Annotated in this window: 36 protein-coding genes and 6 tRNA genes (1 of these 42 only partly in view); 33 read left to right on the top strand and 9 right to left on the bottom strand. The window is 45.9% G+C overall.

Annotation, left to right across the window (positions count from 1 at the left end):
* The 6 genes from KO537_RS13615 to KO537_RS13640 all read left to right on the top strand — a co-directional run.
* Positions 1–311, top strand: the end of a protein-coding gene (locus KO537_RS13615) for a riboflavin synthase (RefSeq protein ID WP_113939349.1). Its footprint begins 346 nt before the window's first position; 311 of the gene's 657 nt are visible here — the last part of the coding sequence; its start codon lies off the left edge, out of view; its stop codon occupies positions 309–311.
* Positions 312–406: 95 nt separating this feature from the next.
* Positions 407–1,510, top strand: coding sequence for a bifunctional 3,4-dihydroxy-2-butanone-4-phosphate synthase/GTP cyclohydrolase II (ribBA, locus tag KO537_RS13620; RefSeq protein WP_028761388.1), 1,104 nt, complete (start codon positions 407–409; stop codon positions 1,508–1,510).
* A gap of 130 nt (positions 1,511–1,640) precedes the next feature.
* Entirely contained in the window at positions 1,641–2,120 is a 480-nt protein-coding gene (gene ribE, locus KO537_RS13625; RefSeq protein WP_006082639.1) for a 6,7-dimethyl-8-ribityllumazine synthase, read from the top strand.
* Between the two features lie 11 nt (positions 2,121–2,131).
* Positions 2,132–2,536, top strand: a complete 405-nt coding sequence (nusB, locus tag KO537_RS13630) for a transcription antitermination factor NusB (protein WP_006082638.1) — start codon at positions 2,132–2,134, stop codon at positions 2,534–2,536.
* 78 nt (positions 2,537–2,614) lie between these two features.
* Positions 2,615–3,571 (top strand): thiamine-phosphate kinase, encoded by a 957-nt coding sequence (gene thiL / locus KO537_RS13635; protein WP_049821775.1) that lies wholly within the window; start codon positions 2,615–2,617, stop codon positions 3,569–3,571.
* 15 nt (positions 3,572–3,586) lie between these two features.
* Entirely contained in the window at positions 3,587–4,081 is a 495-nt protein-coding gene (locus KO537_RS13640) for a phosphatidylglycerophosphatase A (RefSeq protein WP_028761385.1), read from the top strand.
* Positions 4,082–4,217: 136 nt separating this feature from the next.
* Here the strand turns inward: KO537_RS13640 and recN are convergent, their stop codons facing one another.
* Complete coding sequence (gene recN, locus KO537_RS13645; RefSeq protein WP_028761384.1) at positions 4,218–5,876, bottom strand: DNA repair protein RecN; 1,659 nt, start codon at positions 5,874–5,876, stop codon at positions 4,218–4,220.
* 128 nt (positions 5,877–6,004) lie between these two features.
* Complete coding sequence (locus KO537_RS13650; protein ID WP_028761383.1) at positions 6,005–6,967, bottom strand: AEC family transporter; 963 nt, start codon at positions 6,965–6,967, stop codon at positions 6,005–6,007.
* 290 nt (positions 6,968–7,257) lie between these two features.
* Between KO537_RS13650 and lldR the strand changes: the two genes are divergently transcribed.
* Complete coding sequence (gene lldR / locus KO537_RS13655) at positions 7,258–8,157, top strand: LysR family transcriptional regulator LldR (protein ID WP_105251752.1); 900 nt, start codon at positions 7,258–7,260, stop codon at positions 8,155–8,157.
* 21 nt (positions 8,158–8,178) lie between these two features.
* Here lldR and KO537_RS13660 read toward each other — a convergent pair whose 3' ends face one another.
* The 3 genes from KO537_RS13660 to barA all read right to left on the bottom strand — a co-directional run bounded on the left by KO537_RS13660 (position 8,179) and on the right by barA (position 11,945).
* On the bottom strand, positions 8,179–8,412 hold the full coding sequence (locus KO537_RS13660) for a DUF3319 domain-containing protein (protein WP_219234662.1): 234 nt from the start codon (positions 8,410–8,412) through the stop codon (positions 8,179–8,181).
* 157 nt (positions 8,413–8,569) lie between these two features.
* Positions 8,570–9,169 (bottom strand): YjaG family protein, encoded by a 600-nt coding sequence (locus KO537_RS13665; protein ID WP_028761381.1) that lies wholly within the window; start codon positions 9,167–9,169, stop codon positions 8,570–8,572.
* Complete coding sequence (gene barA, locus KO537_RS13670; RefSeq protein WP_219234663.1) at positions 9,144–11,945, bottom strand: two-component sensor histidine kinase BarA; 2,802 nt, start codon at positions 11,943–11,945, stop codon at positions 9,144–9,146. Before barA ends, KO537_RS13665 begins: the two co-directional genes overlap by 26 nt.
* 100 nt (positions 11,946–12,045) lie before the next feature.
* Between barA and rlmD the strand changes: the two genes are divergently transcribed.
* The gene (rlmD, locus tag KO537_RS13675) at positions 12,046–13,398 is read left to right on the top strand and encodes a 23S rRNA (uracil(1939)-C(5))-methyltransferase RlmD (protein ID WP_219234664.1); all 1,353 of its coding nucleotides are present in this window, start codon (positions 12,046–12,048) and stop codon (positions 13,396–13,398) included.
* A gap of 152 nt (positions 13,399–13,550) precedes the next feature.
* Positions 13,551–15,758: a GTP diphosphokinase gene (gene relA / locus KO537_RS13680; RefSeq protein ID WP_028761378.1), complete on the top strand. Its 2,208-nt coding sequence runs from the start codon at positions 13,551–13,553 to the stop codon at positions 15,756–15,758.
* Positions 15,759–16,207: 449 nt separating this feature from the next.
* Here the strand turns inward: relA and KO537_RS13685 are convergent, their stop codons facing one another.
* The gene (locus KO537_RS13685) at positions 16,208–17,584 is read right to left on the bottom strand and encodes a HEPN domain-containing protein (RefSeq protein ID WP_251071102.1); all 1,377 of its coding nucleotides are present in this window, start codon (positions 17,582–17,584) and stop codon (positions 16,208–16,210) included.
* Positions 17,585–18,381: 797 nt separating this feature from the next.
* Here KO537_RS13685 and KO537_RS13690 point away from each other — a divergent pair.
* Both KO537_RS13690 and KO537_RS13695 read left to right on the top strand, forming a co-directional pair.
* Positions 18,382–19,356, top strand: a complete 975-nt coding sequence (locus KO537_RS13690; protein WP_061782783.1) for a DUF1852 domain-containing protein — start codon at positions 18,382–18,384, stop codon at positions 19,354–19,356.
* A gap of 55 nt (positions 19,357–19,411) precedes the next feature.
* A complete protein-coding gene (locus KO537_RS13695; RefSeq protein ID WP_219234665.1) occupies positions 19,412–20,491 on the top strand; it encodes a methionine synthase in 1,080 nt (359 codons plus the stop codon).
* Between the two features lie 181 nt (positions 20,492–20,672).
* On the opposite strand, the gene KO537_RS13700 is transcribed toward KO537_RS13695, so the two are convergent.
* On the bottom strand, positions 20,673–22,379 hold the full coding sequence (locus tag KO537_RS13700) for an amidase (RefSeq protein WP_219234666.1): 1,707 nt from the start codon (positions 22,377–22,379) through the stop codon (positions 20,673–20,675).
* A 73-nt stretch (positions 22,380–22,452) separates the two neighbouring features.
* On the bottom strand, positions 22,453–23,565 hold the full coding sequence (gene aguA / locus KO537_RS13705; RefSeq protein WP_219234667.1) for an agmatine deiminase: 1,113 nt from the start codon (positions 23,563–23,565) through the stop codon (positions 22,453–22,455).
* 508 nt (positions 23,566–24,073) lie between these two features.
* Between aguA and mazG the strand changes: the two genes are divergently transcribed.
* From mazG to rpoS, 11 genes are all read left to right on the top strand, one after another.
* Complete coding sequence (gene mazG / locus KO537_RS13710) at positions 24,074–24,985, top strand: nucleoside triphosphate pyrophosphohydrolase (RefSeq protein WP_219234668.1); 912 nt, start codon at positions 24,074–24,076, stop codon at positions 24,983–24,985.
* A 116-nt stretch (positions 24,986–25,101) separates the two neighbouring features.
* A complete protein-coding gene (locus KO537_RS13715) occupies positions 25,102–26,739 on the top strand; it encodes a CTP synthase (protein WP_012587102.1) in 1,638 nt (545 codons plus the stop codon).
* Positions 26,740–26,969: 230 nt separating this feature from the next.
* Positions 26,970–28,265, top strand: coding sequence for a phosphopyruvate hydratase (gene eno / locus KO537_RS13720; RefSeq protein WP_105251763.1), 1,296 nt, complete (start codon positions 26,970–26,972; stop codon positions 28,263–28,265).
* A 99-nt stretch (positions 28,266–28,364) separates the two neighbouring features.
* Positions 28,365–28,664: a cell division protein FtsB gene (gene ftsB, locus KO537_RS13725; protein WP_105253074.1), complete on the top strand. Its 300-nt coding sequence runs from the start codon at positions 28,365–28,367 to the stop codon at positions 28,662–28,664.
* 12 nt (positions 28,665–28,676) lie between these two features.
* Complete coding sequence (ispD, locus tag KO537_RS13730) at positions 28,677–29,468, top strand: 2-C-methyl-D-erythritol 4-phosphate cytidylyltransferase (protein ID WP_173243497.1); 792 nt, start codon at positions 28,677–28,679, stop codon at positions 29,466–29,468.
* A gap of 37 nt (positions 29,469–29,505) precedes the next feature.
* Entirely contained in the window at positions 29,506–29,991 is a 486-nt protein-coding gene (gene ispF, locus KO537_RS13735) for a 2-C-methyl-D-erythritol 2,4-cyclodiphosphate synthase (protein ID WP_173243500.1), read from the top strand.
* Positions 29,992–30,011: 20 nt separating this feature from the next.
* Positions 30,012–31,127 carry a tRNA pseudouridine(13) synthase TruD gene (locus KO537_RS13740; protein ID WP_219234669.1) on the top strand — a complete coding sequence of 372 codons (1,116 nt, stop codon included), beginning with the start codon at positions 30,012–30,014 and terminating at the stop codon, positions 31,125–31,127.
* Entirely contained in the window at positions 31,124–31,873 is a 750-nt protein-coding gene (gene surE, locus KO537_RS13745; RefSeq protein WP_105251808.1) for a 5'/3'-nucleotidase SurE, read from the top strand. Before KO537_RS13740 ends, surE begins: the two co-directional genes overlap by 4 nt.
* Positions 31,870–32,505 (top strand): protein-L-isoaspartate(D-aspartate) O-methyltransferase, encoded by a 636-nt coding sequence (locus KO537_RS13750; RefSeq protein ID WP_028761363.1) that lies wholly within the window; start codon positions 31,870–31,872, stop codon positions 32,503–32,505. The genes surE and KO537_RS13750 overlap by 4 nt, the downstream gene beginning before the upstream one ends.
* A 100-nt stretch (positions 32,506–32,605) precedes the next feature.
* The gene (locus KO537_RS13755) at positions 32,606–33,502 is read left to right on the top strand and encodes a peptidoglycan DD-metalloendopeptidase family protein (protein ID WP_173497553.1); all 897 of its coding nucleotides are present in this window, start codon (positions 32,606–32,608) and stop codon (positions 33,500–33,502) included.
* Between the two features lie 80 nt (positions 33,503–33,582).
* A complete protein-coding gene (gene rpoS, locus KO537_RS13760) occupies positions 33,583–34,563 on the top strand; it encodes an RNA polymerase sigma factor RpoS (protein ID WP_028761361.1) in 981 nt (326 codons plus the stop codon).
* A gap of 132 nt (positions 34,564–34,695) precedes the next feature.
* On the opposite strand, the gene mutS is transcribed toward rpoS, so the two are convergent.
* Positions 34,696–37,266 carry a DNA mismatch repair protein MutS gene (gene mutS / locus KO537_RS13765; protein WP_173243509.1) on the bottom strand — a complete coding sequence of 857 codons (2,571 nt, stop codon included), beginning with the start codon at positions 37,264–37,266 and terminating at the stop codon, positions 34,696–34,698.
* A gap of 402 nt (positions 37,267–37,668) precedes the next feature.
* Between mutS and recA the strand changes: the two genes are divergently transcribed.
* From recA to KO537_RS13820, 11 genes are all read left to right on the top strand, one after another.
* Positions 37,669–38,736, top strand: coding sequence for a recombinase RecA (recA, locus tag KO537_RS13770; RefSeq protein ID WP_105251812.1), 1,068 nt, complete (start codon positions 37,669–37,671; stop codon positions 38,734–38,736).
* 74 nt (positions 38,737–38,810) lie between these two features.
* Positions 38,811–39,224, top strand: a complete 414-nt coding sequence (locus KO537_RS13775) for a regulatory protein RecX (RefSeq protein WP_028761357.1) — start codon at positions 38,811–38,813, stop codon at positions 39,222–39,224.
* Positions 39,225–39,543: 319 nt separating this feature from the next.
* Entirely contained in the window at positions 39,544–42,168 is a 2,625-nt protein-coding gene (gene alaS, locus KO537_RS13780) for an alanine--tRNA ligase (protein WP_105251814.1), read from the top strand.
* A gap of 9 nt (positions 42,169–42,177) precedes the next feature.
* Positions 42,178–43,434 (top strand): aspartate kinase, encoded by a 1,257-nt coding sequence (locus KO537_RS13785; protein ID WP_006082603.1) that lies wholly within the window; start codon positions 42,178–42,180, stop codon positions 43,432–43,434.
* Between the two features lie 118 nt (positions 43,435–43,552).
* Positions 43,553–43,750: a carbon storage regulator CsrA gene (gene csrA / locus KO537_RS13790; protein WP_006082602.1), complete on the top strand. Its 198-nt coding sequence runs from the start codon at positions 43,553–43,555 to the stop codon at positions 43,748–43,750.
* A 205-nt stretch (positions 43,751–43,955) separates the two neighbouring features.
* A tRNA-Ser gene (locus KO537_RS13795) sits at positions 43,956–44,047 on the top strand.
* A gap of 22 nt (positions 44,048–44,069) precedes the next feature.
* Positions 44,070–44,146 (top strand) — tRNA-Arg (locus tag KO537_RS13800).
* 44 nt (positions 44,147–44,190) lie between these two features.
* A tRNA-Arg gene (locus tag KO537_RS13805) sits at positions 44,191–44,267 on the top strand.
* Positions 44,268–44,353: 86 nt separating this feature from the next.
* Positions 44,354–44,430, top strand: a tRNA-Arg gene (locus tag KO537_RS13810).
* Positions 44,431–44,479: 49 nt separating this feature from the next.
* Positions 44,480–44,556, top strand: a tRNA-Arg gene (locus tag KO537_RS13815).
* A 49-nt stretch (positions 44,557–44,605) separates the two neighbouring features.
* Positions 44,606–44,682 (top strand) — tRNA-Arg (locus tag KO537_RS13820).
* Positions 44,683–44,706 lie beyond the last annotated feature (24 nt).

A 44,706-nucleotide genomic window follows, 5' to 3' on the forward strand; every position in this document is an offset into this window, starting at 1 on the left:
GTCAAGCCATTGAATTTTGGTTAGCCGCACCCGCAGAGCTTGGGCGTTATATTGCCCATAAAGGTTCCATCACCATTGATGGCGTGAGTCTGACGGTTAACGAAGTGGACGGCAGTCGATTCCGCTTGACCATAGTGCCGCATACCGCAGGTGAAACCACGTTAATCGACCTGCAAGCGGGTGATAAGGTGAATATCGAAGTGGATTTAATCGCCCGTTATCTTGAACGCTTGATGAATTATGATGGCAAAGACAGCAAGAGCGGTGGCGTCACCATGGAAATGTTAGCCCGTGCCGGCTTTGTGCGTTAGTGCACAGGAGCAGATTATTTAACTTAAGCTTATCGGCAGCTTAGGTTATTTAGGTATAGAATTTCATAATAACAGCAAAATCATAAGGTCCTACAATGGCGCTGCACAGTATAGAAGAGATCATCGAAGATATTCGTCAAGGCAAAATGGTTATTTTGATGGATGACGAAGACAGAGAAAACGAAGGTGATTTGATCATGGCGGCCGAAATGGTCACGCCAGAAGCGATTAACTTTATGGCGAAATATGGCCGTGGGCTTATTTGCCAGACCATGACTAAAGCCCGTTGCCAGCAGTTAAATCTCCCCTTAATGGTGACGAATAATAACGCCCAGTTCTCGACTAACTTTACGGTTTCTATTGAAGCGGCAGAAGGTGTGACTACCGGTATTTCGGCCCACGATCGCGCTGTAACGGTGAAAGCGGCTGTGGCTAAGGAGGCTAAAGCGTCTGATTTAGTGCAACCAGGGCACATCTTCCCGCTAATGGCACAGGACGGCGGCGTATTAACCCGCGCAGGCCACACTGAAGCTGGCTGTGATTTAGCCCGTCTTGCGGGACTTGAGCCATCGGGCGTTATCGTTGAGATTTTGAACGAAGACGGCACTATGGCACGTCGCCCAGATTTGGAGATTTTCTCCGAGTTGCATGGCATCAAAATCGGCACTATCGCGGCTTTAATCGAGTATCGCAACACCAAAGAAACCACGGTTGTGCGTGAAGCTAAATGCAAATTACCGACCCGTTTCGGTGAGTTCGACATGGTGACCTTCAGAGACACTATCGACAATCAACTGCACTTTGCCTTAGTCAAAGGTGAGGTGAAAGAAGATTGTTTGGTGCGCGTGCATTTGCAAAATACCTTCAACGATTTACTCCACTCAGAGCGCGATCAGCAACGCAGCTGGCCACTCGAAAAGGCGATGGAGCGTATTTCTGCAGAAGGTGGTGTATTGGTTTTACTCGGGAATCAAGAACATCCCTGTGAAATCCTTTCTAAGGTGAAAGCCTTTGAAGCTGAAGATCAAGGCCAAGCGCCTGCTTCTGCAAAATGGCAGGGGACGTCGCGCCGTGTGGGTGTTGGCTCGCAAATTCTCGCCAGCCTTGGTGTGACTAAGATGCGCCTGCTCAGTTCGCCTAAACGCTACCACTCACTTTCAGGCTTTGGCCTTGAAGTGACTGAGTATGTGGCGGACTGAAACCCAAAGTTACACTGAAGTAAAATTAACAATTTCTGATAATTTGCATAGGGCTCTGGGCAATTGGCTGTGATATCATGTCGCCACTTTTCGCCCCGAGCTGGGTGCTTTAGCTAAATTAGGTAAGATAATGAACGTAGTTCAAGGTAATATCGAAGCGAAAAATGCCAAAGTTGCGATTGTAATTTCGCGTTTCAACAGCTTTTTAGTTGAGAGCTTGCTTGAAGGTGCACTTGACACGCTGAAACGTTTTGGCCAAGTCAGCGACGACAATATCACTGTTGTCCGTGTACCAGGTGCGGTTGAGTTGCCGCTAGCTGCGCGTCGCGTAGCTGCCAGTGGTAAATTCGACGGTATTATCGCATTAGGTGCGGTGATCCGTGGTGGTACTCCTCATTTTGATTTTGTTGCAGGCGAATGTAATAAAGGTCTAGCTCAAGTTGCTTTAGAATTTGATCTGCCTGTTGCTTTCGGTGTTTTGACCACTGATACCATTGAACAAGCGATTGAACGTTCAGGTACCAAAGCGGGTAACAAAGGCGGCGAAGCTGCTTTAAGCCTGCTTGAAATGGTCAATGTTCTGCAAGAACTTGAACAACAGTTGTTATAGTAGGAAAAATAATGAAGCCTTCTGAGCGCCGCAAGGCCCGCCGTTTAGCCGTTCAAGCCATCTATTCATGGCAACTAAGCGGGAATAATATTGCCGATGTCGAGCATGAGTTTTTAACTGAACAAAGTCTCGACGGTGTTGATGTAGCTTATTTTCGTGAGCTATTTTCAGGCGTTGCAACGAAGAAAACCCAATTGGATGAGCTGATCATCCCGCATCTGGAACGCCCGATTGATGAAGTGTCTCCAGTAGAGAAAGCCATAGTTCGTTTAGCGACCTATGAGCTGACTTTCCGTAAAGATGTGCCATACAAGGTCGCGATTAACGAAGCGATTGAGTTGGCAAAAGCTTTCGGTGCGGACGAGAGTCATAAGTTTGTGAACGGACTGCTCGACAAACTGGTTGCACGCAAGTAATAAAGACAAACGGTATCTTAGGATACCGTTTTTCATTGCTAACAAAGGTGGCCGATGTAAGTCGTGCCAAACTGTACAGTGAAAGAATTCCAATTAATTGAATGTTATTTTAGCAACCGCGGCCCCACTCGCCGTGATGTGAAGCTTGGCATCGGTGACGATTGCGCTTTAGTGCAACCCGCAGAAAACAAGTCGATCGCTATCTCCTGTGACACCTTAGTCGAAAATGTCCATTTCTTCCCCGATATGCCTCCCGCTGCCTTAGGTTACAAAGCTTTAGCGGTAAATTTATCTGATCTGGCTGCCATGGGCGCTGAACCCGCGTGGATGACGCTTGCCTTAACGCTACCCGAAGTCGATGAGACTTGGCTCAGTGGTTTTAGTGAAGGCTTGTTTGAAGCGGCCGATTACTATGGCATCGCCTTAATTGGCGGCGATACGACTCGTGGTCCACGGGCGATTAGCATCACAGTGCACGGCCAAGTCCCACAGGGTAAGGCACTCACGCGTCATGGTGCTAAAGCGGGTGATTGGATTTATGTCACGGGCACGCTCGGAGATTCGGCCTTAGGTCTGGATATCATTCGCGGCGCGCAACAGGCTAGAGCCGAGCATAAAGAATTCCTGATCAATCGCCATTATCGTCCAACACCAAGAGTCTTAGCGGGCCAAGCTTTACGTTCGCTTGCCTCCAGTGCTATCGACCTTTCCGACGGGTTTATCTCGGATATCGGTCATGTGCTTAAGGCTTCGGCAGTTGGTGCGGTTGTCGATGTTAATTGCATCCCGCTTTCACGGGCGATGCAAGATACCGTCAGCGAGGAGCATGCCTTAGGTTATGCGCTTACGGGGGGCGAAGATTATGAACTGCTGTTCACCGTTCCTGAAGCGCAAAAAGGTGCGCTTGAGACAGCGTTGAGCCATGCAGGAGCAAAGTTTGTTCGCGTTGGACAAATTTGTGCAGGCAGTAAGCTCAAGTTGCAACTCAATGGTGAGCCGTTTACACCACCGTATCACGGTTTCGAGCACTTTTAAGCGAAGAGCATGTTAATGAAATGGTTGTCAAAGGATCAGGTGCTAACGCGCCTGTCATTAAAAAATCCTGTCCACTTTTTGGCACTCGGTTTTGGTAGCGGACTCGCCGCTAAAGCGCCTGGTACTTTCGGTACCTTAGCAGCCATTCCCCTCTATTTATTGATGGCGCCATTACCGCTCACTTGGTATATCGGCTTAACCTTATTGAGCGCATTTGCGGGATTTTATATCTGCGGTAAAGCCGCTCAAGATATGGGGGTACACGATCACGGTGCGATTGTGTGGGATGAAGTGGTTGGGCTACTGATCACTATGATAGCGGCACCAGCAGGTTGGGGTTGGTTGTTAGTCGGCTTTGGTCTATTTCGCTTTTTCGACATCATCAAACCTTGGCCTATTCGATGGCTCGATGCCAAAGTTCATGGTGGTTTTGGCATTATGATTGACGATGTGTTAGCGGGCGTGTTTTCGTTTATTTGTCTGCAAGGGCTAGTCTGGTGTTTTAGCTAACATTATCGCTAACCCGACATGTTAGTTAGCATGGCCAACAACTAACCCTTAGTTTTTGATATAGCCCCTTAGCTTGTGATATAGAGTGTGTAGATTCAAGCGTTTAGCGACCTCATTCGTTATCTGATCCATACTACTATTGCAGCAGTTCCCTTGCGTTCGCGAGGGTATTGCTGGTGATAGTATCGCCACCTAACAGTCTTGCAAGCTCTTGGATACGCTGCTCACGATCGAGCGATTTCATTGTGGTCTCAGTACTGCCTGCCTTATTAAATTTATCGACAAACATGTGTTGATGACCATTGCCCGCAACTTGCGGCAAGTGAGTCACGCACAGTACTTGGGTCGATTCCCCTAAGCTGCGTAACATGCGGCCCACTACTGCTGCGGTGGGGCCGGAAATCCCGACATCCACCTCATCGAAAATTAATGTCGGTGTGGCAACTTTCTTCGCGGTAATCACTTGGATCCCTAGCCCTATCCGTGAGAGCTCACCGCCAGACGCGACTTTCGAAATCGGTTGCAAAGGTTGGCCAGGGTTAGTGGTTACCATAAATTCGATATTGTCACTGCCATTGGCTGACATTTGCTCGGGGTGGAAATTGACTTCGATCGTAAATTTACCCTTAGGCATATTCAGTTCGTGGATTGACTGAGTCACCAGTTTGTCGAGTTCTTTAGCATAGCGGGCTCGGCTTTGGCTGAGCTTTTGCGCATTGCTAAGATAAGCGGCTCTACTTGCCTCGACTTGAAGCTGAATTTCTTCAAGTTTACTTTCATCACTGTCTAAGGTGCTTAGCTCAGCCTTTAATGCTAAATGATGCTCGGCCAGTTTATTCGGGCTAACATGATGCTTACGCGCCAGTTGCATGGCTTTTGATAGCCGTTCTTCTAAATAGGCAAAATGGGTCGGATCGAGTTCAAGCTTACTCAAATAGTGCTGCAATTCGCCGGCACTTTCTTGCACTTGGATTAAGGCATCATTGAGCATAGTGTTGATATTGCTTAATGCAGGATCGTAGCTTTGCAGATCTTCGGCGAGGGAAACGACTCGATTGAGCAGCGACTCTATATTGTTCTCTTCGCCCTCTGTGAGTAACTCTAAGCTCGCCTGACAGGTATCAATCAACTCAGTGCCATTGGCCAGACGTTTGTGCTCTTGCTCAATCTCATCGAACTCATCAACTTTAAGATCAAACTCATCGAGTTCTTCTACTTGATATTGTACTAATTGCTTACGGGCAATACGTTCATGCTGGGAGGCTTCGAGTTGCTTTAGATCGGCCTCAATTTGCTTGCAGCGTTGAAAGCTAGCGGCAACCGTATCGATAAGCAATCTGTGGTTGGCATAACTGTCGAGCAGGGTGAGTTGATGTTCACTTTTTAACATTGCATGGTGGGCATGTTGGCCGTGAATACCAATAAGCAACTGACCCAGTAATTTTAGCTGCGTCAGCGGCACTGGATTACCATTGATGTAGGCGCGTGAACGGCCATCGCTACCAATAGTCCGACGTAGAATGCACTCATCATCGAGTTCAAGATCGTTATCTTCTAACCAACGTTTTGCCAGTGGAATATCATCCAAGGAAAAGCGGGCGCTGACCTCGGTTTTATTGGCTCCGGGACGAACACTGCTGGCATCGGCGCGATTGCCTAGGCATAGGCCTAGCGCATCGATGGCAATCGATTTACCCGCACCGGTTTCACCTGTGATGCTGGTCATACCGGGGCGAAAATCCAGTTCTAAAAAACGGACGATAGCGAAGTTATTAATGCTGAGTTGGCAAAGCATAGTGAATTCCTGTCGAAAAACATACCAAACCACTGTATTGATAAACAGTATATACTGATTTTATATACAGTAAAGTGGCTTGGGTAAATAATCGGCATTATCGGTAGTAAATATTTTTAATTAACTGATTATGCATAGATTCTTACTAAGCTTTCTAAGATAGGCAAACTGAAGAAAGTGACTAAGGTACCAAATAGAATACCCTGAGCACTGGTAGAAGCCTGAGTGTTATAACGCTGGGCAAGTAAGTACACGCTAGCCGCGGTGGGCAGTGCGCTCAAGATCACGCCCATGATCAGGTAGTCACCACTTACGCCAAAACGGTTAAGCATAAAGTAGACGAGTGCCGGTTGGATAGCCAGCTTGAAGAGGTTGATAAGGCTCAATTCGATAAAATTCTTGGGGCTAAATACGCTGCTATCTTTCTGGTAGCGCATTGCTTTGGCGAGTACCATGCCGATAGCAAATAGGGCGCAGGGGCTTGAGGTATTGCCTATTTGCTGGATCATTAGCGCCAGCCCTGACGGCAGTTTTATCTCTAGCGCCGAAATGCCGACGCCAATTAAGCTACCAATAACGATAGGGTTTTTACCTACCGCCATCGCCATTATGACTAAGGCGTGGTGTTGTCTTTGGGTGTTAGTGGCCAGTTCCATCGAGACTAAGGCGACGGCAAACATCAGCACGGATAATAAGCTGGCAATCGCGGCGGCGACTAACGCACTTTGCTGCTGCGGAAAGAGGATGATGAGCAGTGGAATACCAATAAATGCCGTATTACCAAAGGTGGCATTGAGGGCTCGAATAGCGGCAACCGCATGCTGTTTAGGGTTAGCGATCAGCGATAGCCCAAGGCAGACAAGATAAGTGATTACCATAGCTGTGCTGTAGCCCGCAATAAATCCCCATTGCAAAATCTCGCCAATCGGCTGCTGCGCGAGGGCGATAAGCATGATTGCAGGGAATGCAATATAGTAGACATATTGGTTTAGCACTTGGTCCGTATCGACGGGCAAGAGTTTTAGTTTTTGCACTAGTGTGCCGAGCAACATGATCCCGAAGACGGCAAACAGAGGGGTTAAAATGGTCATTTCCCTCACTCATCCTTACGATTAAATTTGAATAAACTCGTCCACCGTCGTCATTTTACTGTCGCTATGATTCTTGGTGGACAGAGTTACAGCACTTGCTTCTTTTTATGTCACTTTAAAGCCAGAGTTAGCGCCAGCGCAGTAAAACTCGCCACAAAATAACATACCATTTCAATCTAAGGCTATTGCGCTATGGTCGTATAAGTGAATAATTCAATGTTTAAAACACAAGCACTTAGTGAATTTAGCGTTTTAACGTCAATACCCAATATGTGAAATTAGGATATGCAATGAGTGATGATTTAGGCGCTGAACTACAACTTGTCTATCTTTTTGTGCATTTAGTCAATGCGGGCAGTTTTTCGCAGGCGGCGAAGGAGCTCGATATGCCCATCGCCACTGTGAGCCGCAAGTTAGCGAAGTTGGAAGAGAAGCTCGATAAACAGCTCTTTATGCGCAGCACCCGCAAGTTGCGACTGACAGAGGAAGGGCTGGCGCTCTTTCAACGCTACCAGAGTGTGGTTGCTCAATTTGATGAACTAAGTGGTTTAGGCAGTGATAAACCCGAGGGAACCTTACGCATCGCCGCGCCGATTTCGATTATTTCCATCGTGTTTATTCAAGCATTGAATGAGTTTGGCCGTTTGTATCCTGATATCCGTTTGCACATTTCCCAGAGTAATGAGTTAGTCGATTTGATCGATAAAGGCATAGATGTGGCGATTGTTGGCGGGGCTCAGCCTGATTCTTCTTGGGTATCGAGTACCTTAGGCGAGCTCGACTATTGCCTGTTTGCCACGCCAGAATACTTGGCTCAGGCACCTAAACTTGAGCATCCCGATGATCTTGAAGCCCATCAACTGATAAAAGTCTGGCCGCTGTTTAATTGGCATTTAAAGCATCCAAGCGGCGAGTCTTTTTATTTTAATGGCCCGACTAAGCTCACCCTCACTGATTTACACGGAGCGATTCAGGCGACCTTAGGCCATGGCGGGATCTTGTATGGTCCTGAACTATTTGTAAAACAGCAGATTAAAGAGGGAAAACTTAAAGTATTACTGCCTGAATGGATTGGCGAACAGAGGCGAATTTCGATTTTATATCATCAGCGCAGCCAGCAGCCGCTAAAGGTAAGAGTCTTTATTGAGTTTATGCAGTCAAAGGCGCCAGAGTTATTCTCTATGCGTTGATTTAACGAGGGGAACTGATTTTTAGCGTCTTTTAGGTTTTACGGTGTTTTTGCTCATGGTGTTTTGCGTTTGTTTTGCGTCTTGCAGGGTGGAGCGTGTCGCGGGCAGTATGCCGAGTTCTAAGAAGTATCCCACTAAACGCCGTAGTTCAAATAAAGAACCGATACGCTGTTGATCTTTGATGGTCAGTTTCCAACTGTCGGTTCGTCCTTCGCTATTGGTTAAGATAAATCCTTGATAAACAATCTTTCTCATTGGAATAACTCAATATTGGCTGATGGAACTTGCTAGCCTTGGTCTTACTCGTTTTGTGGCTTGCATGAAAGTGATTGCAGTCGAGACTAGAGGCTTATTGTTTAGAAACATTGTTTAGAAATAAGGGTGCTTGAGTAACCCCAAGCACCCCCATCAATTAAGCGACGCTGATACCGATATTTGATACGCCAGCTTCGATAATATCTTTGCGTAAACCCTTGACCAGTTCTGCAGTGATCTTCGGATTTTCTTCAATAATTTCCAGCAGAGAATTTTGTAATTCTTTCTCTTCTTCCATGACTTCATGGGCGAAAACGAAATCATCTAATGCTTCATCCACCAAATCGACATCGCTGATCGCTTCGATGTAGTTAGCCACTGTGCTGGATGACAATTTGCTGATATTGACTATGTCTTCTTCAATTTTGCCTTGAATCGCACCCAGTAAGGTCGATATGGCGACCACTGCATCCATAGCAGGGTAGACGCCATAGGCTTCAAAATCAGCAGGATCTGGGGTGTTATCTTCCAAGCGTTGCAGATGCACATCGACATTGAATTTGAGCTTGGAGTCGTACTGGGATTGCCACAATAGTTCTAATGCGGTACTCAACACAGTAGGATCGCCAAACTCACAGACTTCGGAAAACAGTTGATAGTTGGGCAACATACGTTGGCAAAGTGCAGTGGCAAAGAGTTGTTTTTGTGGCAGTGTTAACGCCTTGAGACGTTTAAAAAAGCCCGTTTTTTTGGTCATCTGTTATTTCCGCTGATAGCTGTGATATCACTTGATTTGCCGCAGATTCTACCTTAGTTAACTCATCAAGTAACTCTAGTATTTCGGGTTCGAGATCTTCAACCGATGTTTCACGTTTTAGTGCTGATTCAATTTCTTGGCATAATCTTTGGGTTGTTGGCACGCCGCAGTAGCAGCTCGCACCATGCAGCTTATGGATAGTACTGAGCATGACTGGGTGATCGTTTTGACTTAGCGCCGTTTGAATCGTCGCCACGGTTTGCGGCAATGAGTCGAGCAACATTCTGAGCATATCTAAGGCGAGATCGGCCTTGTGATTGGCTTGGGTTAAGCATAAATCCCAGTTCAGCGTATGCAGGTCAAAATGGGTGAACTTAGGTCGAGTGATCCAGCGATGAATAATGTCTTTGAGCGCCGCTTCATCAATAGGTTTAGGTAAATATCCGTCCATACCACTGCCTAAAATCAGTTCGCGTTCTTCGGCAATGGCATGGGCTGTCACGGCAATTATCGGCGTGTTGCGGTTCATCGAGCCTTGGCGAATTTGCTTCGTGGCGCTAATGCCATCTGTGCCAGGCATTTGGATATCCATAAAGATCAAGTCGAAGGTGCGAGTCTTCGCCTGTTTAACTGCCTCATCACCGCTGTTGACGGCAACCACAGTCGTCACTAATTCGCTGAGTAAAGTATCAATCAGTTTTAAGTTGGCAAAGTTATCATCTACCGCTAGCACAGTTAAAGATTGGCGCGCAACCGGCGTTGATATTGTCGCAGGGGCTATGATGTCGTACTCCATCGGTGGATAGAGTAAGTTGCGCGCAAGCTGATGCTCACTGACTGGCAGAGACAACACCACATCGGCATTCGGGCGAATAAATTGGGTTAAGGCATCCTGTTCTTGGCAATCGTATAGCACGATAAGGCAATCTGTTTTGGTCTTCGCTAAGTTTAGTGTACTTACCAGTTGTGCTGAATCGCTAAACCCATGGCAACTCAAGAGAACATAGTCGTATGGCGCTTCAGCCGTGGTGAGCGTAGTCAACAAGCTTGGGATATGCTGATGATGGGTGACTTTTGTATCCCATTGATTCAATTGGCGGCTCAAGACAGCATGAGTCAGCACTCGCGGTTCGTAAAACAGTATAGTTTTGTCTTTGAGTTTTTCGAGCGGCAGTGAGTCACCTATTTGGAATTGACCTAAGCCGAGCGGCAAACTGAACCAGAAGTTTGAGCCTTTTTCTGGGGATGAAGTAAAGCCGATTTGGCCGCCCATTTGATTCACTAAACGTTTAGTGATCACTAAACCTAAGCCGGTGCCACCAAAGCGGCGCGAAATCGACGAGTCTGCTTGGCCAAAGGCTTGAAATAAAAAGTCCTGCTGGCTTTCATCTATACCAATACCAGTGTCGACCACATCACAGCGCAGTACTACTTGTTCATCCGACTGGCTCTGCAGTTCGATTTTGACCATCACGCTGCCAGAGTCAGTGAATTTAATCGCGTTACCAACCAAGTTATTGATGATTTGGCATACGCGCATGGCATCGCCATTGACATTGTCGGGCACGTTGGGGGCGATATCGACGACGAGTTCTAGGCCTTTGGCCTGTGCGCTGCCCGAGATCAAGGTAATCGTATCGCTTATGGTTTCCCTAAGGCCGAAGGGCATGTTTTCTAACACCATTTTACCGGCTTCGAGTTTAGAAAAATCGAGAATGTCGTTGATGATACCCAGCAGGTTAGTGGCACTGCGTTCTATGGTCTTGATGTAATCGACTTGGCTCGAATGCAATGGTGTTTTGACTAATTGCCGCGCAAAACCGATAACACCATTGAGTGGCGTACGTAACTCGTGGGACATATTCGCTAAGAATTCAGATTTAATTCGGCTGGCTTCTAGGGCGCGTTTTTTAGCTAAATCCAGCTCGACGTTTTGGATTTCAATCTGCTCTAAGGTTTCCCGCAGATCAGACGTAGCTTGGTCGATATTTTGCTGCATCTCATCATGGTATTCCGATAGCGACCCCGCCATGGCATTGATACCGCGTTTGAGTAAGTCCAGCTCACCAATCAAGTTGCCATCTAAGCGGGCGTCTAATTTACCTTCACGGATTTTAGCGACGACGCGCACCATTTCAGTAATGGGCTGAGTGACGTTTTTCACTAGCCGGAAAGTAAATAGCAGGTTTAACTGCACGCCGATCAACACGATAATAAAGGCGGCGACTGCAGCTCTATGTTGCTCTAACAAGGCACGTTCTTTATTGATTATTATCGAGATATAACCTAAAAGATGACCATCATCTGTCTGGATATCGTAATTAGCGGGAGCAGCAATGGGGCCTGTGGCAAAAATGGGCGTCCGTAAAATAAGGCTGTCGTCCACATGTTCAATTTCGGTTTTATGCAGCGTGTTGAGGGCTTCTTTGTAGCGCATAATCTCAAAGTCTTTGTGATAGTGGGAGGTCACAAAGAGTTGATTATTGGCATCGAAAATCGCGATGGATTTTACTAAGGTGGATTTGTTGAGCTGCGCCGCCGCGAGTAAGCGTTTGGTCGCCTCGCGATCATTCGCCACTAAGCCGATTTCACTGGCAATCGACAGCGGCTCGATAATATTGCTGCCCTGTTCGACGAGCGTATCTTCGAGCTCATAAAAACGGTTTATGGTAAAGTAGCTGCCCAGAAGGATACCGACCAAGATTGTTGGCGCAAGCGCCAGCACAAGAACCCAAGAACGTAGGCTGTATTTGGTCATGTTGTTGACAGGGTTCATAGCAGCGGCGGTGTTTCCTGTGACAGAGACTAAGATAATTCTATAAGACTGCCAGAAAGAGGGCGGTCTTTGCCAGTATTTTATTGATTTAGAGGCCGAAATGGCGCAATTTTTTAAAGCAAAACCAAATAGTTCCAAACAGTTGTCGGCTAAGTTATCGCTGAGCGTAGAACAGCTCGATCACTTAGGTGCTGGTATAGCACAACATCAAGGTAAAGTCGTGTTTATCCCTGGCGCTTTGCCCGATGAAACCGTGACAGTACAGCTCTCCGAGCAAAAGAAAAATTATGCCCGCGCCAAGTTAATTAAAGTCGATACACCTAGCTCTGAGCGCGTTGAGCCTGAGTGTCCACACTACCACACCTGCGGCGGCTGCGACTTACAGCATATGTCATTATCGGGTCAGCGTGAGCATAAAGAAGCCGCGTTGCTGGATATTATGGCTAAGTTTGCTGGCACTGAAGGCGGTGCTTTATCGCCTGCACTCACGGGGGAAGGTTGGCATTATCGTCGCCGCGCCCGTCTTGCAACTTTATTTGATAAAAATACCAAGCACTTAAGTTTAGGCTTTCGCGCCGCCAGTAGCAGCAATGTGGTGCCAATCAGTCAATGTCTGGTGTTAGCTAAGCCGTTATCGGACTTGATCGTCCCCTTTGCTAAGTTGCTGAACCAATTGTCGGCTAAAGCCAGCTTAGGTCATCTTGAGTTAATTGCCGCAGATAATGGTCATTTCGCCGTGCTGCGGATCACTAAGGCTCTAAACGATAAAGATCTCGCTAAGTTGTCAGTCTTTGCTGAGCTGCATCAGATCCATATTTGTCTGCAGGACAACGAAGGGCAATTCCAAGGCGTCGGCGCTGAGTTAGTGTTACCTGTTTATCAATTGCTAGATGAAAATGCGCAGTCGGATGCGGTGAGCTTAAGTTTCACCCCTGGTAACTTTGTGCAAGTGAACGGACAGATTAACAAGGCCATGGTCGCTCAAGCGATGGATTGGTTAGCGCCAGCACCTGATGAGCGCATTTTGGATTTGTTCTGCGGCATGGGTAATTTCAGTTTGCCCTTAGCGAAAATGGGCGCGGATGTAATTGGCGTCGAAGGGGTTGCCGAAATGGTGACTCAGGCACGGGTGAACGCGAAAGCCAACAATCTGGATAAACTGACCTTTTACCACGGCGATTTAAGTGCGGATTTATCCCTTGAGCCTTGGATGGGCAAGATTGATAAATTACTGCTCGATCCCGCCCGTGCTGGGGCATTTGAAAGCTTGCAATGGCTGAAGAAAATGAAGCCGCGCAAAGTCGTGTATGTATCTTGTAATCCTGCGAGCTTGGCTCGCGATAGCGCTGTACTGTTAGAGCGCGGTTACCGATTACAGCAATTGGGACTTATCGATATGTTCCCACAAACACACCATATCGAAGCCATGGCACTGTTTGAATTAACCAAGTAATTTGCGCTGGCAAAGTAAGCAAAGCGTTTGAATAACGTAAAAAATGTGATTATTACGTCGGTTGGGTTTGACAAGTTCGCGCCAATGCTGAAGATAGGAGAGCTGAAGTGGTGCCCACTTTCTCTCTGAGCACGGATAAGGAAATAAATTAGATGGTCTCTGTTCGCGAAGCGCACTTTAATGATCCCGATTTTCACTTAGAAGATTGGGTAGCTCGCTATGTTGGTCATGCCGATGAAGCGCAGATGCTGCTCTCTTTGATAGGGCAGATTGACGCCTTACCAGCCAAGAGTCCTGCGGCGAAGAGAGAACTGCTCGAACGTGCTCGAGAGATGATCGAAATCCTCGCACCGCTAAACATGGACATTGAAACCCTGCAGGCGGCAATTTTGTTTGTGGTGCTCGATGCTGGGTTATTGACCGAAGAAGCCATCCAAGAGAAATTTGGTGAGCCGCTGGCGCGTTTAGTCGCGAGTGTCGTGACCATGAACGCGATTGGCGCCTTGAAAATCAATCCTAATAGTCGTTCAACCGAGCCGCAAATCGACAATATCCGCCGCATGTTATTGGCTATGGTTGAAGATGTGCGCGCTGTGGTGATTAAGCTTGCCGAGCGTGTGTGTTTACTACGGGCGGTGAAAAATGCCGACGAAGAAACTCGCGTGCTGCTGGCCCGTGAAATTGCCGATATTTACGCGCCGCTGGCTAACCGTTTGGGTATTGGTCAATTAAAGTGGGAGCTGGAAGATATTTCTTTCCGCTACCTGCATCCAGATACCTATAAAGACATTGCTAAGCAATTAGATGGCAAACGACTGGATCGTGAAGTTTTTATCGACAAGTTTGTCAGTCAGTTGCAACAAAGATTAGATGAAGATCAAATTCGCGCTAAGGTCTACGGCCGGCCGAAACATATCTACAGTATTTGGCGCAAGATGAAGGGCAAGCACCTTAAATTTGATGAGTTGTTTGACGTGCGCGCCGTGCGTATCGTGACTGAACGTCTGCAGGATTGTTATGGCGCGTTAGGTGTGGTGCATACGCTTTGGCACCATATTCCTCGGGAATTTGACGACTATGTCGCTAACCCAAAACCTAACGGTTATCAATCGATTCATACCGTTGTGGTGGGGCCTGAGGGCAAAACCGTTGAAATTCAAATTCGTACCCAAGACATGCATGAAGATGCAGAGCTGGGTGTGGCCGCGCACTGGAAATACAAAGAAGGCAATCATTCCGGTAAGCAAAGCGGCTACGAAGAAAAAATTAACTGGCTGCGTAAAATTCTGCAATGGCAGGAAGACGTGGTCGAAAGTGGCAACTTGGTCGAAGAAGTCCGTAGCCAAGTGTTTGAAGATAGAGTCTATGTGTTCACCCCAAGCGGTGAAGTCGTCGACTTGCCACTGGGCTCAACCGTGCTCGACTTTGCCTATTACATTCACTCCCAAGTGGGACATAAATGTATTGGCGCTAAGGTCGATGGCCGTATTGTGCCGTTCACCTATCAGGTTGAAACGGGCGAGCGTATCGAGATCATCACCTCGAAACAGCCCAATCCCAAGCGCGACTGGCTTAACCCTAACTTAGGTTATATCCGTACCTCGCGGGCGCGTTCGAAAATTCAGCATTGGTTTAAGCAGCAGGACAGAGACAAGAATATTGTCGCCGGCAAAGAAATGCTTGAATCTGAATTGGCGCGGGTGAGCTTGAAAATTAAAGACGCGGCCATCGCGGTCGAGCGCTTTAATATGGCGAGCATGGATGATTTACTGGCGGCGATTGGCGGCGGTGATGTGCGTCTGCATCAAGTGGTTAACCATATTCAAAGCCGTCTGCGACTCGACGAAGTGTCAGAAGAAGATGCGGTCGAAGAATTAGTCAAGAAAGGCCAACATAAACCGACCTCCAGTGGCCGTGGTCAGGTTGAAGTCAACGGTGTGGGTAACTTGCTTAACCATATCGCCCGTTGTTGTCAGCCCGTTCCCGGTGATGAAATCTTAGGTTTTATCACTAAAGGTCGTGGTATTTCTGTACATCGCGCTGATTGTGAACAAGTTAAAGAGTTAATGCGGGTTCACCCAGAGCGTGGCGTCGATGTGGTCTGGGGCGAAAATTACTCCGGCGGTTATCGCATGCGTCTGCGGGTATTAGCCCACGATCGCAGCGGCTTATTGCGTGACTTAACCTCAGTGCTGGCTGCTGAAAAATCCAATGTACTGGCCATGAGTTCATCATCGGACACTAAAAACCAGACAGCCGCGATTGAGTTGGAACTGGAGCTTTATAACCTCGATGGTTTATCGCGGGTGTTATCTAAACTGACCCAAGTCGATAGCGTGATTGAGGCAAGACGACTTTAAGGCTCGTAACGCCTTTTGAAGCGAGCGATATCTAGAAGCCATCTAGAAGCAAGAGATAAAGGATTGGGGCGGTAGGGAGGCTGTTCATCGTTCTGAGCAATGGTTTGCCATGGCATTTGCTCCCCGACGCGCAGCCAGTCCATCCGTGGATGCTCGACCGCCCCCGTCCATGGGGCGGACGGTCGTCTCACAAATCACCATGGCGCACCTTTCAAGTATTAGCGTAACCAGTAGGTTCAAAAATTAAGTCATGAGTATTTAGCTTAATTGTTCAATCTGATTTGGTTTGAGCGAAGTCATTCGATTGAGCATAAGAAACTTTGGGACAGAAGTGCGATAGATATATAGCTCAAACACGATACCCTCAGATGAGATAATGTCCTCGGTCCTGCTGTCCCGTCCTTTTGTGACTTATTCCTGCATTTGCTTAACTATCGACAGTTCTCATTTTAGATAATAGCATTTAGAGGAATGTCATCAATAAATTGGGGGAGTGACTTGCTAAATCCGGTTTTGTGGATACCAAAGAGGTGTAGATAAAAAATCGCTCTTAGCAGAGTTTCAGCGCAAAATTGTACCGGACAAAAACTTAACTTCTCATTAATCGAATTACCATGCACAATTCTTGAACGTGCATTGTAAAGCTCAGCAGCCATTTTAGCTTTGTCCTCACAAATACCTTTGTGAGTTATATTCAAATTTCTAACCCTAGTCTTGAATGTTTCAGTTGTAGTAGCTTCTTTAAAATTTACTATTGCTTCTAATGAACTCACCATTTTTTGTATCTGTAAATATGAATTTGAGTCGGTAGAGGCATCACCATACCATAGCAGTGAGCGCTCTAAGCGATCTACAACCCTCTGTTGCTTCATATCTGGGACTAACAGCAATTCAGGTATGTTGAACGCAATATTTATTAGGCTATTGGGTAAGTCCTTTTCGTCATTGAAGTGCTGCCAGAACTCCTTAGAGTCCTTTTGGAAGACAGGAAAATGAATACTCGTATCAGTGTGTAGTGCTTCAACATTAATACCTGATCTATGGAAATAAAAGTGATGAAAGGTTCTGTCATTAGCTGATAGTAGCGGTACTGCATTTGTGGAATATCTAGTTGCCAATAACTTTAGGACATTATAGGCCGTATCACGCGCTCTCTTTGCCAATTCTATAGAAAGGCTTCTACTGCAAGGCGTATCAACACTGACCTCAAGATAATAATTTGGTGCGAATGACCTAGAATATTTAAATTTAGATAATACATTTTTTTTTAATTTTTCTGGTATTAGCGGTATGAGACGAATGTTCTGACTCAAGTTGAGTGCATTCTGCAAACTGAAAACAATTACTGGAAATTGATATACAAGTTTTGAAAAAGTTGCTTTAAATTGCTGGATTCTGCGGTTGAAAATTTTATCAAATATCTCGTAATTTGGCTTATAAAACACACCGTCATTATCAAAACTATCGGCAAAGCTATTGAGGTCAGCATTAACATATTCGTAGATAATCCCCTCTAAAACACTTTTTAACTCGTAAGAGTGGCAATTTAGATTGTTCTGCTTTCTAACTTCTTCTGATAACTCTCTAATTTGAACTAATGATAGGTTGGAATGATGTAGTTGAAATACACAATGCTCATCTGCATGAAACCTATCATTCATTTCTTTAGCAAGGTCGGTGGGAGCGTTTATGCTTAAAAATAAACGGTCTATTCCAGTAAATTCTTGGAAATAGGCTTTATGATCTGTGTGCCAGAGCTTGTAACTTTTTACCATTTCCACAAGCAAGGAGTTCAGAGTTTTCTTACAACTATTGGATAGCTTCATCAGCCTACTCATAATAAAATACACACTGTAATATGGATAAGATCCGGTATTATAAGTATAAAGTCAATTTGGAATGAATCGCCACTACTTCATGAGATACAGACTCTCATATTATGGTACTGAATGATTTTTAAGATCATGATTTTATTTGCATTAAAATATCAATGCCATTAGTGGAACTCAGCAATGATAAATAGCCCCCATTAGGTTTTAACACTTCGTTGAACAAAAGTGTTGGTGCTTATTGCTGTCGTCTAGCAATAAATTCTAGAAACGATGCTGAAACTATATAAAAATTCGTAACGGGTGAACTACTATTTGACGCTACTCATCAATAGAAATTTTATGGCAAATTCTGATGCCCCAAAAAATAACTGATTAATTGTACTAAGGAGGATGGGGAAAATGTGTGCAATCGGCAATATTGCGAACTATCTCTAGGGGGGAAACTAACTCGAAAAAATATTCCTGCTTTCCTGCTTTCCTGCTTTTCCCAATCCCGAGTTCAGGTTAATCCACAACGCCATGCTAATTGATCATGAATATGGCTCATGTTCTATGTGAAATAAAACCGTTTTTGTTCATGTGTCGAACCACGTATAAATGACTCCAAGCGAAATATTAGACAAGCTTGAAGTTGCACACTAGCTAAGCCATCAGGACTTAAGTCATTGGCACTTAAGTTAAATAGAACCTCAGACAGAACTCGAATAATGTCTATCAGAGTCGGGTCGAGAAGCTAGAAGCGCAGGGCATAAACTCAGGTTTGAAATCAGACAATGGGATACTGGATCACTATGAATAAGCATTTTACATTTACGATTAACAGCATTTGTCTTGATGAAAATTATCATCCCTCAGACAAGACGCGTATCACGACCAACTTTGCTAATTTGGCCAGAGGCAGTCATCGCCAAGCGAACTTACGCAACGCGTTAAAGATGATTGATAATAGTTTTAATGCCTTAGCGCATTGGGATAACCCTAAAGGCGATCGTTATTCTGTCGAACTTGAAATTATCTCCGTTAATTTGGATATTGACGGCAGTGGTCAAACCTTCCCATCGATTGAAGTATTGAAAACCAATATTGTTGATCATAAAACCAATAAACGTATTGAAGGCATTGTAGGTAATAATTTTTCATCTTACGTACGCGATTATGACTTTAGCGTATTACTGGCAGAACATAATAAGGGCCAAGCCAAATTTAGTATTCCAGATGATTTTGGTGGACTACATGGCAAGCTATTTCAGTCTTTTGTTAATTCTGATGCTTACAAACAGAATTTTAATAAGCCACCGGTTATCTGCCTCAGTGTGTCGGATAATAAAACCTACCATAGAATTGAGAATCAGCATCCCGTATTAGGGGTTGAATATCAGCCAAATGAATCGTCTTTAACTGAGCAATATTTCAAAAAAATGGGCTTACAGGTGCGCTATTTTATGCCGCCAAATAGTGTGGCGCCTTTAGCTTTTTATTTCTTTGGTGATTTACTGAATGATTACACCCATCTTGAGTTGATAAGCACCATCAGCACTATGGGAACTTTTCAAAAAATCTATCGCCCTGAGATTTATAATGCCAATGCTGTTGCAGGGAAATGCTATCAACCTAATTTGAAAAATCTGGATCATTCACTGACTCAAATTGTTTATGACCGAGCAGAACGTAGCCAATTGGCGAATGAGCAAGGCAAATTTGCAGCGGAGCACTTTATCAAACCCTATCAAACGTTTTTTGAACAATGGTCTGCTAATTACCTTTAGTCGCTCTGCGCCTAATTGTCACGCTCATTAATTAATCCAATACGGCATCATTATTATGAATACACGACTTAATAAAACATCGCTTAACCAAACCCTGATTAACAACAGACTGTTACCGACTTCAACGGCAGGCAGTTTGCCTAAACCTTTATGGCTTGCAGAGCCTCAAACACTTTGGTCTCCATGGAAATTGCAAGGAGAGGAATTAATTACCGGTAAACACGATGCACTGCGTTTGTCATTACAGGATCAACAGCTAGCAGGGATTGATATTGTCAGTGATGGCGAGCAAACGCGGCAACATTTTGTCACTACCTTTATTGAGCACCTCAACGGCGTTGATTTTTCAAAACGTAAAATCGTTAAAATTCGTGATCGCTATGATGCGAGCGTGCCCACAGTTGTTGGCCCAGTGAGCCGCCAAAAGTCGGTGTTTGTTGAAGATGCCAAATATTTACGTCAGCAAACCACGCAACCGATTAAATGGGCTCTGCCTGGCCCTATGACCATGATAGATACGCTTTATGATGACCATTATAAAAGCCGAGAAAAGCTTGCTTGGGAATTTGCCAAAATTCTTAATGAGGAAGCCAAAGAATTAGAAGCGGCGGGTGTTGATATTATCCAATTTGATGAGCCTGCCTTTAATGTATTTTTTGATGAGGTAAACGATTGGGGTATTGCGTGTTTAGAAAGAGCCATTGAAGGACTTAAATGCGAAACGGCGGTGCATATTTGTTATGGTTACGGCATCAAAGCCAATACAGATTGGAAAAAAACTTTGGGCTCAGAGTGGCGCCAATATGAAGAAGTGTTTCCTAAACTGCAAAAGTCTAATATCGATATTATCTCGCTAGAATGTCACAACTCCCATGTGCCAATGGAGCTACTTGAACTCATTCGCGGTAAGAAAGTCATGGTCGGCGCGATTGATGTCGCCTCCGACACGATTGAAACCGCTGAGGAAGTCGCCGACACCCTACGAAAAGCCCTTAAATTTGTCGATGCCGACAAGCTCTATCCTTGTACTAATTGCGGCATGACGCCTTTATCCCATCAAGTCGCAAGAGGCAAACTCAACGCCTTAAGTGCAGGCGCAGAGATCGTCAGAAAAGAACTCTTGGCATTAAGATAAGACGCGTTAAGTGTTGCTGTCTGTTTTACAGCAGCATGTTTTATAGCAGCATAAGTCTAGCTTTGTTGAAAAGGTATCGACGTAAGTATTAAAAAAACGGGATTGGCATTCTGATGCCAATCCCATTGTTCATTTCTAAGCTCTTACATTTAGTGCTTAGGCTTATGCATTGTCTTAGCGCTTATTGGCCAAGTTTTGGTGTGCGTGGCGGGATCATGCGCCTGTCACCTGTTGACTCAAATGCACCTGCAAATTTAAGCAGGTTATTATCGTCATAGGCGCGGCCTGCGAAGGTCAAACCGACTGGCATGCCAATATCGGCCATCACGCCCATAGGCACAGTCACAGTCGGCACGCCTAAATGGCGAATCGCAAGGTTTCCGTTAGCGACCCAAACTCCGTTGCTCCAAGCGATATCGGCGGAAGCCGGATTCACATGCGCATCGGCAGGGCCGACATCTGCCACGGTTGGGAACAGCACTGCATCGAGCTTTAGCTCGTCCATCCAGTCTTCGAGATCTAGCTTACGGGTCTTCTCTAAGCCACGCAGACCATCGGGAATACTGTCGATCTGGTCATAGGATTTAAGACCACGCTTAGCCATGTTGACGTACTCTTCCATGCCTGCCGCTAAGTCACCTTCACGGTTAGGCAAGGTGCCTAAGTCGTGGGGGAAAATCAAATGCCCAACAACATCAGCAAGTTTGTTGAGTTTAGGGTCATTGTTAGCACGCAGGAATTCATCGAACGCCCAACCTGAGAGTTCCCATAATTCATCATGGAGGAATTGAGGCGTGACGATACCGCGGTTAAACACGGTCGGCGCACCTGGGCGGTCGCCTTCGCAATTTGATACCAACGGGAAATCGACTTCAATCACTTCGGCGCCAGCGGCTTCTAAGGCTTTACGAGCCGCTTCCCATAGATCGATAACTGATTGGCGGGTATGAATACGTTGCCCCGTTGGCCCGCCAATGCCCGGATTTTCGCTAGTGCCCGCCAATTCATCCTTATTGATGTACATGCGCGGCACACCAAAACGCTTACCTTTAAGCGTGTCGGCTTGAGCGGCAAGCTCCAGATAAGATGCTGGACGGACACTTGATGCTTTAGGGATTTGTACCCAAGGTTGCAGACGCCAGAGATCGCCACGGGTGATAGGATCGTCGGCCACAATCACATCCAACACTTCAAGCATATCGGCCATAGTGCGGGTATAAGGCACGACAACATCCATGGTCGGCGTTAACGGCCAGTTACCGCGCACCGAAATCACGCCGCGAGACGGTGTATAGGCACATAAACTATTATTGGATGCAGGACCTCGACCGCTTGACCAAGTTTCTTCAGCAAGACCAAAAGCAGAGTAACTTGCCGCTGTGCCCGTGCCCGCCCCATTAGAAGAGCCCGAAGCAAACGGTGCAGTAAGATAATCAGCATTGTACGGGCTTTCAGCGCGGCCATAGTGACCACGCTGCATGCCGCCATTCGCCATAGGTGGCATATTGGTTTTGCCTAGGCAAATGGCACCCGCGGCGCGTAGGCGCTCAACGGCAAAGGCATCATATTGCGCCACTAAATCCTTAAAGGCTGGGCTGCCAGACGCTGCCGTCAGTCCCTTCACTAAATAGCTATCCTTGGCGGTATACGTAATACCCTCAAGTGGGCTCAGTGTTTCACCACGGGCGCGGCGCGCATCTGACGCCTCAGCTTCTTTGAGCGCATCGGGATTGTGTACCACTAACGCATTGAGCTTAGTCTTTGTCGCAGGGCCGTCATACGCCTCAACCCGCGCGCGATACGACTTCACCAACTCCACTGCGGTGGTGCGGCCAGATTCGAGCGCTGCACGCAGCTCGGCAATAGAAACTTCAGTAACTTCAAACATCTTACGCCCTCCCGCTGAAAGCCAATTGTGGTGCATTAACAGTGACATCAATCGTCATGCTGTTCTCCTTGGGTTACTTTCCAGCAGGGATTTGCTGAGTAATACAATGGATATTGCCGCCACCTAATAAAATCTCACGGGCTGGCACACCCACAATCTCATGCTCTGGGAAGATTTCCTGCAGTTTTTGGGCGGCGATATCATCGGTTGCAGGGTCAAGCAGTGGGAACACGATGCGATTATTGGTGATTAAAAAGTTCACATAAGAACCGGCTAAACGCTCACCCGCCGTGCGTGGCACGCCAGTGCCTTCGGTCACACCTTTTGATTCTTCTTCGGTGCAATACAGCGGCCCCGGTTGTGGCAATAGATGGATTTTTAACTTACGGCCTTTGGCATCCACGGTATTTTGCAACACCTCTAGCGCCGCTTTTGAGCGTGGATACTGGGGATCAGTCTCATCATCGGTCCAGTGCAGAATGACTTCACCAGGACGGGCGAAACAACACATATTGTCGATATGACCATCGGTCTCATCCATATACACGCCATCTTGCAACCAGATAAACTGCTTAACATTCAAATAGTCACGCAGTAAATCTTCAATCTGTTCTTTTGTCAGTTCAGGGTTACGGTTGGCATTGAGCAAACATTCTGCACTCGTCATACAGGTGCCTTCACCATCGACATGGATGGAGCCACCTTCGAGGATCAGCGGCGCGCTGTAACGGGCAAAACCATGCTGCGCAAGCATTTGCTGCGCGACTTGCTCGTCCTTATCCCATGGGAAGTACAAACCACCGTTATGGCCGCCCCAAGCATTAAAACCCCAGTCAACACCACGGCATTCGCCATTGTCATTCACAACTACGGTTGGCCCAGTGTCACGAGCCCAGCAATCGTTACTGTCCATTTCAACCAAAGTGACATGGGATGGCATCACCGCTTTAGCTTCGGCTAAAAACGTCTTAGGAACACCCATATAAACAGGGGTTGCCGCACCAATGGCATCGGCCACCTTAGCAAAGGTCGCCTGAGCATAAGCACCAGCGGCACGCCAGTTATCAGGACGATAGGGCCAAATCATCCACACCGCTTGCTGCGCAGCCCATTCGCCAGGCATATAAAAACCATCTTGGGATGGCTTAGTCGTTAACTGCGTGGCATCCACTGTCACGTTTGTCATGAGTTTTGTCTCCAGTAATGCTTAAAAACGATAAGGGTGTGCGTCCTAACATCGGACGACAGAATCGAAATATACCTAACATCAATCAAATGAATAAATTGAAGGACCGCATTTATCATGTGCATAGTTTGGCCGAAATTATTAGGTCTTCACTCGGTGAGTTTTAGCTTCATTGAAATATTGCTGCGTATCTTATCATTTAAGATGGCTTGCGCTAAATACTTGTATGCAGGACATAGATGAGAATTTGTAGGGGAGGAAGGTTGTCAATTTATTGCTCATGAGATGAGTGAATTACGAAATGGAGCGAACGCTCTTTAGTTAAAATAAGTCTTAGTTGAAATACGGCACTAAAATCTGATCTCAGCATCAAAATAGCGCTTTTATTTTACCTAGCTTATCATCATCGGTTTATTGTAGCCTTTTGCTAAAAAACACTGCGGAGGCGTATTTTTTGTTCTTTCTCAATATTCGCCCGTTGCAGTATTTCTCTTTAAAGGATATCAGCATGACTTCCCACACGGCGCCATTAACCTCATTTTCTACTACTGAACCTTCTCTCACTGAAACTTCTACAACAGAACTGTCTATAACAGATGTAGAGCCGCTGCTTAAGATAATGGAAAAACTGCGCGACCCACAAACAGGTTGCCCGTGGGATAAAGCGCAAACGTTTCAAACTATAGTGCCTTTTACTTTAGAGGAAGCCTATGAAGTTGCCGATACCATAGAGCGTTTAGCCTGGGATGAGTTACCCGATGAACTCGGGGATTTGTTATTTCAAATCGTATTCTATTGTCAGCTTGGTAAAGAGCAAGACAAGTTTGACTTTACGAGCGTGATTGAGAAAATTAGCGACAAGTTAACCCGCCGTCATCCCCATGTGTTTGGCGAACAAAATCCGCAAATAGGCGATAGCGCCCAAGCGATGAAAGCCAATTGGGAGGCGATAAAAGCGACTGAGCGTGAACAAAAGGCCCAGCAAGTGGCGGGTAAAACCCAAACTTATACTGTGGTTTCTGCGTTAGACAATATTCCGCGTACCCAACCTGCGCTGTCGCGCTCAATCAAAATTCAGCAAAGGGTGGCGCGAGTCGGGTTTGATTGGGCCGAGCTTGAGCCCGTGGTCGCTAAAATTCACGAAGAAATCGATGAAGTCTTGCATGAAGTGAATCAACCCGAGCAAGATCAAGCTAAAGTGCAGTCCGAAATGGGCGACTTGCTATTTGCCGTGGTGAATCTAGCTCGTCATCTTAAGGTCGATCCAGAACAAGCTTTGCGCCACGCTAACCTTAAATTTGAACGCCGTTTTCGCGGCGTAGAACAGTTGGCGAGTGACAGCGGTAAAAGCATGGAAGAGCACACATTAATGGAGCTTGATGCCTATTGGGACCAAGTAAAAGCGACAGAGACGAGATAAACGGCAAATTATCCCGATTGGTGTTTGTCGAATCGCGCCGCCTTTGGTATACTACTGCCCCGTCCTAGTGCTTTCTTACAAGCACGTATTTTCAAACTCATTTTCTCAGGTTCAGCATGACTACAAGGTATATCTTCGTTACTGGTGGCGTTGTTTCATCACTAGGTAAAGGCATTGCAGCAGCATCATTAGCTGCAATTTTAGAGGCCCGCGGTCTCAATGTAACCATCATGAAACTGGACCCTTACATTAACGTTGATCCGGGTACCATGAGCCCAACCCAACATGGCGAAGTATTTGTTACTGAAGACGGTGCAGAAACAGATCTCGACTTGGGTCACTATGAGCGTTTCATCCGTACTAAGATGAATCGTCGTAACAACTTCACTACTGGTCGTATTTACGAAGAAGTATTACGTAAAGAACGTCGTGGCGATTATTTGGGCGCAACCATTCAGGTTATCCCACACATCACTAATGCGATTAAAGAAAAAGTATTAGCCGGTGGCGAAGGCCATGATGTGGCTATCGTCGAAATCGGCGGTACTGTGGGTGATATCGAATCTTTGCCGTTCCTAGAGTCTATCCGTCAGCTCGGTGTTGAGCTGGGCCGTGATCGTACTCTGTTCATGCATTTAACCTTAGTGCCTTTCTTAGGTGCAGCAGGCGAAGTGAAAACTAAGCCAACTCAACACTCAGTGAAAGAGCTGCGTTCTATCGGTATTGCACCAGATGTGCTGGTTTGCCGTGGTGATCGTGCGATTCCTGCGAATGAAAAAGCCAAAATTTCGCTGTTCTGTAACGTCGAAGAGCGTGCGGTTATTTCATTAAAAGATGTTGATAGTATTTATAAAATCCCAGCTTTGTTACGTTCACAAGGTTTGGATGACTTAGTGGTTAAGCGTTTCGGTTTAGAATGCCGTGAAGCGGATCTGTCTGAGTGGGAAAATGTGATTTATCAAGAAGCTAATCCAAACGGCGAAGTCGTTATTGGTATGGTGGGTAAATACATTGAACTGCCAGATGCCTATAAGTCAGTCAACGAAGCATTAAAACACGCTGGCCTTAAAAACCGCGTATCAGTGACTATCAAGTACATTGATTCACAAACCGTAGAAGCCAAAGGCGAAGAAGTCTTACAGGGCTTAGACGGTATCTTAGTACCAGGCGGCTTCGGCGAGCGTGGTGTTGAAGGTAAGATACTGGCGGCAAAATTTGCCCGTGAAAATAATCTACCATATTTCGGTATTTGTTTAGGTATGCAAGTTGCTCTGATTGAATTTGCGCGTAATGTTGCAGGCATGGCTGATGCACATTCAACTGAATTCAATAAAGAAACACCATTCCCTGTGGTGGGTTTGATCACTGAATGGATTGACGAAGAAGGTAATGTTGAGCAGCGCCATGAAGCGTCTGACTTAGGTGGCACTATGCGTTTAGGCGCTCAATTGTGTCATTTACTCGAGGGTTCAAAAGCGGCTCAAGCCTACAAAGGTAATAGCTGTGTAGAACGTCACCGTCACCGTTACGAAGTGAACAACAAATACAGAGAGCGTTTAGAGCAAGCTGGCATGATCTTCAGCGGTTTGTCTTCTGATCGTAAACTGGTGGAAATGATCGAACTAAAAGATCACCCATGGTTTGTTGCAGGTCAATTCCATCCTGAATTCACCTCAACGCCGCGCGATGGTCACCCATTGTTCGAAGGGTTTATTGCTGCGGCAAGTGCGCATCAAAAACGTGATCTGAAGTAAGAATATTTAAGGCCGGACCCGCGACAGTGGGGCCGGCCTTTTGCTACACTCGTCGCGACTTGAAACATAAGAATTTAATACCTCTGGGTATAAACAGCATGCGTATCCGTTGCATCTGTATGGACGCAAACCGTAAATGGAGTTTGGTTATTTTCTACGGTATGTGACTTCCATTTATTCCCATAGGTATTGGTTTTTTCTTTTATCTTTAAACTTAAATCGAGGGTGTTATGGCTAAGATTATTAACGTGATTGGTCGCGAGATTATGGATTCTCGTGGTAACCCAACTGTTGAAGCCGAAGTGCATTTAGAAGGTGGTTTTGTGGGTATGGCTGCGGCGCCTTCTGGTGCATCAACCGGTAGCCGCGAAGCGTTAGAATTACGTGATGGCGATAAGAGCCGTTATTTAGGCAAAGGCGTATTAACCGCTGTTGCTAACGTAAACGGTGTCATCCGCGCTGCATTATTAGGCAAAGATGCGACGGCACAAGCTGAGCTTGATCAAATCATGATCGACTTAGATGGCACAGAAAACAAAGACAAGTTAGGCGCAAACGCGATTCTGGCTGTGTCTTTAGCGGCTGCTAAAGCAGCAGCAGCATCTAAAGGTATTCCTTTATACGCGCATATCGCAGAATTGAACGGTACACCAGGCCAATATTCTATGCCTGTGCCTATGATGAACATCTTAAACGGTGGCGAGCACGCGGATAACAACGTTGATATCCAAGAATTCATGGTGCAACCTGTTGGCGCGAAAACCTTCCGTGAAGCACTGCGCATGGGCGCTGAAATCTTCCATACGTTGAAAAAAGTATTGCACGACAAAGGCCTAAGCACTTCTGTGGGTGACGAAGGTGGTTTTGCACCTAACTTAGCGTCAAACGCTGATGCCTTAGCCATTATCAAAGAAGCGGTTGAACTGGCTGGCTACAAGTTAGGTACTGATGTGACGTTAGCGCTGGATTGCGCTGCATCTGAATTTTACAAAGACGGCAAATACGATTTAGCGGGCGAAGGCAAAGTCTTCGACTCGAATGGTTTCTCTGATTTCTTAAAATCATTGGCTGACCAATACCCAATCGTGTCTATCGAAGACGGTTTAGATGAATCAGATTGGGATGGTTGGGCTTACCAAACTCAAATTATGGGCGATAAGATCCAATTAGTGGGCGACGATTTATTCGTTACTAACACTAAAATCTTAACCCGTGGTATTGAAAACGGTATTGCTAACTCAATCCTTATCAAGTTTAACCAAATTGGTTCATTGACTGAGACTTTAGCGGCTATTCGTATGGCGAAAGAAGCGGGTTATACCGCCGTGATTTCACATCGTAGTGGTGAGACTGAAGATTCAACCATTGCTGACTTAGCCGTGGGTACTGCTGCTGGTCAAATCAAAACCGGTTCACTGTGTCGTTCTGACCGTGTCGCTAAATACAACCAATTGCTGCGCATCGAAGAGCAATTAGGTGAAAAAGCCCCATACCGTGGTTTGAAAGAGATCAAAGGTCAGGCGTAATTTAATATTTGATGTAAAAAGGCCACCACTTGGTGGCCTTTTTTGTTGTACTATCTGCTGTATATTTTTTTAATCCAAGATACTGACGCTAATTCCTCCATGAAATTTTTTGTCATTGCACTCATAGTGCTACTCGGTGTACTGCAATTCCGTCTTTGGTCGGGAGGTAATAGTCTTCCTGAATATTTCGTTCTGCAAAAACAAATTGCCGCCCAGCAAGAAGGTAACGCCAAACTCAATGAGCGTAACCAAGTGCTGAAGGAAGAAATCATCGATCTGAAAAGTGGTACAGAAGCCATCGAAGAGCGCGCACGCAACGAACTTGGCATGGTTAAAGAAGGCGAGACCTTCTATCGCGTCGTGGGTGGTGAGCGCTCGGTATCGAGTCCATCTCAGTAATATGGAGTTAGGATGACAGAGCTAGGACATTTAGATCTTGGATTAAATGAACAATCCAATCCCGATAGTCAATCTGATCTGGTAACACAAATTGAATTGCAGCGCCAAGCTGAGCATGTCACTCAAGCTGTGGTTGCCATCGTTCCCGCCGCAGGCATAGGTAGCCGTATGGGCGCCGACAGACCTAAGCAATATCTTGAGGTGTGCGGCCAGAGTATTCTTGCTCATACCTTAGATAAGCTCTTGTCCCATCCGCACATTTCTCAAGTGATCGTTGCCTTACATTCGAACGATACTATCTTCGATACCCTGCCACAGGCCGTGCACCCCAAATTGATTACAGTATTAGGTGGCGGTGAGCGCGCTGATTCTGTGTTGGCGGCGCTGCAAATTGCGCCCGAGCAAAGTTGGGCCTTAGTGCATGATGCGGCAAGACCTTGTTTAACCGCGACGGATATCGACAAGTTACTCGCATCCAGAGTGCAATTCCCCCAAGGCGCTATTTTGGCTATGCCTGTGCGCGATACCATGAAGCGCGCGAATAAACAGGGTGAAATCAGTGCCACTGTATGTCGCGATAATTTATGGCATGCATTGACGCCGCAGTTATTTCCAGCGCAGCAATTAAAAAATTACCTCAATGCGGCTCTGGCTGCAGGTGCGGTAGTCACAGATGAGGCTTCGGCGATGGAATGGGCGGGGATATCACCCGGACTCGTTTCGGGCCGTGCTGATAATATAAAAGTAACGCATCCCGACGATTTAGGGCTAGCCGAACTGTTTTTGATGCGTGCCGTTAAATAGTCATAATCAAAGTAAAATAATACGTTAGGAATATTAAATGAAAATCCGTATCGGCCATGGTTTCGATGTGCATAAATTTGGTGCGACGCGGCCACTGATCCTTTGTGGCGTGGAAGTACCCTATGAAACAGGCCTAGTCGCACATTCAGATGGTGATGTGGTACTGCATGCGATTTCCGATGCCATCCTCGGTGCTTTAGCGCTCGGTGACATAGGTAAACATTTCCCCGATACCGATGCCGCCTATAAGGGTGCCGATAGCCGCGTATTGCTGCGTCATTGCTATGCTTTAGCGAGGGAGAAAGGCTTTGTGCTAGGCAATCTTGACGTCACTATCATAGCCCAAGCTCCTAAAATGGCACCGCACATAGAGGCAATGCGCCAGATATTAGCCGCCGATTTAACCGCGGAACTTGACGATATTAATGTCAAAGCGACCACGACTGAACAGCTTGGATTTATCGGGCGCAAAGAAGGTATTGCGGTAGAAGCCGTGGTACTTATGGCCCGCAAACACGATTAACTTAAGAGTAAAAAAGTCCCATGAGCGAATTACATTATCTGTATGGTAAGCCTTTAGGTACAGCAGATCTAAGAACCCAAAATAGCGATTTTATCGTGAAAGAGATTTTGCCTTTTAGCCCGACGGGTGAAGGTGAACATCATATGCTGCATGTACGCAAAGAAGGGCTAAACACAGTACAAGTCGCTGAAATGATCGCTAAGTTTGCTAAGGTGCATCCAAAGGAAGTGACCTACGCTGGGCAAAAAGATAAAAATGCCATCACAGAACAATGGTTCGGTGTGCGTATTCCTGGTAAAGAAACGCCTACTTGGAAGGAGCTCAATAGCGAACGTTTGACCATATTGTCGAGCAGCCGCCACAGCAAGAAACTGCGAATTGGTGCCTTAGTCGGTAACCGCTTTATTCTTACCCTGAGAAATGTCACCCAAGTGGAAGACATTATCAGTCGTATCGAAAAGGTCGCTCAAGTGGGCGTGCCCAATTACTTTGGTGAGCAGCGCTTTGGTCACGATGGCAAAAACTTAGTGTTTGGTCGCCAAATGATGGCGGGTAAAAAAGTCAAAGACAGAAATAAGCGCAGCATGTATTTGTCTGCCGTGCGCTCAAATCTGTTTAACACTGTGGTGTCATATCGTTTAGCCAACCATGGCACTAAGCCTTTAGCGGGTGATTGTGTGATGTTAGCGGGCAGCAAAAGCTTCTTCGTGACGCCTGAATGGGATCTCATCGTATTGAAGCGTCTGATTGAAAAAGACATTCAACTTTCTGCACCATTGTGGGGGCGCGGCATGATGTTACCCCAAGGTGAAGCTGCTGCGGTGGAAACCTTAGCTATGAGTGAGTTAGCTGACGATTGCTATGGTTTAGAGCACGCCGGATTAGAGCAAGAACGCCGTCCGTTACTGCTTGCGCCCCAAGGCCTTAAATACGAACAAACCGCCGATGGCTTAGTGCTGGAGTTTGTGTTGCCTGCGGGCAGTTTTGCAACATCGTTATTGAGAGAGTTAGTTAATTATCAAGATGTTAAAGAGCAGCAATGGCAAGCTACATTGGTGCAGGAGCCTGCGCCTGAGGTAACTAACGCTAACGTAGTGGCTAACACTGATACTGTTAAGACTGAAGCAGAGTCATGATCCGTATCCTTGTTAGCAATGACGATGGGATTAATGCTCCAGGTATCAAAGCCTTATCTGAGGCTTTGGCTGAAATTGCGACAGTGCTGACTGTGGGGCCGGATCGAAATTGCTCTGGTGCGAGCAACTCATTAACCTTGACTAATCCATTAAGAATTAATAGGTTAGATAATGGCTATATTTCCGTTCACGGTACACCGACAGATTGCGTTCATTTGGCTATCCGAGAATTATGTGATGGCGAACCTGATATGGTGGTGTCTGGCATCAATGCGGGGGCAAATATGGGTGATGACACCTTATATTCGGGGACGGTTGCCGCCGCGATGGAAGGACGCTTTTTAGGTTTTCCTGCAATAGCGATTTCGCTTAATGGCCGTAAATTCGAACATTATCAATCGGCGGCTGTTTATGCTCGGCGGATAGTTCAAGGTTTGTTGGCCCAGCCTTTGGCAAAAGATCAGATCTTAAATGTGAATGTGCCTGACTTGCCACTTGATCAAATTAAAGGGATCAAAGTGACTCGCCTCGGCGCTCGTCATAAGGCCGAAGGCATAGTGCGAACGCAAGATCCTGCCGGACGTGAAATCTTCTGGCTTGGTCCACCGGGACAAGAGCAGGATGCCACAGAGGGCACTGATTTTCATGCTATCGCCAATGGCTATGTTTCAATTACGCCCTTGACGGTTGATTTAACCGCCTACGGACAACTAACGGCATTGCAAAATTGGGTAGATAAAATATGACTCGAGTTGCCTTAACATCGGCGGTGAATTTAGCTAAAAAGCTTCAAGATGCGGGGATCCGTAATCAAGCCGTGTTAAAGGCGATATCGCATACGCCGCGAGAAATGTTTCTCGATAATGCGCTAGCCCATAAAGCCTATGAAAATACGGCTTTGCCAATTGGACAAGGGCAAACCATTTCGCAGCCTTATATCGTTGCCCGTATGAGCGAACTCTTACTGCACAAGATGCCACAGCGAGTGCTAGAAGTGGGGACGGGATCGGGCTATCAGGCAGCCATTTTGGCTCAATTGGTGCCTCAGCTTTGTACTATCGAACGGATCAAAGGTTTACAAATTCAAGCAAGACAGCGTTTAAAACGATTAGATTTGCATAATGTGTCGTTCAAATATGGTGATGGTTGGTTGGGATGGGCTAATCGTAGTCCGTTCGATGCCATTATGGTGACTGCGGCGGCGGCGACTATACCAGAAGCTTTGCTGTCTCAATTGGCTGATGGAGGGGTGTTAGTCTTACCTGTGGGAGAGGATACTCAACAATTGATGCGTATTACGCGCACTGCTGACCGCTTTAGTTCTGAAACCATTGAAACGGTTAAATTTGTACCTTTAATTAATGGAGAGTTAGCTTAACCTTGTGTTGTGCTACTGTGTTAAGCGAAGTGCTTGTTTTGCACAGAAGGCGTCATTTTCTCATCATAAACAGTAATACAACCTTACCAAGGAGTTTTTATTGTTGAATGCGGGTTTACTCTTAAACCTTTGCTTTATATTTCTGCTTGTAGGCTGTAGCTTTCAGGCCAGCAGACCCGCACCCGTCGAAAATATTTCCCATAGCTACTCTAAAAATAGCAAAGGCCACATTAAATCGAATTCATATAAAGTTAAAAAAGGTGACACTCTCTACTCTATTTCTTGGGGGGCAGGGAAAGACTTTTCTGAAATAGCTAAACTTAATCAATTAGATAACCCTTATACAATTTACCCTGGACAGATTTTATATTTAACTAATGCTAAATCTAGTAACCAATCAAAATCTACGACTTTAGATGGAAATATAACGGGTAATTCAGATGCTAATTCAAGTAAAGGTGATAAAAAACAATTAGATGGTAAGGTTTATCAGTCTAATGCTAAGTCAAGTAACGATCTGAAAAAAACACTTGATCAGAAAGCTAAGCCCGCGTACCTTGTAACAAGTTCCCAACAAAACGTTAACCAGCTAATGGTTCCACCCACCTCAACACTGCCAGCCAGTGTGAGTCAGTGGCAGTGGCCAGTAAGAGGGAAGTTAATCGGAACTTATTCTGCCAATGAGCAGGGAAATAAAGGTATTAAGATCGCGGGAAATCGGGGAGATATCATCAAAGCAGCTGCAGATGGGCGGGTGGTATACGCAGGAAGTGCTCTTAGGGGTTACGGTAATTTAGTGATTATTAAACATAGTGACGATTACCTTAGTGCTTATGCTCATACGGACAAGATCTTAGTCAAAGAAAAGCAACATGTCCTCGCAGGGCAGACTGTTGCAAAAATGGGCAATACAGGTGCCAATCGGGTAATGTTACATTTTGAAATTCGTTACCATGGACAGTCTGTAAACCCACTTACTTATTTACCTAAACAATGATTGTTTGGGGCCTTGTTGGCAAATGGAGGATAGGAAATTGCACTAATTCAGCAGTTTAATTAGGTTTGGGAGATTTGATCATGAGCCGCATAAATAGCACTGCCGCAGAAGCACTAGTAGATTTTTCCGTAGAAACCGTAGACTTTGATCTTGAAAAAGAAGAAGTTGCCACCGATCTAGTCCAAGAGCTAGGAATAGAACAACAGGTCCAAGATGACCTTCAAAAAAATCTTGATGCCACTCAACTTTATCTAGGTGAGATTGGTTTTTCCCCACTGCTTAGCGCAGAAGAAGAAGTTTACTTTTCCCGTAAGGCCTTAAAAGGTTGTGCAAAATCCCGTAATCGCATGATCGAAAGTAATTTACGTCTCGTCGTAAAAATTGCACGTCGTTACAATAACCGCGGCTTAGCACTGCTTGATCTTATCGAAGAGGGTAATTTAGGTTTAATTCGTGCCGTAGAAAAGTTTGACCCAGAAAGAGGTTTTCGTTTTTCAACCTATGCGACTTGGTGGATCAGACAGACAATTGAACGCGCTATCATGAATCAAACTCGTACTATTCGTTTGCCGATTCATGTTGTTAAAGAACTCAACGTATACTTGCGCACAGCCCGCGAATTAGCACAAAAACTGGATCATGAACCTACAGCGGAAGAAATTGCTGAAAAACTGCAAGTTTCTAGCTCTGATGTGAGCCGCATGCTTAAGCTGAATGAAAAAATTACCTCTGTTGATACGCCTTTGGGGGGCGATAACGAGAAAGCATTATTAGATGTACTGGCCGATGATGATAGTGTTGGCCCTGACTATAAAGTGCAAGATGAAGACATCTCTAACTCGGTGGTGAAATGGCTTAACGAGTTGAACACAAAACAAAGAGAAGTATTAGCCCGTCGTTTTGGTTTGTTAGGTTATGAACCTTCTACGCTTGAAGATGTGGGGGCTGAAATTGGTTTAACCCGTGAACGTGTTCGTCAAATCCAAGTGGAAGCATTAAAACGCTTACGTGATTTATTGGGTTCTCAAGGTTTATCTGTTGAAGCTTTATTTAGAAACTAATATCTGTCTTCTGGTGCCTTTCAGAGAAGCTATCCAGAAAATATACTTAGTGTGAGATCACGTCATAAAGTAAAACGCCCACTATAGAGTGGGCGTTGTTATTTTTAGGCTTTTATTTAGATCACCTGATGTCTAGCTCAAGCGTTTCAGTTCATAGAGCAAATCAAGCGCCTGTTTTGGCGTTAAGTTATCGGGATTAATGCTACTTAATTTAGTCAAAGCTGGATTTTCAACCGGTTCAGGTAAAGCGAGTAAGCTTTGAATGGGCGTCCTCGTTCCTTCTGGTTGATGATCGCGACTCTCCAATTGCTGCAATTTATGTTTCGCTGCTTTAATCACTTTGTTTGGCACGCCAGCAAGCGCCGCAACTTGTAAGCCGTAGCTTTTACTGGCTGCACCTTCCTGTACTGCATGCATAAAGGCGATGGTATCTTCATGCTCAATGGCATCAAGGTGCACATTGTAAACACCTGCCATTAAGTCAGGTAATTGAGTTAGCTCAAAATAATGGGTGGCGAATAGGGTCATAGCCCCGACTTGCTGGGCTAAATACTCTGCTGCCGACCAAGCTAGCGATAAACCATCATAGGTGGATGTTCCACGGCCGATTTCATCCATTAACACTAAACTACTGGCAGTGGCATTGTGCAGGATGTTGGCAGTTTCAGTCATTTCTACCATAAAGGTTGAGCGGCCAGAGGCCAGATCGTCTGATGCGCCAATACGGGTAAAGATGCGATCAATCGGGCCAATCAGGGCGCGATCTGCTGGAACAAAACAACCAATATGGGCCATCAGCGTAATCAAGGCGACTTGACGCATATAGGTCGATTTACCGCCCATGTTGGGTCCGGTGACAATCAACATACGTCTTTGATTGTGCAAGGTCACTGGGTTAGCGATAAACGGCGTTTGGCTAACACGCTCCACCACTGGATGGCGACCTGCGTCTATTTGTACGCCGATATCTTGGCTCAGCTCTGGACAAGTGTAGCCCAAGGTTTCGGCACGCTCGGCAAAGTTACTCAGTACATCAAGCTCAGCCGCCGCTCTAGCAAAGGCTTGTAATTCATGCAACTTTGGCAGAATAAGATCGAACAACTGTTCCCATAACTGCTTTTCGAGTGCCAGCGCTTTACCTTGGCTCGAGAGGACTTTTTCTTCGTATTCCTTAAGTTCAGGCGTGATATAACGCTCCATATTCTTAAGTGTTTGGCGTCGTTGATAATTGAGCGGTACTTGTGAGGATTGCAGGCGGCTTACTTCGATGTAATAGCCGTGTACGCGGTTATAGCCGACTTTAAGTGTATTAATGCCAGTACGTTCTTTTTCTCTGGCTTCAAGTTGTACTAAGTAATCACTCGCTCCTTCGCTCAGACCGCGCCATTCATCTAGTTCGCTGTTGTAGCCTTCACGGATCACCCCGCCATCGCGGATAAGCATAGGTGGATTATCGACTATCGCGCGCTCAAGCAGGGCTTGCTCAGCGGGGAACTCACCTAAGTGTTGACGCAATTGAGTCGTGTGCGGCGCGCTCAGTGTACTTAAACTCAGTTGTAATTCAGGCAATAAGCCCAGTGCTTGACGTAAACGTGCAAAGTCCCTTGGACGGGCAGTACGCAGGGCTAACCTTGCCATGATACGTTCGATATCGCCAAGTGCCTTTAACTGCTCATGCAAACCTTCGTGGGCTGCGGTATCGAGGAGTTCAGTCACCGCCTGTTGGCGCGCCTTGATTTGCTTAGGATCTCGCAGAGGCTGATGGATCCAGCGTTGTAACATACGGCTGCCCATAGGCGTTGCCGTATTATCCAATACTGCCGCTAAGGTATTATCGCGGCCACCGGCAAGGTTTTGAGTGAGTTCTAAATTTCGGCGCGTTGCCGCATCAAGCACTATGCTATCGGTTTGATTGAAGCGGATAATGGCATTGATATGGGGCAGTGCCGTGCGCTGTGTGTCTTTGACATATTGCATCAAGCAACCCGCAGCCTGCAGTGATAAACGTGCATCTGCGATACCAAAACCATGCAAGTCTTTCGTGCCAAACTGGGCCAGTAGTAACTTGATACTCGTATCGTAATCAAATTCCCACTCGGGGCGACGGCGTTTGCCTTTAAAACCGTTAAGTAGTCCAAGTTCACCAAAGTCTTCACTGTAGAGAATTTCAACGGGATTAGTGCGTTGCAATTCCGCTTCTAATGACTCTCGGGTGTCGAGCTCTGCAATCACAAAACGTCCGGATGAAACATCTAATGTGGCATAACCAAAACCGACTTTACCTTGATAAACCGCGGCTAACAGATTGTCTTGGCGTTCCTGCAGCAACGCTTCGTCGGTTAAGGTGCCTGGCGTGACAATTCGCACCACTTTACGTTCTACCGGCCCTTTAGATGTCGCGGGATCGCCAATCTGTTCGCAAATCGCAACTGATTGACCAATTTGAACTAATTTTGCAAGATAGCCTTCCACAGCATGGTAAGGAAGTCCCGCCATCGGAATAGGATCGCCACCACTTTTACCGCGCGCAGTGAGTGAAATGCCTAACAGCTCAGAAGCGCGTTTAGCATCGTCATAAAACAACTCGTAGAAGTCACCCATGCGATAAAACAGCAACATATCGTGATGTTCTGCTTTCATCGTCAAGTATTGACGCATCATAGGAGTATGTTTTTCTAAATCATCGGTATCAATTACATTCATTAAATCGTTATCGTCCGTTGTGACTGCCTAAAGGCGATACAGTTTGTGTGGTTAAGGGTGATTAAGCGCTATGGAAGCGGAAGACTGCTGTACAATTTTCAGCTAAAAAGACCACGCAAAATTTGTTGCGCCAATCTTAGCAATAATTTAGCGAAAATTGAGCCCTTAACGATGGATATTGATCAAAGGGAGCTATTATCTGATTTGATATTCGCTAAAACCTTGGCCATATTAAAAATCCTATCAGCTAAAAATAATTCAGTCACAGGTCTTGATACTGTATGATTGTACAGTATACTAGTCAGCAGAATTAAGACAAAAAGCGCGGCTTTTTGAATTACCCGTTTGTAAATTGAATATCACTTTTGACAGCTTAATGCTTGTCTTGATGAGGGAACAGGAATGAAGGTCGATCCAAATAAAGAGAAAGCACTTGCTGCGGTATTGATCCAAATTGAGAAACAATTTGGTAAAGGCTCCATCATGAAGCTGGGCGAAGATCGCTCTATGGATGTTGAGACCATTTCTACCGGTTCTCTGTCTCTGGACGTTGCTTTAGGTGCTGGCGGTTTGCCAATGGGTCGTATCGTTGAGATCTATGGTCCTGAATCATCAGGTAAAACAACACTGACTTTAGAAGTGATTGCGGCAGCGCAACGTGAAGGCAAAACCTGTGCCTTTATCGATGCAGAGCATGCACTAGACCCTATTTATGCTAAAAAATTGGGCGTAGATATTGATAACCTGCTGTGTTCGCAACCGGATACCGGCGAGCAAGCGCTTGAGATTTGTGATGCTTTAACTCGCTCAGGTGCTGTTGACGTTATCGTAGTCGACTCAGTGGCGGCATTAACGCCTAAAGCTGAAATCGAAGGCGAAATTGGTGATTCTCACATGGGCCTAGCGGCGCGTATGATGAGCCAAGCTATGCGTAAACTTGCGGGTAACTTAAAGCAATCTAACACCTTACTTATCTTCATCAACCAAATTCGGATGAAGATTGGTGTGATGTTCGGTAACCCAGAAACTACAACCGGTGGTAATGCGCTGAAGTTTTATGCTTCTGTTCGCCTAGACATTCGCCGCACTGGTGCCATTAAAGACGGCGATGAAGTGGTCGGTAACGAAACTCGCGTTAAAGTGGTGAAAAACAAGGTTGCAGCGCCGTTTAAGCAAGCTGAGTTCCAAATCCTTTATGGCCAAGGTATTAACCGTACTGGTGAGTTAGTAGACTTAGGCGTAGCCCATAAGTTGATTGAAAAAGCGGGCGCTTGGTACAGCTATAAAGGCGATAAAATCGGCCAAGGTCGTGCTAATGCTGGCAAATATCTGACTGAAAACCCAGCTATTGCTGCTGAAATTGACAAGACGCTACGTGAGTTGCTTTTGAGTAATCCGAGTGCCTTGGCTGCCAAAGCTGATGATAGTACTGAGGACAATATTGATTTAGAGACAGGCGAAGTATTCTGAGTCAGTCAGCCCATCAAATTGCGGTCGCGCTGTTAGCGCGCCGCGATTATTCCCGTTTACAAATCCGCGATAAATTGCTCGAAAAAGGTTTCGAACTTAACGATATCGAACCTGTACTCGATGCTTGCGAATCCTCCGGTTTTATTAATGATGCTCGTTATGCCGAACTGTTGGTGCGAAGCCACATCAGTCGAGGCCACGGTGCAATACGCATCCGCCAAGCAATCGCACAGAAAGGCTTATCTAAAGACTGTATTGAAGCCGCTTTGGTTAATTGTGATTGTGACTGGTTTGAGCTAGCAAAAGATAAAGCCACCAAAAAATACGGCATTCCCCGTGTGACAGAAGTGAAGGGCTCTAAAGCTCGGGATCTCATCGCAAAGGAAAAGGCCAAACGAGTGCGTTTTTTAATGGGTCAAGGCTTTAGCTACGATCAAATCACTTACGCACTAGATTCAGATCCCAATGATCTCGATGAAGATTATTAAATTTGAAGCTAAGACTGTAAAAGCTCATCTAAATATCATCAATGGGTCTTGTCCATTTCGTACTCCACATTAGACTCACTTGCTTAAATATTGTCCGTGCCGCGATAAACTTACGCCGTCTTTATTTGTGCTTTATCCTGTCGTTTTGCTTCTAGTGACTCTGGTGTGGGCGATTCACGCTAAAATATTAAATTCCTGATGTGTATATCACCAATCAAGACTGGTCGTCCTTCCTTAGTCTGCTTATAATGCTGGGCAAATAGAAATACGGCTAGCCTAAGGCGTAGCTGGTAATGCTTACCCAATTCAGGATGATTTCATGTATCAAACTACAGCAGAGCTCAGAAGCGCTTTCCTCGAATTTTTCCGCAGCAATGGTCATCAAGTTGTGGACAGTAGTTCATTAGTGCCAGGCAACGATCCCACACTTTTATTTACCAATGCAGGCATGAACCAGTTCAAGGACGTGTTTCTTGGCATGGACAAACGCAATTATACGCGTGCGACCACTGCTCAACGTTGTGTACGCGCTGGTGGTAAACATAACGATTTGGATAACGTTGGCTACACTGCACGTCATCACACCTTTTTCGAAATGCTAGGTAACTTCAGTTTTGGAGATTATTTCAAAGAAGAAGCGATTCGTTTGGGTTGGACTTTTTTAACTGAAACGTTAAAGCTGCCTAAGGAACGTCTGTGCGTCACTATTTATCAGACAGATGATGAAGCCTTTGAAATCTGGAATAAAAAAATTGGTGTCGCTGCCGAGAACATCATACGTATCGGTGACAATAAAGGTGCTGCCTTTGCGTCAGATAACTTCTGGCAAATGGGTGATACCGGTCCTTGTGGTCCATGTACTGAGATTTTTTATGATCATGGTGATCATATTTGGGGCGGACGTCCTGGCAGTCCTGAAGAAGATGGTGATCGTTTCATCGAAATCTGGAACATCGTTTTCATGCAGTACAACCGTCAAGCATCGGGTGAAATGTTACCTTTGCCTAAGCCCTCGGTTGATACAGGCATGGGGATTGAGCGTATTGCTGCGATTATGCAGGGCGTACATTCTAACTACGAAATCGATATTTTCCGTACTTTGATTGCTAAAGCCGCAGAGGTCATTGGTGTTAGTGACTTATCTGAAAAGTCGCTGCGAGTCATTGCCGATCATATCCGTTCATGTGCATTTTTAATTGCCGATGGCGTTATGCCGTCGAATGAAGGCCGTGGTTATGTGCTGCGCCGTATTATTCGCCGCGCTGTTCGCCATGGTAACAAGTTAGGTGCGACCGAAGCTTTCTTCTACAAGCTGGTTCCGTCTTTGATTGCGGTGATGGGCGATGCAGCAAAAGGGTTAGCTGAGACTCAAGCGATTGTTGAAAAAGCACTGAAAGCGGAAGAAGAGCAATTTGCCCGTACGCTTGAACGTGGTTTAGGTATTTTAGATACGGCCTTAAACGAGTTGAAAGGTGACACCTTAGACGGCGAAACCGTATTTAAGTTGTATGACACCTATGGCTTCCCAATGGATTTGACCGCTGATGTCTGCCGTGAGCGCAACATCATTGTCGATGAAGCCGGTTTCGAAGTCGCCATGGCTGAGCAACGTAGCCGCGCACAAGCTGCCGGTAACTTTGGTGCAGATTATAACGCTGCGCTGAAAATTGATACTGAAACTGCATTCAGTGGTTACACCGAATTAGCGGGTCAAGCTAAGGTCACCGCGATTTATCAAAATGGTGAGTCAGTGACGGCGATCAAAGCGGGTGATGAAGCCGTTGTCGTGCTCGATGTAACACCTTTCTACGCTGAATCTGGCGGTCAAGTAGGCGATAAAGGCCAATTGGTTGCGAATGGTATTGAGTTTACGGTAAACGATACGCAAAAGTATGGTCAAGCAACGGGCCATCAAGGTGTTTTGGCTACAGGTAGCTTGAGCGTTGGCCAAGTTATTGAAGCGAAAGTGGATAAAAAACTGCGTCACCGTACACAGTTAAACCATTCTGTTACGCATTTACTGCATGCCGCACTGCGTCAAGTGCTCGGTACTCATGTCTCGCAAAAAGGGTCTTTGGTTGATCCTGAGCGTTTACGTTTTGACTTCTCCCATTTCGAAGGCGTAAAAGCTGCTGAATTAAAAGAAGTTGAAGAATTAGTTAACACTCAAATTCGTCGTAACCATGAACTTAAAACCGCTGAAATGGGCATAGATGAAGCTAAAGAGAAAGGCGCTATGGCACTTTTTGGTGAGAAATATGATTCACAAGTGCGTGTTGTGACTATGGGCGATTTCTCTATCGAATTGTGTGGCGGTACCCATGTGGGTCGCACTGGCGATATCGGCTTATTTAAAATCACCTCTGAAGCAGGTATTGCTGCGGGTGTACGTCGCATCGAAGCCGTGACTGGCGCTGCTGCTATGGCTTATGTGGCGCAGCAACAAGCTGAACTGGAAGAAGCCGCTGCCTTATTGAAAGGCGATGCCAACTCAGTGGTGGCTAAGTTAAAAGCGCAGCTCGATAAGATGAAGCAACTCGAAAAAGAAATGGCGCAGCTGAAAGATAAGCTAGCGGCCGCAGCGAGTGCAGACTTAGTGGGCGATGCCGTTGTAGTTAATGGCGTTAACGTACTGATCAAAAAATTAGACGGCGTTGAGGCAAGTTCATTACGTGGCTTGCAAGATGAATTAAAACAGAAATTGAAATCGGCCATTATCGTTCTTGGTACCGCGCAGGAAGGGAAAGTTAACCTGATCGCGGGTGTGAGTAACGATCTGATCGGTAAAGTCAAAGCGGGTGAGCTAGTCGCTATGGTCGCTGCACAAGTGGGCGGTAAAGGCGGTGGTCGTCCTGATATGGCTCAAGCGGGCGGTAGCCAGCCAGAAAATCTGGATGCGGCATTGGCTCAAGTATTACCTTGGATTACTGAGCGTCTAGCTTAAGAGGTTGCTGTGCCCCAAAAACGAAAGCTTAGTGGTAGCAAGCTTTTTGTGAAAAAGTTCGGCGGCACTTCGGTGGGTTCTATTGAACGTATCGAAGCGGTCGCTGAGCAGATTACAAAGTCAGCTCACAATGGTGAGCAGCAAGTTTTAGTCTTATCCGCGATGGCGGGTGAGACGAATCGCCTGTTTGCACTTGCAGCACAAATTAATCCGCGCGCCTCGGCGCGCGAGTTAGACATGCTAGTCTCGACGGGTGAGCAAGTGAGTATTGCTTTGATGTCGATGGCGCTACAACGTCGCGGCATAAAAGCGAAATCCCTTACGGGCGATCAAGTGCAAATTCATACAAATAGTCAATTTGGCCGCGCCAGTATCGAGCGCGTCGATACTGAGTATTTGCAATCCCTGTTAGCCGACGGTGTTGTGCCGATCGTTGCAGGGTTTCAGGGCATCGATCCTCAAGGTGAAGTGACCACCTTAGGACGCGGTGGTTCAGATACCACTGCAGTAGCCTTAGCGGCAGCGTTAGAAGCCGATGAATGCCAGATTTTTACCGATGTGGCAGGGGTATTTACCACAGATCCTAATATTGATAGCAGTGCACGTCGCCTCGATGTGATTGGGTTTGATGTGATGCTCGAAATGGCAAAGCTCGGCGCTAAAGTATTGCATCCTGATTCTGTTGAATACGCCGAGCGTTTTCGCGTACCGCTGCGAGTATTGTCGAGCTTTGAAGCTGGGCAGGGGACGTTAATCCAATTTGGCGACGAGTCGGAATTAACGATTGCCTCGTTAGTGCAAGGTATTGCGATTAATAAGGCGCTGGCAACGCTGACGATTGAAGGGCTGTTTACCACCAGTGAACGCTATCAAGCGTTGTTAGGCTGCTTAACTCGATTGGAAATCGACGTGGAATTTATTTCTCCATTGAGGATCCATGAGGATGATCCTTCGGGTCGCGTCAGTTTTATGCTCGCAGAAGCTAAGGTTGATACTCTGCTTAATGAGCTCGAAGGCTTAAGTGAAAGCCTTGCTCTCGGGCCATTGATTATCGAACGTCAACGTGCAAAAGTATCTTTAGTTGGCAAAGGTTTACAGGCAAAAATGGGATTATTGACTAAGATGTTAGAAGTCTTGGGTAATGAAACTATTCATGCTAAGTTACTCACGACGTCAGAGAGTAAATTATCAACCGTTATCGATGAAAGGGACTTACACAAGGCGGTTCGGGCGTTACATCACGCTTTCGAGCTAAATAAGGTGTAATTAAATAACCGTTTGAGTATTGAATACTATTAATTTGTACTAAGCTGACCTTATAATAAGCCCATCTACCGGATGAGTGCCGTGTGTAAGCTGAATTAAGAAATAAAGGAGCTATCGAATGCTGATTTTGACTCGTCGTGTTGGCGAAACACTGATGATTGGTGATGAAGTCACAGTTACAGTGCTAGGGGTAAAAGGCAATCAAGTGCGTATTGGTGTGAATGCACCAAAAGAGGTTTCTGTTCATCGCGAAGAAATCTACCAACGCATTCAATCTGAAAAATCAGGTACACCATCGGAAGGTGGTAACTTTTAGTACCTTGTTTTGGCAAGCGTACTACGGCAACAGAAGAGTCAGTTTTTTAACTGGCTTTTTTATTTTTTAGACCGAAAGATTGGCGTAAATCAATACATTGGCTTGATATAACAGCAATGTGATTAAAAACAGTTCAAATGGAATCTGTTTCGGAAAAAGGGTTTGACTTATTTTCGTCAAACAGTAATATGTGCGCCAAGAAAACGGAGAGGTGGCCGAGTGGCCGAAGGCGCTCCCCTGCTAAGGGAGTATGGGCTTTAACTCCCATCGAGGGTTCGAATCCCTCCTTCTCCGCCATTTCTTAAAGATAGAAAACAGTGCGCGTGTAGCTCAGCTGGATAGAGTACCTGGCTACGAACCAGGCGGTCGGAGGTTCGACTCCTTCCACGCGCACCATTTTTTATTAGTGTTTGATGTAAAAGTAAATTTAGATACAAGTCGCGCGTGTAGCTCAGCTGGATAGAGTACCTGGCTACGAACCAGGCGGTCGGAGGTTCGACTCCTTCCACGCGCACCATCTCTGCATTAGTTAATCTTTAACTCATCAGTTTTGAATTTCATAAGAAATTTTGTAGATAATTGCTTATAGCAAAGAGTTAAAATGCGCGTGTAGCTCAGCTGGATAGAGTACCTGGCTACGAACCAGGCGGTCGGAGGTTCGACTCCTTCCACGCGCACCAATTTAGATTAATACGATTTAAATCGTATTAATGTTTTACCGTTTAACATGCGCGTGTAGCTCAGCTGGATAGAGTACCTGGCTACGAACCAGGCGGTCGGAGGTTCGACTCCTTCCACGCGCACCAATTTAAATTAATATGATTTAGGTCGTATTAGTGTTTTATCGTTTAACATGCGCGTGTAGCTCAGCTGGATAGAGTACCTGGCTACGAACCAGGCGGTCGGAGGTTCGACTCCTTCCACGCGCACCAATATAGTTAACGAGATACGTCTTG

This window comes from Shewanella sp. NKUCC01_JLK (assembly GCF_019345615.1).
Classification (GTDB): Bacteria; Pseudomonadota; Gammaproteobacteria; order Enterobacterales; family Shewanellaceae; genus Shewanella; species Shewanella oncorhynchi.

Coding starts and splice junctions, on each gene's coding strand:
- KO537_RS13690 (WP_061782783.1), top strand. CDS start 18,382: ATGAATAAGCATTTTACATTTACGATTAACAGCATTTGTCTTGATGAA.
- mazG (WP_219234668.1), top strand. CDS start 24,074: ATGACTTCCCACACGGCGCCATTAACCTCATTTTCTACTACTGAACCT.
- KO537_RS13740 (WP_219234669.1), top strand. CDS start 30,012: ATGAGCGAATTACATTATCTGTATGGTAAGCCTTTAGGTACAGCAGAT.
- recA (WP_105251812.1), top strand. CDS start 37,669: ATGAAGGTCGATCCAAATAAAGAGAAAGCACTTGCTGCGGTATTGATC.
- ftsB (WP_105253074.1), top strand. CDS start 28,365: ATGAAATTTTTTGTCATTGCACTCATAGTGCTACTCGGTGTACTGCAA.
- surE (WP_105251808.1), top strand. CDS start 31,124: ATGATCCGTATCCTTGTTAGCAATGACGATGGGATTAATGCTCCAGGT.
- KO537_RS13665 (WP_028761381.1), bottom strand. CDS start 9,169: ATGACCAAAAAAACGGGCTTTTTTAAACGTCTCAAGGCGTTAACACTG.
- mutS (WP_173243509.1), bottom strand. CDS start 37,266: ATGAATGTAATTGATACCGATGATTTAGAAAAACATACTCCTATGATG.
- ribE (WP_006082639.1), top strand. CDS start 1,641: ATGAACGTAGTTCAAGGTAATATCGAAGCGAAAAATGCCAAAGTTGCG.
- KO537_RS13715 (WP_012587102.1), top strand. CDS start 25,102: ATGACTACAAGGTATATCTTCGTTACTGGTGGCGTTGTTTCATCACTA.
- ispD (WP_173243497.1), top strand. CDS start 28,677: ATGACAGAGCTAGGACATTTAGATCTTGGATTAAATGAACAATCCAAT.
- ispF (WP_173243500.1), top strand. CDS start 29,506: ATGAAAATCCGTATCGGCCATGGTTTCGATGTGCATAAATTTGGTGCG.
- aguA (WP_219234667.1), bottom strand. CDS start 23,565: ATGACAAACGTGACAGTGGATGCCACGCAGTTAACGACTAAGCCATCC.
- ribBA (WP_028761388.1), top strand. CDS start 407: ATGGCGCTGCACAGTATAGAAGAGATCATCGAAGATATTCGTCAAGGC.
- KO537_RS13685 (WP_251071102.1), bottom strand. CDS start 17,584: ATGAAGCTATCCAATAGTTGTAAGAAAACTCTGAACTCCTTGCTTGTG.
- KO537_RS13640 (WP_028761385.1), top strand. CDS start 3,587: ATGAAATGGTTGTCAAAGGATCAGGTGCTAACGCGCCTGTCATTAAAA.
- csrA (WP_006082602.1), top strand. CDS start 43,553: ATGCTGATTTTGACTCGTCGTGTTGGCGAAACACTGATGATTGGTGAT.
- alaS (WP_105251814.1), top strand. CDS start 39,544: ATGTATCAAACTACAGCAGAGCTCAGAAGCGCTTTCCTCGAATTTTTC.
- barA (WP_219234663.1), bottom strand. CDS start 11,945: ATGAACCCTGTCAACAACATGACCAAATACAGCCTACGTTCTTGGGTT.
- relA (WP_028761378.1), top strand. CDS start 13,551: ATGGTCTCTGTTCGCGAAGCGCACTTTAATGATCCCGATTTTCACTTA.
- recN (WP_028761384.1), bottom strand. CDS start 5,876: ATGCTTTGCCAACTCAGCATTAATAACTTCGCTATCGTCCGTTTTTTA.
- KO537_RS13750 (WP_028761363.1), top strand. CDS start 31,870: ATGACTCGAGTTGCCTTAACATCGGCGGTGAATTTAGCTAAAAAGCTT.
- rpoS (WP_028761361.1), top strand. CDS start 33,583: ATGAGCCGCATAAATAGCACTGCCGCAGAAGCACTAGTAGATTTTTCC.
- KO537_RS13650 (WP_028761383.1), bottom strand. CDS start 6,967: ATGACCATTTTAACCCCTCTGTTTGCCGTCTTCGGGATCATGTTGCTC.
- KO537_RS13660 (WP_219234662.1), bottom strand. CDS start 8,412: ATGAGAAAGATTGTTTATCAAGGATTTATCTTAACCAATAGCGAAGGA.
- nusB (WP_006082638.1), top strand. CDS start 2,132: ATGAAGCCTTCTGAGCGCCGCAAGGCCCGCCGTTTAGCCGTTCAAGCC.
- rlmD (WP_219234664.1), top strand. CDS start 12,046: ATGGCGCAATTTTTTAAAGCAAAACCAAATAGTTCCAAACAGTTGTCG.
- KO537_RS13700 (WP_219234666.1), bottom strand. CDS start 22,379: ATGTTTGAAGTTACTGAAGTTTCTATTGCCGAGCTGCGTGCAGCGCTC.
- lldR (WP_105251752.1), top strand. CDS start 7,258: ATGAGTGATGATTTAGGCGCTGAACTACAACTTGTCTATCTTTTTGTG.
- eno (WP_105251763.1), top strand. CDS start 26,970: ATGGCTAAGATTATTAACGTGATTGGTCGCGAGATTATGGATTCTCGT.
- KO537_RS13695 (WP_219234665.1), top strand. CDS start 19,412: ATGAATACACGACTTAATAAAACATCGCTTAACCAAACCCTGATTAAC.